The 49576-nt window shown below is 39.4% G+C and carries 47 protein-coding genes and 1 tRNA gene; 27 read left to right on the plus strand and 21 right to left on the minus strand.

Features of this window, described 5'->3' with window-relative positions; genetic code table 11:
* The first annotated feature begins 184 nt into the window (after positions 1 to 184).
* The 5 genes from PL11201_RS08395 to argJ all read left to right on the plus strand — a co-directional run bounded on the left by PL11201_RS08395 (position 185) and on the right by argJ (position 3218).
* Positions 185 to 376 (plus strand): glutamine synthetase inactivation factor IF7A, encoded by a 192-nt coding sequence (locus tag PL11201_RS08395; protein ID WP_079678141.1) that lies wholly within the window; start codon positions 185 to 187, stop codon positions 374 to 376.
* A gap of 90 nt (positions 377 to 466) precedes the next feature.
* Complete coding sequence (locus PL11201_RS08400; RefSeq protein WP_079678142.1) at positions 467 to 655, plus strand: glutamine synthetase inactivation factor IF7A; 189 nt, start codon at positions 467 to 469, stop codon at positions 653 to 655.
* 63 nt (positions 656 to 718) lie between these two features.
* Positions 719 to 910, plus strand: coding sequence for a glutamine synthetase inactivation factor IF7A (locus PL11201_RS08405; RefSeq protein ID WP_079678143.1), 192 nt, complete (start codon positions 719 to 721; stop codon positions 908 to 910).
* A gap of 264 nt (positions 911 to 1174) precedes the next feature.
* A complete protein-coding gene (locus tag PL11201_RS08410) occupies positions 1175 to 1762 on the plus strand; it encodes a Uma2 family endonuclease (protein WP_079678144.1) in 588 nt (195 codons plus the stop codon).
* A gap of 214 nt (positions 1763 to 1976) precedes the next feature.
* The gene (gene argJ / locus PL11201_RS08415; protein WP_079678145.1) at positions 1977 to 3218 is read left to right on the plus strand and encodes a bifunctional ornithine acetyltransferase/N-acetylglutamate synthase; all 1242 of its coding nucleotides are present in this window, start codon (positions 1977 to 1979) and stop codon (positions 3216 to 3218) included.
* A 21-nt stretch (positions 3219 to 3239) separates the two neighbouring features.
* Here argJ and PL11201_RS08420 read toward each other — a convergent pair whose 3' ends face one another.
* From PL11201_RS08420 to rsmI, 3 genes are all read right to left on the minus strand, one after another.
* Entirely contained in the window at positions 3240 to 3410 is a 171-nt protein-coding gene (locus PL11201_RS08420) for a molecular chaperone DnaJ (RefSeq protein WP_079678146.1), read from the minus strand.
* Between the two features lie 64 nt (positions 3411 to 3474).
* Complete coding sequence (locus tag PL11201_RS08425) at positions 3475 to 4731, minus strand: serine hydrolase (RefSeq protein WP_079678147.1); 1257 nt, start codon at positions 4729 to 4731, stop codon at positions 3475 to 3477.
* 273 nt (positions 4732 to 5004) lie between these two features.
* Positions 5005 to 5856 (minus strand): 16S rRNA (cytidine(1402)-2'-O)-methyltransferase, encoded by an 852-nt coding sequence (gene rsmI, locus PL11201_RS08430; protein WP_079678148.1) that lies wholly within the window; start codon positions 5854 to 5856, stop codon positions 5005 to 5007.
* Between the two features lie 163 nt (positions 5857 to 6019).
* Here rsmI and PL11201_RS08435 point away from each other — a divergent pair, with 163 nt between their 5' ends.
* The 5 genes from PL11201_RS08435 to PL11201_RS08455 all read left to right on the plus strand — a co-directional run bounded on the left by PL11201_RS08435 (position 6020) and on the right by PL11201_RS08455 (position 15188).
* Positions 6020 to 9934, plus strand: coding sequence for an AAA family ATPase (locus PL11201_RS08435; protein ID WP_079678149.1), 3915 nt, complete (start codon positions 6020 to 6022; stop codon positions 9932 to 9934).
* The gene (locus tag PL11201_RS08440; protein ID WP_079678150.1) at positions 9919 to 11100 is read left to right on the plus strand and encodes a hybrid sensor histidine kinase/response regulator; all 1182 of its coding nucleotides are present in this window, start codon (positions 9919 to 9921) and stop codon (positions 11098 to 11100) included. The genes PL11201_RS08435 and PL11201_RS08440 overlap by 16 nt, the downstream gene beginning before the upstream one ends.
* A gap of 126 nt (positions 11101 to 11226) precedes the next feature.
* The gene (locus PL11201_RS08445; RefSeq protein ID WP_234996646.1) at positions 11227 to 13032 is read left to right on the plus strand and encodes a putative bifunctional diguanylate cyclase/phosphodiesterase; all 1806 of its coding nucleotides are present in this window, start codon (positions 11227 to 11229) and stop codon (positions 13030 to 13032) included.
* A gap of 44 nt (positions 13033 to 13076) precedes the next feature.
* Positions 13077 to 13946 (plus strand): sugar kinase, encoded by an 870-nt coding sequence (locus tag PL11201_RS08450; protein ID WP_200816728.1) that lies wholly within the window; start codon positions 13077 to 13079, stop codon positions 13944 to 13946.
* Positions 13947 to 14021: 75 nt separating this feature from the next.
* On the plus strand, positions 14022 to 15188 hold the full coding sequence (locus tag PL11201_RS08455) for a cupin-like domain-containing protein (protein ID WP_339394354.1): 1167 nt from the start codon (positions 14022 to 14024) through the stop codon (positions 15186 to 15188).
* 126 nt (positions 15189 to 15314) lie between these two features.
* Here the strand turns inward: PL11201_RS08455 and PL11201_RS08460 are convergent, their stop codons facing one another.
* The gene (locus tag PL11201_RS08460; protein WP_079678152.1) at positions 15315 to 16802 is read right to left on the minus strand and encodes a glycosyl hydrolase family 57; all 1488 of its coding nucleotides are present in this window, start codon (positions 16800 to 16802) and stop codon (positions 15315 to 15317) included.
* Positions 16803 to 17177: 375 nt separating this feature from the next.
* Between PL11201_RS08460 and PL11201_RS08465 the strand changes: the two genes are divergently transcribed.
* The 7 genes from PL11201_RS08465 (at position 17178) to PL11201_RS08495 (ending at position 25010) form a co-directional block, all read left to right on the plus strand.
* Complete coding sequence (locus PL11201_RS08465; RefSeq protein WP_079678153.1) at positions 17178 to 19160, plus strand: amylo-alpha-1,6-glucosidase; 1983 nt, start codon at positions 17178 to 17180, stop codon at positions 19158 to 19160.
* Positions 19161 to 19180: 20 nt separating this feature from the next.
* Positions 19181 to 19876 (plus strand): HAD family hydrolase, encoded by a 696-nt coding sequence (locus PL11201_RS08470; protein ID WP_079678154.1) that lies wholly within the window; start codon positions 19181 to 19183, stop codon positions 19874 to 19876.
* A gap of 88 nt (positions 19877 to 19964) precedes the next feature.
* A tRNA-Ala gene (locus PL11201_RS08475) sits at positions 19965 to 20037 on the plus strand.
* Positions 20038 to 20292: 255 nt separating this feature from the next.
* A complete protein-coding gene (locus tag PL11201_RS08480; RefSeq protein ID WP_079678155.1) occupies positions 20293 to 22767 on the plus strand; it encodes a sensor domain-containing diguanylate cyclase in 2475 nt (824 codons plus the stop codon).
* Positions 22768 to 22981: 214 nt separating this feature from the next.
* The gene (locus tag PL11201_RS08485) at positions 22982 to 24052 is read left to right on the plus strand and encodes a hypothetical protein (protein ID WP_079678156.1); all 1071 of its coding nucleotides are present in this window, start codon (positions 22982 to 22984) and stop codon (positions 24050 to 24052) included.
* A gap of 35 nt (positions 24053 to 24087) precedes the next feature.
* A complete protein-coding gene (locus tag PL11201_RS08490; protein WP_079678157.1) occupies positions 24088 to 24456 on the plus strand; it encodes a hypothetical protein in 369 nt (122 codons plus the stop codon).
* A gap of 257 nt (positions 24457 to 24713) precedes the next feature.
* Positions 24714 to 25010: a hypothetical protein gene (locus PL11201_RS08495; protein ID WP_079678158.1), complete on the plus strand. Its 297-nt coding sequence runs from the start codon at positions 24714 to 24716 to the stop codon at positions 25008 to 25010.
* Here PL11201_RS08495 and PL11201_RS08500 read toward each other — a convergent pair.
* From PL11201_RS08500 to trpS, 6 genes are all read right to left on the minus strand, one after another.
* Positions 24978 to 25790 (minus strand): hypothetical protein, encoded by an 813-nt coding sequence (locus PL11201_RS08500; RefSeq protein WP_079678159.1) that lies wholly within the window; start codon positions 25788 to 25790, stop codon positions 24978 to 24980. The two genes, PL11201_RS08495 and PL11201_RS08500, sit on opposite strands and share 33 nt — an antisense overlap.
* A 425-nt stretch (positions 25791 to 26215) precedes the next feature.
* Positions 26216 to 26428: a hypothetical protein gene (locus PL11201_RS08505; RefSeq protein ID WP_079678160.1), complete on the minus strand. Its 213-nt coding sequence runs from the start codon at positions 26426 to 26428 to the stop codon at positions 26216 to 26218.
* Positions 26429 to 26473: 45 nt separating this feature from the next.
* Positions 26474 to 26743, minus strand: coding sequence for a type II toxin-antitoxin system RelE family toxin (locus tag PL11201_RS08510; protein ID WP_079678161.1), 270 nt, complete (start codon positions 26741 to 26743; stop codon positions 26474 to 26476).
* Positions 26733 to 26921, minus strand: a complete 189-nt coding sequence (locus PL11201_RS08515) for a hypothetical protein (RefSeq protein WP_079678162.1) — start codon at positions 26919 to 26921, stop codon at positions 26733 to 26735. The genes PL11201_RS08510 and PL11201_RS08515 overlap by 11 nt, the downstream gene beginning before the upstream one ends.
* Positions 26922 to 27036: 115 nt before the next feature.
* Entirely contained in the window at positions 27037 to 27927 is an 891-nt protein-coding gene (locus tag PL11201_RS08520) for a methylenetetrahydrofolate reductase (RefSeq protein ID WP_079678163.1), read from the minus strand.
* A gap of 117 nt (positions 27928 to 28044) precedes the next feature.
* Positions 28045 to 29052 carry a tryptophan--tRNA ligase gene (gene trpS, locus PL11201_RS08525; protein ID WP_079678164.1) on the minus strand — a complete coding sequence of 336 codons (1008 nt, stop codon included), beginning with the start codon at positions 29050 to 29052 and terminating at the stop codon, positions 28045 to 28047.
* Between the two features lie 51 nt (positions 29053 to 29103).
* Between trpS and PL11201_RS08530 the strand changes: the two genes are divergently transcribed.
* From PL11201_RS08530 to PL11201_RS08550, 5 genes are all read left to right on the plus strand, one after another.
* On the plus strand, positions 29104 to 29949 hold the full coding sequence (locus tag PL11201_RS08530; RefSeq protein WP_079678165.1) for an ion transporter: 846 nt from the start codon (positions 29104 to 29106) through the stop codon (positions 29947 to 29949).
* A 65-nt stretch (positions 29950 to 30014) separates the two neighbouring features.
* Positions 30015 to 30245 (plus strand): hypothetical protein, encoded by a 231-nt coding sequence (locus PL11201_RS08535; protein ID WP_079678166.1) that lies wholly within the window; start codon positions 30015 to 30017, stop codon positions 30243 to 30245.
* Positions 30235 to 31446 carry an 8-amino-7-oxononanoate synthase gene (bioF, locus tag PL11201_RS08540; RefSeq protein WP_079678167.1) on the plus strand — a complete coding sequence of 404 codons (1212 nt, stop codon included), beginning with the start codon at positions 30235 to 30237 and terminating at the stop codon, positions 31444 to 31446. Before PL11201_RS08535 ends, bioF begins: the two co-directional genes overlap by 11 nt.
* Before the next feature lie 163 nt (positions 31447 to 31609).
* Positions 31610 to 32884 (plus strand): S-layer homology domain-containing protein, encoded by a 1275-nt coding sequence (locus tag PL11201_RS08545; RefSeq protein ID WP_079678168.1) that lies wholly within the window; start codon positions 31610 to 31612, stop codon positions 32882 to 32884.
* Positions 32885 to 32899: 15 nt separating this feature from the next.
* The gene (locus PL11201_RS08550; protein ID WP_079678169.1) at positions 32900 to 33415 is read left to right on the plus strand and encodes a DUF29 family protein; all 516 of its coding nucleotides are present in this window, start codon (positions 32900 to 32902) and stop codon (positions 33413 to 33415) included.
* Positions 33416 to 33813: 398 nt separating this feature from the next.
* On the opposite strand, the gene uvrB is transcribed toward PL11201_RS08550, so the two are convergent.
* Complete coding sequence (gene uvrB / locus PL11201_RS08555) at positions 33814 to 35811, minus strand: excinuclease ABC subunit UvrB (RefSeq protein WP_079678170.1); 1998 nt, start codon at positions 35809 to 35811, stop codon at positions 33814 to 33816.
* Between the two features lie 219 nt (positions 35812 to 36030).
* On the opposite strand from uvrB, the gene PL11201_RS08560 reads away from it, so the two are divergent.
* Positions 36031 to 36501 carry a DUF4079 domain-containing protein gene (locus PL11201_RS08560; RefSeq protein WP_079678171.1) on the plus strand — a complete coding sequence of 157 codons (471 nt, stop codon included), beginning with the start codon at positions 36031 to 36033 and terminating at the stop codon, positions 36499 to 36501.
* A gap of 189 nt (positions 36502 to 36690) precedes the next feature.
* Here PL11201_RS08560 and PL11201_RS08565 read toward each other — a convergent pair whose 3' ends face one another.
* The 6 genes from PL11201_RS08565 to PL11201_RS08590 form a co-directional block, all read right to left on the minus strand.
* A complete protein-coding gene (locus PL11201_RS08565; RefSeq protein WP_079678172.1) occupies positions 36691 to 36912 on the minus strand; it encodes a hypothetical protein in 222 nt (73 codons plus the stop codon).
* Between the two features lie 55 nt (positions 36913 to 36967).
* Positions 36968 to 38410 carry a cysteine--tRNA ligase gene (cysS, locus tag PL11201_RS08570; protein ID WP_079678173.1) on the minus strand — a complete coding sequence of 481 codons (1443 nt, stop codon included), beginning with the start codon at positions 38408 to 38410 and terminating at the stop codon, positions 36968 to 36970.
* Positions 38411 to 38569: 159 nt separating this feature from the next.
* The gene (gene hisI / locus PL11201_RS08575; protein WP_079678174.1) at positions 38570 to 38914 is read right to left on the minus strand and encodes a phosphoribosyl-AMP cyclohydrolase; all 345 of its coding nucleotides are present in this window, start codon (positions 38912 to 38914) and stop codon (positions 38570 to 38572) included.
* Positions 38915 to 38945: 31 nt separating this feature from the next.
* Positions 38946 to 39395 (minus strand): SufE family protein, encoded by a 450-nt coding sequence (locus PL11201_RS08580; protein ID WP_079678175.1) that lies wholly within the window; start codon positions 39393 to 39395, stop codon positions 38946 to 38948.
* 250 nt (positions 39396 to 39645) lie between these two features.
* Positions 39646 to 41163, minus strand: a complete 1518-nt coding sequence (gene trpE / locus PL11201_RS08585) for an anthranilate synthase component I (RefSeq protein WP_079678192.1) — start codon at positions 41161 to 41163, stop codon at positions 39646 to 39648.
* Between the two features lie 106 nt (positions 41164 to 41269).
* A complete protein-coding gene (locus PL11201_RS08590) occupies positions 41270 to 41698 on the minus strand; it encodes a photosystem I reaction center subunit II PsaD (RefSeq protein WP_079678176.1) in 429 nt (142 codons plus the stop codon).
* Between the two features lie 198 nt (positions 41699 to 41896).
* Between PL11201_RS08590 and PL11201_RS08595 the strand changes: the two genes are divergently transcribed.
* Positions 41897 to 42772 carry an ABC transporter permease gene (locus PL11201_RS08595; RefSeq protein WP_079678177.1) on the plus strand — a complete coding sequence of 292 codons (876 nt, stop codon included), beginning with the start codon at positions 41897 to 41899 and terminating at the stop codon, positions 42770 to 42772.
* 160 nt (positions 42773 to 42932) lie between these two features.
* Here PL11201_RS08595 and PL11201_RS08600 read toward each other — a convergent pair whose 3' ends face one another.
* The 4 genes from PL11201_RS08600 to PL11201_RS08615 form a co-directional block, all read right to left on the minus strand.
* Positions 42933 to 43124 (minus strand): hypothetical protein, encoded by a 192-nt coding sequence (locus tag PL11201_RS08600; RefSeq protein WP_079678178.1) that lies wholly within the window; start codon positions 43122 to 43124, stop codon positions 42933 to 42935.
* A 288-nt stretch (positions 43125 to 43412) separates the two neighbouring features.
* Entirely contained in the window at positions 43413 to 43832 is a 420-nt protein-coding gene (locus PL11201_RS08605; RefSeq protein ID WP_079678179.1) for a tetratricopeptide repeat protein, read from the minus strand.
* Positions 43833 to 44099: 267 nt separating this feature from the next.
* Positions 44100 to 44456 (minus strand): HesB/IscA family protein, encoded by a 357-nt coding sequence (locus tag PL11201_RS08610; protein ID WP_026788329.1) that lies wholly within the window; start codon positions 44454 to 44456, stop codon positions 44100 to 44102.
* Between the two features lie 138 nt (positions 44457 to 44594).
* Positions 44595 to 44792 (minus strand): hypothetical protein, encoded by a 198-nt coding sequence (locus tag PL11201_RS08615; protein WP_079678193.1) that lies wholly within the window; start codon positions 44790 to 44792, stop codon positions 44595 to 44597.
* A 303-nt stretch (positions 44793 to 45095) separates the two neighbouring features.
* On the opposite strand from PL11201_RS08615, the gene PL11201_RS08620 reads away from it, so the two are divergent.
* The 3 genes from PL11201_RS08620 (at position 45096) to PL11201_RS08630 (ending at position 49406) form a co-directional block, all read left to right on the plus strand.
* Positions 45096 to 46427: a class I SAM-dependent methyltransferase gene (locus tag PL11201_RS08620; protein WP_079678180.1), complete on the plus strand. Its 1332-nt coding sequence runs from the start codon at positions 45096 to 45098 to the stop codon at positions 46425 to 46427.
* A gap of 98 nt (positions 46428 to 46525) precedes the next feature.
* Positions 46526 to 47044, plus strand: coding sequence for a type IV pilin-like G/H family protein (locus PL11201_RS08625; protein WP_079678181.1), 519 nt, complete (start codon positions 46526 to 46528; stop codon positions 47042 to 47044).
* Between the two features lie 124 nt (positions 47045 to 47168).
* On the plus strand, positions 47169 to 49406 hold the full coding sequence (locus tag PL11201_RS08630; protein WP_079678182.1) for an O-linked N-acetylglucosamine transferase, SPINDLY family protein: 2238 nt from the start codon (positions 47169 to 47171) through the stop codon (positions 49404 to 49406).
* Positions 49407 to 49576: the final 170 nt, after the last annotated feature.

Consider the following 49576-nt stretch of genomic DNA (forward strand, 5'->3'; position numbering starts at 1 on the left):
GCTCCCCCTGCTCCCCCTACCTCCCCCGGTAGGTTTTTTTTGTTATTGAATTCTAAGAAAAATGTAAAGATTTGTTAAATTAGGGCATTTTGTAATGTAGACTACAGAATGTTCTGGTATATTAGAAATTGAAGACCAAAACAGCCTTTTATTTTTTAGGCTATTCATTCAGGAGAACAAGCTCATGGGTACTCAAGAACAAGCTCGCGCTTTAATGATGCGTCATCACCACACCATCAAAAATCGTCAACAGTCCTTACTCAACCGGGTTTCCGATCAAGTTGGTGCAGAACCCGGTGATCCAACCACGATTCAGGGCAAACCCAGCGCCCATTCTGCCAGCAGCTACGGTCGCAGCAATGCCACAATGAGCTAGAAAGATTAATAATTGTAATCTTTCTTAATATTTTTGTTAAGAAAACTTTAACAAAAAACCATTCAATTTAAAACACAGGAGAAACAAATTATGAATACTCAAAATCAAGCTCGGGCTTTAATGATGCGTCATCACCAAGTGATTAAAAACCGTCAACAATCGATGTTAAATCGGGTTTCCGATGAAGTCGGTACAGAACCCGGCGATGTCTCAACCATTCAAGGCAAACCCAGTGCCAATTCTGTGAGTAACTATGACCGTGGTAACGGGATGATTTAGCTGAGTTGAATATAATATTAAACTCAAAAAAACATTCAATTTTAAACACAGGAGGAACAAATTATGGATACTCAAAATCAAGCTCGGGCTTTGATGATGCGTCATCATCAAGTAATTAAAAACCGTCAACAATCCTTACTAAACCGAGTCGCGGATGAAGTCGGCATTGAGCCAGGAGATTATCGGACAACGATTCAAGGCAAACCCACTGACAGCGCGAGCAGCTATGACCGCAGTGGCTCGTCCATGAGTTAATTGAGTTGTTACTGAGATAACTGTAAATTCACCATGAATCAATCAATGCCCCCGCTTTGCCTAAGCAAGTGGGGATATTTTTATGGTTGACGGTTGAGGTGAAAATTAGTTAAGTATGGCGATCGCTCAATGATATAATAAGCCAATATTCCCTGTAAATAAGCAAACTACTCCGTTAATAATCCCCTATAGAAACCGGGTTTCTAATAATTTTAACCGACAAAATCACTTAATTAATCAGTCAATTCCCCTGGAGGAAAAGTGATGGAATTTGCCACAATTAATTTATCGACTCCTCTGCAATTAACGATTAATTTAACGGATGAGCAGTTTTTTGAGTTATGTCAAAAAAATCGAGATTTAAAATTTGAACGGACTGCATCAGGAGTTTTAATGATTATGCCACCAACGGGAGGAAATACAGGGAGACGCAGTATTAAAATAGCGACTCAACTCGAAATTTGGAGTAGTAAAACCAATCTCGGTGAAGCTTTTGATTCTTCGACCGGATTTAAACTTCCCAATGGTGCGGATCGTTCTCCTGATGCGTCTTGGGTTAAGCGCGATCGCTGGGATACTTTAACCCCCAAACAACGGGAAAAATTTGTGCCTTTATGTCCTGATTTTGTGATAGAATTACGGTCAGCAAGTGATACGTTAAAACCCTTACAAAATAAAATGGGAGAGTATCAGGAAAATGGGGCAAAATTAGGCTGGTTAATTGATCCGAAAAATAAACGAGTTGAAATTTATCGCCCAGATCAAGAAGTAGAAATTCAGGAAAACCCTACAACATTATCAGGGGAAAATATTCTCCCCGGATTTATATTAGACTTAACCTTAATTTGGTAAAACGTAGTAAGTCCTGAAGGGCTCCCATATTTTTTAAAAGGGGTTGATAGAATGCGGGTTCGGCTTCAGAGGTTTGAGACCGAATGGGGGTAAAGATTTGAGAAGATTATGCAGCATTTTCCCCCAAATAGTTGAGGATAATCAATTTAAGTTTTATCACCCTGGTTCTTGATATAATCCGTTCTCGGTAATATTGGAAACGAAAGGGGAAATCATGTCGGATTGGACAGTGATTGAGGGTGGGGTGACTGCCCCTAGAGGGTATCGGGCATCGGGAATTACGGCCGGACTGAAAGCATCGGGATTACCGGATTTGGCTTTAATTGTCTCTGATGTAGATGCGATCGCAGCCGGGGTATTTACTACCAGCCAAGTTAGAGCCGCCTGTGTTGATTATTGTCGTCAACAACTCCAAGCCAAACCCAGCGCCAGAGCGGTTTTATGTAATTCGGGACAGGCTAATGCCGCCACGGGGGCAGCAGGTTGGACAGATGCGGTAGACTCCGCCCAAACTTTGGCCCAAGTCTTAAATATTGCACCGGAATCGATTTTACTGGCTTCTACCGGAGTCATCGGTCAACGGATTAAAATGGATATCCTCAAAGCCGGGATTCCCAAGTTAGTCGAGGAATTGTCAGAGAATGGTAACGCGGCCGTAGCTAAGGCGATCATGACCACAGATTTAGTCCCGAAAACCATTGCCTTAGAAACGATGTTTGGCGACCGTCCCGTGAGAGTGGGGGGAATTTGTAAAGGGTCTGGGATGATTCACCCCAATATGGCGACGATGTTGGCTTTTGTCACCTGCGATGCGGTGGTTTCTCCTCCCCTGTGGCAAGAAATGTTAAGCCGTGCAGCCAACCGGAGTTTTAATCAAGTTACCGTTGATGGCGATACGAGTACCAACGATTGTTTAATCGCCTTGGCTAATGGGGCGTCTCGGACTCCAGCGATTACGGGTATGGGGCCAGAAGCGGAAAAATTAGAAGGGATGTTAACAGCCGTCTGTGAATATTTGGCCAAAGCGATCGCCCGGGATGGGGAAGGAGCCACCTGTTTAATTGAAGTTCAAGTTTCCGGTGCCCAGGATGAAGCATCTGCGAATAAAGTTGCTAAAACCATTGTAGGTTCATCTTTGGTGAAGTCCGCCATTTTTGGTCATGATCCTAACTGGGGAAGAATTGCGGCGGCGGCGGGCCGGGCGGGAGTCCATTTTGACCAAAATGATTTGGAAATCAAATTAGGGGATTTTGTCTTAATGCAGCAGGGTCAACCCCTAGCTTTTGATCGGAATGCAGCTAATGAGTATTTAAAACAAGCCAAAACAGGAGAATATCTCAAGGAAGATACGGTATTAATTTCAGTTAAAATCGGCAATGGCTCCGGTGTGGGCAAAGCCTGGGGATGCGATTTAAGTTATGACTATGTAAAAATTAACGCTGAATACACCACTTAATCAGTTAACAGTTATCAGTTATCAGTTATCGGTTATCAATTTATTGTCTGTTCCCTGTTCTCTGTTCCCTGTTCCTACACAAAAAACACAGGTTTCTTCCCGTTGAATTTCCCCGGAACAATCTCGAATTTCTGTATAGCCTTTTCCCTGACAATGGGGACAGATTTGATCAATGATTTTGTTTTTTTTCATAAGATTAAGCCCTGAAGGGCTTACTACAATGATTGTGATTAAGCCCTGAAGGGCTTACTACGGTTTAATTATTCATTCCTACCATGGGAAAGGATAATTGATTGAATTGAGTTATTTTTTCGGAAGTGGCTTTTAAGGGGGTTTGATTTAAACGATTAAAAATATAACGAGAAATGTCAGGGAAAACCTGTTCATTTTTTGCATAGGCGGGATTATCTCCAAAGACGGCTAAGACATAAATTGCTTTATCGTTTAAGGTTCTAACAAAGGCGACTTCTTGACGAGAACGACTGGTATAACCGACTTTAGAAGCATAGTAAATATCGGGAGGTAAGGATTCTCCTAAAAATCCAGCAACGGAGTTAGAATCAATATTTTTCCAAGCTTTTGGGTTTAAATCACGGGTTAATAAATATGCCATTTTGGTACTCGCTAAGGGAGAAATGGCTTGTTTTGTGTAGATTTCATACATTAATCGGGCTGTTTGGTCAGTGGTGACGCGATTTCCTTGGGAATAGGAAGGAATTTCTCGCAGTTGTACATCTCGACCCGTAGGTTCTTCTCCTACCCCGGTAATTGGATAATTTTTAGTGGTTAAATTAATTCCAGTATAACCGGATTTCTCAAAGAATTTATTAACTTGACTGCGTTTTTCTACCCATTTATCTAATTCGGATTTGTCTAAGTTTTCCCCTGATTCAGTTTGGGTAATCGCATCAACAATCCGACTGGCTGAATCATTATCGGAAATTCGCATCATCTGGGATAGGTCGGTATAAAAGGGCGATTCCTTGGGAATATATCCTTTTTCTGCATAGCCAAAAAATTGAACCATCCAAAATAATTTGGCAACACTGGCGGGAAATCTGAGTTTGGTATTGTTATATCCGGCGATGGTATGGGTAGCAGGTTTACTAACATCAATTAATGTAATAGATAGGGATTCGGTGGGTAATCCTTGGTTTTTAGCAATATAAACTGCACCATCAATAATAGTTTGTAAGTCTTGACTGGGGACTAAATTAGGAGGGGTTTTGATGTTATAAGCTACGGTTTTATCTGTTTCGGTCGCCGGGGCAGAAATGGTAATATTCTGAGTTTGGGGTTGGGGCTTTGCGGGTGGGAATAATAGTTTTAACACCGCTCCCAATGTCCAATTAACAGTTAATAATAGGGCAATTAAAAATATAATTCGAGAGTATTTTAATTTCGCTAATCTATGAGGTATTCTAGTCCCTACTCTAACAGGAGATTGCCTGTTAGAACGATGAGGAACAGAATAATTTCTAACGGAGCGACGACGTTGGGTAATATAAGCCATATTGGAGAAAGATATAAGGGGAGCAGGGGAGGCAGGGGGAGCAGGGGGAGCAGGGGAGGCAGGGGGAGCGGATACTTGATTATATTAATTAAAGGTTAAGTATCAACTATCGCAATCCGTGTAGGATTTGTGATAAAAACCCGTAGGGGTTGGGTCTCCCAACCCAGGCGCAAAGAGGGTTGGGAGACCCAACCCCTACGATAAAATGTTACAACCCCTACACGGATTGCTATATTAACAACCTAATCATTTATACCATTTATCCTCAATATTTTATTCTGTGCCATCGGGTAAAGTTAAAGCAATTTGATAGATTTGACGACGGGGTAAGGAGGTGGCTTCGGCAAGTTGGCGACTGGCTTGGGAACGGGTAATCCCTTGCTGGAGTAGACATTGGAGTTCGGCTTTAAGTTGATCTTCGGTGACCACGGTTGGGGTTTCGGCGACACCAGAAATGACTAATGTTAGTTCACCTTTGGGGTTATGATCTTGATAGTATTGTACGGCATTTTCTAAGGTTCCTCGCCAAAATTGTTCATGGAGTTTTGTTAATTCCCGGGCAATTACAATAGACCGTTTTGCTCCTAAAATTAGGGCTAAATCTTCCAATGTTTCCACCAGACGATGGGGCGCTTCATATAAAATTAGGGTGCGAGATTCCGTTTGTAAACTGCTTAAACGCTGTTGACGTTCTTTATTTTTGGTGGGTAAAAACCCTTCAAAAATAAATCGATCTGTGGGGAGTCCCGCCGCACTTAAAGCTGTTATACTAGCACTAACTCCAGGAATCGGAATTACAGCAATATTTGCTTCAATACAAGCCTTAATTAGTTCATATCCTGGGTCAGAAATTCCTGGCATTCCCGCATCCGTAACCAAGGCAATTGTATGTCCCTGACTCAGAGATTCCACCAAACTCGGAATCCGGCGTTGTTGATTATGTTCATGGTAACTGAGTTGGGGGGTTTTAATGTCAAAATGGTGTAATAGCTTGCCCGTATGACGGGTATCTTCGGCCGCAATCCAATCAACAGTTTGTAAAATTTTTATCGCCCGCAACGTAATGTCTTCTAGGTTCCCAATGGGAGTTCCTACAATATAAAGGGTTCCAGCTTGATTGGTCATCTTAAATTTAAGGCCCTACGGAAATATAAATGTGACATAAAACACACTCCCTCAAGGATAATATCAGATATCCTGGAGGGTAGGATGGGATATCCAGTTCATTGTTGACCACGAGATCAAGATTGATTGATCCTAACCCACACCCATCATGAACTAAACTAAAATGCTGACCATATCAGGGTTTGACACAACTACTTTACTGTATAGTAGCCCCACCAGTTTAGTCTATCGGGCCCATTGGATTCCCTATCAACGGCCTGTGGTGCTGAAAGTCCTGCGGGGAAAAGGGTACAGCCCTAAACAGATGGCTCAGTTTCAACGAGAATATGAACTGATTCAGTCTTTAAATTTGCCCGGAGTGGTTAAGGTTTATGGGTTAGAGTCCCATCAGGATCACTCCATAATGATTTTAGAAGACTTTGGGGGATCATCCCTGAGCCAGTTAAAATTGGCGGGTCAGTTAAGCTTAATTGAATTTCTGGAATTAGCCATTGACATTACCAAAATTTTAGGTCAAATCCACGGATTTAATATTATTCATAAAAACATTAATCCGAGTAATATTGTCTGGAATCACAATACGGAAGTTATTAAACTGATTGACTTTGAAATTTCCAGTATTTTATCCCAAGAAAATCTCAGTTTTATTTCTGCTAATATCCTAGAAGGAACCCTGGGCTATCTATCCCCAGAACAGACGGGAAGAATGAATCGAACCATTGATTATCGAAGTGATTTCTATTCTTTAGGGGTAACTTTTTATGAATTAATCACGGGTCGATTACCCTTTACCAGTGAAGATCCTTTAGAATTAGTCCATAGTCATATTGCTAAAACTCCTATTTATCCCGATCATTATACTAACTTTAGTCTACCGGAAACCCTATGCCAAATTATTCTCAAATTAATGGCAAAAAATGCCGAAGATCGTTATCAGTCAGCCTATGGGATTAAAAGTGATTTAGAACGTTGTTTAGAACAAATCAAAACCCAAGGTTATATTGAATCCTTTGAACTCGGAAGTCAAGATTTATCAGATAAACTGCACATCCCCGAAAAATTATATGGTCGAGAACAACCCCTGGAAACCCTATTAACCGCTTTTGAACGAGTGAGTCAAGGAGATCGAGAATTAATTTGGATTTCTGGTTATTCTGGAGTCGGAAAATCCTCCTTAGTACAGGAAATTTATAAACCGATTACGGCTAAACGGGGAATTTTTATTTCGGGAAAATTTGATCAATATAAACGGAATATTCCCTATTTTGCCATAGCTCAAGCCTTAAATGAATTTTGCCATCAAATTTTAACAGAAAGGAAAGAAATATTAGAGCAATGGAAGCATAAAATTTTAGCTTTTGTCGGAAACAAAGGACAATTATTAATTGATATTATTCCTGATTTAGAACGAATTATTGGTAAGTTTTCTGTAACTGAATCCTTAGATTTACAACAAACTCCTAACTGTTTTTTAAAGGTTTTTCAAAAACTTATCCAAGCCCTAACTCAACCCCAACATCCCTTAGTAATTTTTTTAGACGATTTACAATGGGCAGATTGGGCTTCCTTAAACTTAATTAAAACCTTAAGTCAAGATGAAAGTATTCAATATTTAATGATTATTGGAGCCTATCGTCATCATGAATTAAATCTCAATCCCCCCTTAAAATCAACCTTAGAAGCGATTAAAATTACCCAAGACCCGGGAGTTGAAATTAGTCTCGATAATTTAAGTTTATCAGATATCAATGATTTAATCGCGGAAGGATTAAACTGTTCTACGGAAGTAAGTCAACCCTTAGCCCATTTAGTCTATCTAAAAACCCAAGGAAATCCTTTTTCTACTCGAGAATTTTTGAAATCCCTTTATACAGAAGGACTATTACAATTTGAATATCCGACTCAATTATCCTGGACACAAGGTCACAATAAAGGCAAATGGATATGGGATTTTGAACAAATTCAGGCTAAAAATATTACAGATTATCGAGAAAATTTTAGTGATTCTATCCCGGAATTTCACCCGATTAATTCATCTAATTCCTTAGACATTGCCAGCATTTTCAAAGCCTCTCAAGCCCTTTCCCGGGAAATTTCGATTGAGCATTTACTCACAAAGATCATGAAAATTGTTGTAGAAAATGCCGGAGCAGAAAGAGGACATTTAATTTTAGAATCCGATAAACAGTGGTTAATTCAGGCTGACGTTACAACGGTTCACGATGGAGTTAAAGTTTTACAAGCAATTCCGATTGAAAAAATTAATTCCGAAACTAATACCCCAGAAGTTTGCAACTCCATTGTTAATTATGTAATTCATACTCAAGAAAGTTTAGTTATTCATCAGGCGACAAAAGAGAATAAATTTGTTAGCGATGATTATATTATTTTTAATCAGCCTAAGTCGATTTTATGTGTTCCCCTTTTGAATCAAGGAAAACTGATTGGAATTCTTTATTTAGAAAATAATTTGATTACTGGAGCTTTTACATCTCAACGGTTAGAAGTTTTAAATTTATTGTCTTCTCAAGCAGCAATTTCTATTGAAAATGCTTTACTTTATAAGACTTTAGAAGAAAAAGTTACTGAACGCACTCAAGCCTTACAACAAGAGATTTTAGAACGGAAAAAAGTTGAAGAAGTATTGAAACAGGCGAAAGAAGATGCCGAAGCCGCTAACCGTGCTAAAAGTGAATTTTTAGCAAATATGAGCCATGAATTAAGAACTCCTTTAAATGGAATTTTAGGATATACCCAAATTTTAAAACGCTCGATAACTCCATCGGAAAAAGATCAAGCGGGCATCCAAATTATTCATCAATGTGGAACCCATCTGCTCACCTTAATTAATGATCTTTTAGATTTGTCTAAAATCGAAGCTGGAAAATTAGAAATTTCTGCAAAAGTTGTTAATTTAGATACGTTTTTAAAGGAGGTTGTAGAAATCTGTTCTATCAAAGCTAAACAAAAAGGTTTATCTTTTATTTATCAACCCCTATCCCAACTGCCGATAGCTGTAGAAATAGATGAAAAACGCTTACGACAAATTTTAATTAATCTCTTGGGAAATGCGATTAAATTTACCGATTATGGCACAGTGACTTTGAGAATTAAAGTCATAGAAAAACCCCCAGATAATTCCAGTTTTTATCAAACAATTCAGTTTCAAATTGAAGATACGGGAATTGGCATAAATCCCGAACAATTAGAAAATATTTTTCTCCCTTTTGAACAAGTTGCAGAAATATCCTATCGTTCAGAGGGAACTGGGTTAGGGTTAGCAATTACCCAACGATTAATTAAACACCTAGGAGGAGATTTGTATGTAGAAAGTAACACGGGAAAGGGGAGCCATTTTTGGTTTGAATTGAATTTACCAATTTCGACAGAAGTGCAACCTATTTCTGAAGCTAATTCTTTATATTCAATTGTGGGATTTAAAGGGGATAAAAACAAGATTTTAGTTGTAGATGATAAACAGGAAAATCGCCTGATATTGTTGGATTTATTACAACCTTTGGGGTTTGAAATTGTAGAAGCCAGTAATGGTCAAGAAGGATTATATCAACTGAAAAAAAGTCAATTTGATTTAATAATTGTAGATTTAGTTATGCCAATTATGGATGGTTTTGAAATGACTAGACACATTCGTTCTTTACCGGAATTTCATGATATTCCTGTGATTGCAACTTCCGCTTCTGTTTATCAATGGGATAGAGAACAAAGCCAAAATGCTGGATGTAATGATTTTCTTTCTAAACCCTTGGAAGTAGAGGAATTATTGATTAAACTAAAGACTTGGTTAAAATTAGAATGGGAATATGATTATCCCGAAAAAAATTTGCCCCAGACTCCGGCAGAAAATAGTCCTGATTTAGTTATTCCCAGTTCTGAAATTTTATCAAGTTTAATGAAATTAGCCAAACGAGGAAGGGTTTTAGAACTGGAAGCAGAAGTGATTAAACTTAAACAAATTAATCCTGATTTAAGTTTGTTTTCTGATAGAATTAAATATCTAACTCAAGATTTTAAAATCACACAAATTAAGGAGTTTCTCAATCAATGGACAATCAACTAATTTTAATTATTGATGATAATGGAACTAATTTAAAAGTCCTGTCACAAACCCTAACCAGTGCCGGATTTCAATTAGCTGTAGCCACCAATGGAGAAGAAGCCCTAGAACAAGTCCTAGAAGAATTACCCGAACTGATTTTACTAGATGTTAAAATGCCTAAAATTGATGGATTTGAAACTTGTATTCGTCTGAAAGCTAATCCTAAAACCAAGGATATTCCGATTATTTTTATGACGGCATTATCAGAAACTATTGATAAAGTTAAAGGTCTTTCTTTGGGGGCAGTTGATTATATTACCAAACCCTTTGATGAACAGGATGTTTTAGCCAGAGTTCGGGTACATTTACGTTTAAGAGCGGCACAAAAACAAATTATTTCTCAGGAAAAATTAGCCTCATTAGGAACCATTACCGCCGGGGTTGCTCACGAACTAAGAAATCCTTTAAATTTTGTCATTAATTATGCCCAATCTTCCCTTGATAGCCTAAATCAATTGTTAGCAAATATTCAGCAAAATCCTACCGAAGATTCCCAGGAAATTCTAACTCAATTGCAGGATATAATCACCGATGCTGAGGCTATTGATGAGCATGGACAGCGGGCTAGTCGAATTATTGAAAGTATGATGCAGTTGGCTCGTTCTGAACCAGGGGAATATCAATGTATTAATCTTAATGATATTTTAGATCAAGCGATTAAACTAGCATATCATAGTTTTCGAGTCAAACATCCACAGTTTGTCATTACCATTAAAACGCAATTTGATCCCCATCTTGAGGTCATAGAAGTTATTATATCTGATTTACATCGAGCTTTAATTAATATTATTGATAATAGTTGTTATGCCCTTTATTTGAAAATGCAAGAAAATATGAATCGAGAGGAAAAATTTGATCCTACTTTGTGCTTAATTACAAAAAATCAAGATTCTGAAATTGAAATTAAAATTCATGATAATGGCATAGGAATTCAACCCGAATTCATTGATAATATTTTTACTCCATTTTTCACCACGAAACCCCCAGGACAAGGCATTGGACTCGGCTTATCTTTAACCCATGATATTATTGTTTTACAGCATGGAGGCACCCTGCAACTTGACACGCAATGGAAACAATATACGGAGTTAATCCTAAAATTGCCTAAAAACCAAAAAGGGAATTAATCAAATTATATTTGTTCTTGAAAAATAGGAGAAAATTAAATTATACTCAATATCAAGATCTCAAAATATCACACTTAATATCCTTTTTCTTAAATGGTTTTAATCGATTATTCAAACGAAAATCCTATGTTACATTCCTCCGCAAAATCTCTATCTTCCCTCGCAGAAATTACACTCTATTCAGATTCTGTTACTATGCCTTCAACCCCTGCTTTTATTTTAGTTATTGATGATGAACCAGAGTTAAAACGATTAATCGAAAGACGATTAAAACCTCAGATTAAAGCGGGAGAATTTCAGTTTTTATTTGCTACTAATGGTATAGATGCTTTAGATATTTTACGTTCAAACCCTCATATTTCCGTCATTTTAACCGACTTAAATATGCCCGGAATGGATGGCTGGGCATTGCTGGAACAAATGCCTAAAATTGATCCGCTACTGAAAGCTATTGTTGTTTCTGCCTATGGCGATATTCAAAATATTAGAACCGCCATGAACCGAGGGGCATTTGATTTTTTAACTAAACCGATTAATTTTCAAGATTTAATTGTTACCATCCGAAAAACCATCGATATTGTTACTAATAGTCGGCTGCAAAAACAACAACTTAAAACTGCTGTTGAGAATTTGCAATATCTTGCTCTTTATGATAAATTAACGGGACTTCCAAATCAAAATCATGTTTTAGAATGTATTCGCTCTGCGGTTAATCATCAGTTAGATTTTGCTCTATTTTATTTAGCATTAGATCGGTTTAAAATCATTCGGTATGGCTATGGAAAAACCTTAGCTGAAAAGTTTTTAATTCAAGAAGTTGAACGGATCAAAAGCTGTTTGCAACCCGGCGATATTTTAGCTAGAATCTGGAAGGATGAATTTGTCCTATTTCTACCCAATATAAAATCAGAAAATATTGCTTTAGAAAGAGCCAATAAACTCCATCAAGCCTTTAAATTATTCCTACCAGAACGTCGAATTACCGCCTCGGGAAATACTAATATTGGTGTTGCATTATCTAGTTTATTCTACGAACAAGCGGAAGATTTTTTAAGAGCAGCAGATACCGCTATGCACTATGCTAGAATGCAGAGCAATAAAAATTGCACGGTATTTTTTAATCCAGAAATGCAAGTTGCTGTTTTGAATAGATTACAGTTAGAATCTGATTTAGAATTAGGACTAGAAAATCAAGAATTTCAAGTTTATTATCAACCAATTTACAATTTAAAAAATCAAAGTTTAGTCGGTTTTGAAGCCTTAGTTCGTTGGCAACATCCCAGTCGAGGATTAATTCCACCCTCTGATTTTATTCCTCTGACAGAGGAAACCGGACTGATTATTCCTTTGGGAGAATGGGTACTCCGAGAATCCTGTCGTCAATTTAGTTATTGGAAAAAAGAGTTTCCTGAGCAATTTCCTTTAAGTTTGAGCGTTAATTTATCAGGGTTGCAAATCTTAAAATCTGATTTCAGTGGTTTAATTGATGATATTATTGAATCTAAAGTTTTAGAAGGATTTAGTTTAAAACTAGAAATCACTGAAAGTATTTTAATGGAAAACCCCGAAGCTGTTACTGAGTACATGAATCAATTTAAAAGTCGCAATATCCAATTATCTATTGATGATTTTGGGACGGGTTACTCTTGTTTATCTTATTTACAATCTTTACCTTTAGATACTTTGAAAATCGATCGTTCATTTATTGTGAATATTAATTGCAATCCCAAAAGTTTAGATATTATTAAAACCTTGATTACTTTAGCCCATAGTTTGAATTTAGATGTGGTTGCGGAGGGTGTAGAAACTGAAAAACAGATTAATACTTTGAATGATTTAGGTTGTGAATATGGACAAGGATATTATTTTTCACCCCCGATTACTGTTGATGCTGTAACTCAGTTATTACAAAAAAATCAATTAATTTCCTAGAGTTTTGATCTTCTTTGATTTCTTAATTTAGTTTAAATAATCCCATGATCAAAGGTTTATTTGTTGGACTAATTACACTCGATTTGATTTATTCTGTTACTCAATATCCCCAGGAAAATCAAAAAATTGTCGCCTCTGATTATATCGTTGCAGCCGGAGGGCCAGCGACCAATGCTGCCGTTACTTTTAATAGTTTAGGCAACCAATCTATGCTATTAGGTGGATTAGGAACCCATGACCTAACTCAACTGATTAGAAAAGATTTACAACAATATTCTGTAAATATTATAGACTTAGATCCTAATCGTTTAGATGCTCCTCCTGTTTCATCTATTATTGTAAATAATGTCACCGGAGATCGCACTGTTATCTCAATTAATGCTACAAAATCTCAAATTTCAAGCCCCTCAAATTTATTCCAATATTTAGACAATATCGATATTATTTTAATTGACGGTCATCAAATTCCGGTCAGCCAAAGTTTAATTCAACAAGCAAAAATCAAACAAATTCCTGTTATTTTAGATGGCGGAAGTTGGAAACCAGGTTTAGAAACCCTTTTACCAGATATTCACTATGCCATTTGTTCCAATAATTTTTATCCGCCCTATTGTCAAACCTCTGAAGATGTTTTTGCTTATCTTCAAGGGATGAATATTCCTAACATTGCCATTACTAAAGGAGAAAAACCGATTCAATATATTAGTCTTAAAGCAGGAAACGGTAGTATCCCCATTCCCAGGATTCAAGCAGTTGATACTTTGGGCGCGGGAGATATTTTCCATGGAGCATTTTGCCATTTTATTCTATCTGAAAACTTCCCCACCGCCCTAGCTAACTCCGCCCAAATTGCATCTCAATCTTGCCTACATTTTGGTACTAGAAAATGGATTAAATTTTTAAATAATCACTAATCTTTATAGACAACTGGGGACAAGTAGGATATAATTAGAATATCTTCTTCTTTCCGGTTTTCACGAGTATAATTTTTGTTAAAATCTCTGATTATTAATATGACCGATATTCAACCTTTAAAAATCACCCTTCCCCCCTTACAAATTACCTTAAATGATGGGCAACAAGTCAGCTTGCAATGGCTTCCTCAATCCCCTTTAACTGAGTCTTCTCAACATCCTGAACCTCCCCAACCTCCGCTTCCTGATGGTTGGAAAAAATGGGTTGCGGCTAATAAGTTTCTGCATCAATCCGATGATGCCTTAATTGAATGTATGGTGAAAAATGGGATTGATGTTAAGTTAGCCATTGAGGAAGTCACAAACCTCGCTAACCAACCCTATTTTCAAGCCGCCGAGGAGGTTTTACAAAAGCTAGAAAAATTAGAATCTATTCTACAAATTAAAAATCAATTAGCAGCTTTAGGGTCTAATTATCATAGTATTCCTCGAATTCCATTTTTATCCAAAGATGAATTTTTAGACCAATATTATTCCCAGAATAAACCCGTTATTTTGACAGGTATTATGAAAAATTGGGAAGCAATGGAACTATGGACACCAGACTATTTAAAAGAAAACTATGGCAATGTTAGTATTCAAGTCCAGGGAAATCGCAACTCCGACCCGAATTATGAAATTAATTTAGAACAACATCGAAAAACGATGTTATTTGCAGATTATATTGATTGGGTAGTGCGGGCGGGAGAAACCAATGATTACTATATGGTTGCCAACAATAACACCCTGAATCGTGAAGAAATGCAGGGACTTTTTCAGGATATGGAGGTATTTCCCGAATACTTAGACCCAGCACAGAAAGTGGGGAAAACGTTTTTCTGGTTTGGTTCAGCCGGAACTGTTACCCCTTTACATCATGATACCATTAATATCTTTTTAGCTCAAGTTTCAGGACGAAAACTAATTAAAATGATTTCCCCGGAACAGACCCCATTTATTTATAATAATATTGGGGTATTTAGTCCGATTGATCCGGCAAATCCTGACTATAATCGCTATCCATTATATCGCAATATTCGCTCTATTGATGTGATCTTACACCCTGGGGAAGTAATTTTTCTTCCGGTGGGATGGTGGCATTATGTCAAAGCTTTAGAAATGAGTATTTCCGTTTCATTTATTAATTTTAAATTTCCTAATGATTATGATTGGAAAAACCCATCTTCAGTCAACAGTTATTAGTAGGGAATGGGGAATGGGGAATAGGGAATAGGGAATGGGGAATGGGGAATAGGGAATGGGGAATGGGGAATGGGGAATAGGGAATGGGGAACACTCTTACACTGATAACTGATAACTGTTTACTGATCACTGATTACTGATGATCCCTCGACGATAGATTTCTTTTGCATAATCTGTCCAGGTTCCCTGTCCCCAATAGCGAAAACAACTGGTTTGTAATAACAAATTGTACAATAATGCTTGTTGATAGTGAAATTCTTTAGTAATATTTGGGTTTTCTTTAACTAGAGAATCATACTTTTGGTGAAACGCAATGCTTAATTGATTCATCGGTTCCAAAACATTTTCATACCCTTGAACCCAACTTAAATTATTCGTCCAGGATGCCCCCTCCATTTGAAATTGATGATCGGTTTGTTTTAAACTAGCGATCGCCGCTTCTACCGTCTCCAGTGTCATTTGATTGGGATCAACTTTTTGCCAAATTTTATGCTGCTGAACCGCTTGACAAGCGGGGTAATCTTCTGGGTTCACCCCCGCTGCTTCTAAAAGTTCTAAATATTCCGTTCCATTCATTGCCACAACCCCATGATTTTGATCTCGCAATTCATAGAAAATCCGCAAGAAATCCCGGGGATATTCATTCATCATTACCCCGCCATTTTCCCCATCAGCAATTTGTGAGACTAAAGGCGGAATATTAACCCCAGAAATAGATTGTTTTTCCTTAGTTTTCGCTTCAAAATATGGCTGCATTTGGGCGACTAATTTAGTATCCGATCCCTGGGTTTTAATTAAAGCAATTATACTCAAGGTTTCCCCTTTAGAATTGCGGGCAATTAAACGATTTGGAATATATTTTTGGTCGTGGGGTAATCCTAAACCTTCTAAGGTTTCAACGGAATGTTCCTGAACTAATAACCAACGATAACCGCAGGATTTCAAAGCTTTAATATACTCATACAAAGTATCAGGATGATTAGGTAAGTGCATTTCTGGAGGCGAAAAACCCTTAACACGCTTTAACGCATCCTCTCCAAAAATAGAGGCAAAATGATGTTGCCAAGCCTGAATTTGGAGTAAAATATCAGGAATAGGAGTCGAAGGAATTACCCCATGACTCCACATTGTTCCTAACCATTCCACATAGGGTTGATAGTTTGGATCACAGGTGATTTTTTTCAGATCATTGAGAATATCATCCCGCCCCATTTGGCGTAATCCCCATAATAAATTCCCCGAATAATCCAACATAATTCTAGGATTACAACCTTGGGAGATTAATTGAGGAATAAACTCTCCCATCCGACGATAACACCAGGCAAAAACTTCCGCATTATGATTGTCTCCCTCATGGGGATGTTCAAACATATATTGTAGATTGCTGATTAATTCCCCATTATCACCAGCTGGAATAGTCGGTTGATGAAAATGTAACCCACAGGCAAAACCCGCTTTAATTTGATCTAACTTTAAATTAGTTTGAGGTAAAAATATAGGACAATTATGATTAACCAGAGATTGAATTTCAGCTTCCCAGCCGCAAAAATTAGGAAGACCAGAACGCAAGTCTTCTAAAACAGGTAAAGGAGCCAAAAGGCTAGATTTTGTCATACAACTAAATTTTGAGCAATTAAAATGCAATAAAAATACAAATCTGATTATACTCTTAAACCCAGACTCAGCAAAAAAGACTTTGAATCCAGGGTAAGATTCCATCGGAATTGAGCAGTGGGTTTAATATGTGTTCAATTTCACAAAACTGGGGGTTTTGATTTGGACAATAAAACGTTATAGTTAATGACGCTACTACTTACGCCAACGAGGACAACCTTTTTACTGATGGACAATTATCACCGATATTCTATCCCCAGATTTGACCGATGACCATTTATCTGTTTGATGGGGTTAATTGTTGAATTGAGACGGTGAAAAACCTCTAAATATTAATTTTATTGTTGATGCAAAATTTTGAGTGTTGAAGGTGATATGAGTATCAATTTTGGACGAGAAATCTGCGGTGATTTACCCAGTGCAGAAACACGGGAATGGTTAGTAACCAATGGCATCGGTGGCTATGCTTCAGGAACAATAGCAGGCTTGCTGACGCGCCGTTATCATGGTTTATTAGTAGCGGCTTTAAATCCCCCCTTAGGACGTACCTTATTAGTCCCCAAAATAGACGAAATTGTAGAATATCACCAACAAGTTTATCCCCTTTATACAAATCGTTGGAGTGGTGGCGCAATTAATGGCTACGGACATCATCATATTGAAAAGTTTCACTTAGACCGTACCGTACCGACCTGGAAATTTGCCTGCGCCGATGCTCTCCTGGAAAAACGGATTTGGATGCAGCCCGAGGCTAATATTACTTATGTTCGCTATAACTTAACTCGCGCCTCGGGGCCAATTATCCTGAAGCTCAAAGCCTTCGTCAATCATCGAGATTATCATAGCGATACCCATGCTGGGAATTGGAAAATGCAAGTGGAAGCGGTGGAAAATGGGGTTTGTGTCACCGCCTTTGGCCAAGCCACTCCCTTCTATTTATTGACGGATCGGGCGACGGTACAACCTACCCATCAATGGTGTTATAACTTTGATTTAGCTAGAGAACGGGAGCGTGGCCTCATGGATCATGAGGATCACCTCCATATTGCCACCTTCACCGCCACCTTGCATCCAGGGGAATCCTTATGTTTTGTCGCGAGTACCGAAGCTCGCCCCAGTTTAAACGGAGAAGCCGCCCTAGAAGTCCGTCGCAGCTACGAACGCAAATTATTAGGATATTGGCAAGATAGCTGTCCTAGCAATATTAGGGAAGTGCCGGAATGGGTACAACAGTTGGTATTTGCAGCCGATCAATTTGTGGTGAATCGGGGTATTCCTGAAAATCCCATCGGTAAAACCATTATTGCTGGATATCCCTGGTTTGGGGATTGGGGACGGGACACCATGATCAGTTTACCCGGTATTACCATCACCACCGGACGCCTCCAAATTACCCGTGCCATCCTCTATACCTACTCCAAATATGTCAAGGAAGGAATGTTACCCAACCGTTTCCCCGACGAGGGAGAAACCCCCGACTACAATACCGTTGATGCAACCCTGTGGTATTTCGAGGCGATTCGTCAATATTATGACCTGACTGAAGATATTGATATTGTCGAAAATTTGTTTCCCGTTCTAGCCGATATTATCCAATATCACTGTCGCGGGACTCGCTACAATATCCACCTTGATCCCGCCGATGGTTTACTATACGCCGGAGAACCGGGATCGCAGTTAACCTGGATGGATGCCAAAATCGGCGACTGGGTTATCACCCCCCGCATCGGGAAACCCGTGGAAATTAACGCCCTTTGGTATAACGCCCTGCGAATTATGGGGAAATTTGCCCGTCAAATCGGTAGACCCTATCAAGAATATGATGCCCTAGCCGATCGCGCCTTAGCTCGGTTTGAACGATTCTGGAATCCTGAACTGGGCTATTGTTATGATGTGATTGACGGGATTTATGGCGATGATGCTTCCCTGCGTCCCAATCAAATTTTTGCCGTTTCCCTCCCCCATAGTGCCCTATCCCACGAACAACAAAAAGCCATTGTTGAAACCTGCGGACGGTTTTTGTTAACATCATCGGGATTGCGATCACTGGCCCCGAATCATTTTCACTATCGGGGATATTATGAGGGAAATCCAGTACAACGAGATAGTGCCTATCATCAAGGCACGGTTTGGGCTTGGCTGTTGGGGCCCTTTGTCATCGCCCATTTACGGGTGTTTCAAAATCCCAATGTAGCGCGTAGTTTCCTCGAACCGATGATCAACCACCTGACCACGGGAGGACTGGGAACAATCAGCGAAATTTTTGATGGCAACGCTCCGATGCACCCCCGGGGTTGTATTGCCCAAGCCTGGTCGGTGGGAGAAATTCTGCGGGCTTGGTTAGCCACCGAACGTTAGATCAAGGGTCGTGGAAAACCATGGGTTTAAAGGCAGTTCTATTTGATTTTAATGGAATTATTATTAACGATGAGTCCATCCATGAGCAACTCATTGCCGAACTTTTGTTAACTGAAAACCTGCGTTCTCAACCCGAGGAAATTCGCAAATTTTCTTTAGGACGGAGCGATCGCGCCTGTTTAACTGACCTATTAACCTACCGGGGTCGCGTTGTCAGTAATGCTTATTTAGATCAGTTAATTGAACGGAAATCTATTAGCTATCGAAATTATTTAGAACAATTAGAACAACTGCCCCTCTATCCAGGTCTGCGGGATTTGCTCCAACAGTTGCAAGCAGCGGATCTGAAGTTAGGAATTGTCACCGGGGCGTTACGGGCGGAAGTGGAACTGGTGTTAACGCGCAGTGGCCTGAAAGAGTATTTTCCAATTATTGTGGCTGGGGATGAGATTATCCTAAGTAAACCTGAACCCCTAGGCTATTTATTAGGCCTGCAACGATTAAATCAGGCTTACCCTGAGCTAAATTTACAGCCATCGGAGTGTCTGGCTTTAGAGGATACCTATGTGGGGATTATGGCGGCAAGGCGGGCCGGAATACAAGTCGTCGGTGTCGCCCATACCTATCCCCTACATATGCTGCAACGCTGGGCAAATTGGGCTGTTGATCGCTTCGGTGATCTGGAACTTGAACGGATGCAAAAATTTTTTTTATAGGAACCTTTGCAATCTCAGGTTTAGTTGTGTTAGGATAGTGAATCGGAGTCGGGGATCATTCCTCACACTTTGATCCTTTGACTCGCACGGGGAATTAGCTCAGTTGGTAGAGTGCTGCGATCGCACCGCAGAGGTCAGGGGTTCGAATCCCCTATTCTCCATTGTCCTCGTTAATATGCTAAGATCGAGGCCAATCAAGTCTAGCTTGAAGTTTTATATACTGCCTGCCACATCTATTATTTTTGTATAGCAACCTATTTTTACCCCTGGTTTGACCACGGGGGCATATTCCTGATCTGAAAATTTATTTTTTCAAAAAAATAAGCCTATTTTCCTAGCCCTAGATAGAGGAAAAACCAGGAAAATTAAAGCTAATATTGATCACGCTCTAAAATACTGACATTTTTAAAATCTAAATGAAAGTAATCACTTTGGGTCAATCAATATTAGTTGAGAAAAGTCTGAGTTTGATCAAAACCTGCGTGGGGTGGATTATCCGTAAAATTAATTTTATGCAATATCCAGATTCTCAAAATGAAACATCAGACCTAATTGAATCAAAGTCAAACAATAATAAGCTCCTAAATCATTCTTTTCAAACCCAAGAAAGGGTTAGACAACTACTTGACAGTAGCCAAGTAGTGATTTTTAGTTGTCAGCCTCAACCTAAATATCAAATAACATTTATCAGTAACAATGTCAAAATTATATTGGGATATGATGCTGCTATATTGTTAAGAGAAAAGGATATTTGGCACACCTATGTTCCACCTTCAGACCAAGATCAATGGCAGAATGCTTTTGTGCAATTATTAGTCAAGGAGAACTATATTCATGAAGCCCAATTCTTACACGCTAATGGGAATTTTTGCTGGTTACGAGTGGAAATGCGCCTAATTAAAGATGAAGGAGGAAATATTTCCGAAATCCTTGGTTACTTCGTTGATATTACGGATCGCAAAGCAGCAGAAATGCAACTATTAACCGCAGAAAATCGTTTAAAAACAGTGATTGAAACCGTTGGTAGTGGAATTACCCTCAGTGATAAACAAGGTAATTTTTATATTTTTAATTCTAAAATGACGGAAATCACTGGATACTCTTTGGAAGATGCTCAATCTCATCCAGATTTTTTAGCCCTATTATATCCGAGTTCCACATCCTATAGCCAAGCTCAAAACCGATTAAACAATGTAGCTTTAATGGGTTCAGTCTTTAATGCAGAAACCACAATTCCCACCAAAAATGGAGAGTTAAAAACCTTGCTTTTATCTACGGTAATGATAGAAGATCAGGAGAATCCGTTATTTTTATCGACTTTTCAAAATATTACTCCCCTTAAACGAGCCGAAAAAGCATTATGTCAAATGGTTGTTCAAGAACATTTGATTTGGGAAATTACCCATAAAATTCGTCAGTCTTTGAATTTAGAAGATATTCTCAATACAACAGTTACGGAAGTTCAACAGTTACTTGAATGTGATCGGGTTTTTATTTATCAAATTTTTCCTAATCGTCAAGGAAAAGTTATTGCGGAAACCAACCCAAATAAATTGTTAAAAACCCAACCCTCGAAAACTCCTTTAATTCCTTTAAACTGCTATGAAAAATTTAATCAAGGTCGAATTAGAGTTCTGAATAAGATTAATCATGATCCGAATGATTCAGAAATGTTGAAGATGATAAAATATTGGGAAATTGATTCTGCAATTATAGTTCCTTTATTGGAAATGAATCAACTGTGGGGACTTTTAATTGTTGATCAAAATCAGGGTTTGCGCCATTGGTTAAAATGGGAAGCCAACTTATTGCGACAAATCTCAGAACAGGTGGGAATTGCTATTCAACAAAGTCACCTCTATCAAGAAACTCAAGATCAAGCTCATCGCGCCCAAATTTTAAATCAGGTGATTCAAGTAATTCGTCAATCTTTAGACTTAGATACAATTTTTTCAATGGCTATTACTGAAATTGTTAGTTTATTACGTTTGGATAGGGCTTGTATTTTGCAATATCTTCCCCAGCAAAAACAATGGCAAGAGGTGGCTTGCTTTAGTGAGCATCACTATATTATTCCTCCAGTTTTTCCTCAGATGCAACAAACATATTGTTTAGACAGTGATGCCTTTGATGTTCTTACTTCTGAAGAAATTCAATATTTAACTGGAATTTCAGGAAGTTGGTTGCCGATTCCTTTGCGGGTGGGTTCTAAAATTTGGGGCTGTTTGGGATTACTTAAACATCAAAACCTGAAGGGCTGGAAAGAGTCAGAAATTGAGTTAACCTGTGCGATCGCAGATCAATTAGCGATCGCAATTCAACAGTCTGAACTCTATCAAGAATTACAAGTTGCTAACCAACAATTACTGCGCCTCGCCACCATTGACGGTTTAACTCAAGTCGCCAATCGTCGCCGTTTTGATCAATATTTGGAACAACAATGGCAAGATTTACAAGCGGACAAAAGTTCTTTAGCTTTGATTTTATGTGATATTGACTACTTTAAACAATATAATGATTACTATGGACATCTTGCCGGAGATAGCTGTTTGAAAAAAGTCGCTCAAGCCCTGGAGAATATTCTACGAGATCCTGTGGATTTAGTCGCTCGATATGGGGGTGAGGAATTTGCAATTATTTTGCCGAATACTTCTTGGAGTGAGGCGATTCAGCAGGCACAACACATCCAAAATATGATTCTACAACTGCAATTACCCCATGCCGATTCCCGGGTCAGTCAATGGCTGACTTTGAGTTTGGGAATAGCTTGTACCATCCCTTCTGATGACATCTCCCCCTCTGTGTTAATTGGGGCTGCGGATCAAGCCTTGTATCAAGCGAAACAGCAGGGACGCGCCTGCTATTGTGTTCACGGAGTGGAGGCTATTTGAACCACCGCATACGAATTGAACTCAATTTGCCAAGTTAGATGATCACACCGGAAAATAAACTCAAGGCGTTGAAGGTCTCTTGGCATTGTTTTAGTCAGATTGGGATCAATTAGTTTCGGTTAGGGCTGTGTTGAGCGGTTGTTTCCCGAAACTAATTTTCAGCAATCTGGGTCATCTTTGCCATCAATTATTCTGTATTTGTGGATGCTTCCCAATGAAATCCAGTCACCCCAACCGTCGCCCCCAAGCGATCCCCCCTGTGAACAAGAAGCAGCCCCGCCCATTTATATTGGCGTTGATGTTGACTGGGGTTTTAGCTTTAAAAGCTGACTCAAATTTATTAAAATCTGCCTTAGTTCACAGTCGAGCAGTCATCTCTGATTCCCTTACCATTACCCAAAAGCCTGTTTCTCCCAGACCGACAGAAACACAACGGTTATGGGAAATTCCTGAAAATCCTATTGCTATTTCTCCCATCACCCCGACCTATCGGGTTTTGCCGAATCCTTTATTTAAACATCAGGGACATTTACCCAAAACCATTCCGGTTATCTATGCAAAAACCCCTTTAAATCCTGAATGGGCAGTTAATGTCGGGGATCGGGCTAAGGTTTTACCCCCGGCCGTGGACAAAAAAATTCGGGAAACTATCGCCCAGGAATCGGGAGTTATTGTCCAAGATCTTAAAATTGTAGAAGCGCGTCAACAAACTTGGCCAGATACCTGCTTAGGACTAGCTAAAACCGATGAAATCTGTGGCCAAATGTTAGTTTCAGGGTGGCGGGTAGTAGTCTCCGATGGTCGCCAAACCTGGGTCTATCGCACGGATGCTCAGGGAAGAATCATCCGTTTAGAATCCCAAGGTCATTCGTTAAATCTTCCATCCTCGGTCTTAGAGTCGGTGTTTAAGGATATTCTGCAACGGTCAGGTTTATCTCCGTCTCAACTGACTCTGGAGGCGGTGGAAGAACAAATCTGGCCCGATGGTTGTTTGGGGTTAGTGCAACCGGGGATGTTTTGTACCCAAAGTCTGGTGGCGGGTTGGCGGGTGATTGTCGGTCACGAAAACCAGCGTTGGGTTTATCGCACCAGCCAAACGGGTTCTAGTATACAATTTGATCGAGCGACTAGTTCAGTCATGCCCAATCTTCGCCTACAATTTCTGAAGATTTCGGGGGATGATTTTTTATCTCCTTGGACAAAAACCTTAATTGCCCATCTGTCAACCTCCTGTCAAGTTTCAAATTTTGTTAATTTATCCATAGGGGATACTTGCTCAAATTAATAAGCTGTCCTTTGAACTAATTTTTAATATAAACTATGACTGATATTAGTGGAAACTGGTTAGGAACCTATTGGCAACAGGGAGTTCCCACTCGTTTTGAAGTAACATTTATTCAGAGCGGTAATTCCTTAGCTGGGAATATTTTAGATGAGGGTTATTTGGGAGAAGCTCAAATTAGCGGGGCTGTGCTGGGTCGAGGGGTGAGTTTTACCAAACAATATCTAACGACTTCTCCCGATACGGTTAGTTATACGGGGACGGTCTCCGAAGATGAAAATTATATTCAGGGACAATGGCAAATTAGTCGGTTGTCCTCGGGAACTTGGGAAGCCCATCGCCAAGGAGATAATTTATCCTTGGAATTTAATAACATCATAGTTGAAAAGGTTCCGGTTTTTTCTTAAGCGATCGCTTGTGTTCCCCATCTTCTTTATAGCAGTGCGAGCACCCTCGCTCCCTAGTTTTATCAAGAGCCCGTATTTATAAAATGTCTTCCCTGTTTTGCTGTGTCTAGGTTTTGGCTATGTCCAGAATCAGAGATAGTCTTGATCCTGTGAGTACAGGTTTAGTGATCAATATTTTATATTTTTTTAAGATTCTAAGCCCTGATGGATGTGGTTTCACTGGGATTCTTTGTATATAACAAGAAGGTGAACTGGCTATGAATACTCAAGATGGAACCGAAAATAATCAAAATCTAGAGCTGCCGCTACTGGAAACAGTGTTGAATATTTTAGATATGTCTTTATCTATTTTGGAAAAGCACCCTAATGCTGAAGACGATAGGATCAAGCAAGTGGCAGACGAGATAACACAGGTTCAGGAGCAAATTAGGCAGTATGAAATTGATATGGCTGAGAGCATGATCTTTACAACCTTAGAGGGGGAGAGAATAAATAATCCAGAAAGACAGGAAATACTGAATTTACTTACTTTTTTGATCAAGTATTTTAGCTAATTTATTAAAATAAATTGCCAATAAGTCCCGTCCTGGTTGGTCGAGGAATTTTTCTTCCAGCAAAGCTTTGGTATTAATCCAGTTTAAAGCTGCAATTGTTCTTTTTTTATCAGATATTGGAGGAAGCTTACGGGTTAAATAAATACCCTTATTAAAACTTTCTCTAATCCATTCCAAACAATTCCAAATGCCGTTATCGAGGTCAGATTTAGCTGTAGTTTTGTTTATTATTTCTAATCCCCCAAAAGGATAGTCTTCTAACACAGAGTCACCTGATTTTACAGCTAGAGATTTTAGGTTTTCTTCATCTTCCAACCAGTGTTTTACTGTTTGATAAGATGGTTGTCTTTTTTGCAAAGCATCTAGTTGATTAATGAGAGCAAGCATATCACCCTTGTCTGATTCTGACACATTTTGATTATTTTTATAATTAATCAAGGCTTCTTTTGCTCTTTCTACTAAATCAGAAGGTGCATTGTTAAAATTTTGTTCTTGCTTAAAAGATTGTCTTAATTTGTCCCTTATGTCATTTTCACTCGCCTTGATTTTTAGGTCTATAAAAAAATTATTTCCTCCCAAAACTGCTACAACAATAACTACATAAAGCCCTAACCCACTTCCGACCGATTTAGTCAATTCTTCTGGTTTACCCTGAAAGTAATTCTTACACATCGTCCCTGAAATAAAAAAGAGAGTAACAATTACTGGTAAAGTGAGGATTATTGAGCCAACTATTAAACCAGAGTTAAATTTGTGATTTTTCAATTTTGGATAATCCATAATAAAAACACGGGGGTGTGAAAACTCAGCGTCTTTAGACCTGAGAGGAAACACGACACTTCCTTAACCCGATACAGATGTTTAATTATGGTTGCCAGAGCCACAAACTAGCCACGCAGTGAGTATCGTGACTCAAAAAACGTAGTTAGTCAAGACTTAGGCTGTGGTCAGCTATCTTAAAGTTGAGGCGTGTTAGCGTAGCCTGGGCTGCGCGCATAGCCCCTTTACTTCAGTTCGGGGTGCTGACATCCTTTAAGCTAATCATGCCTCCGGTCTATCACAGTTAATTCACAAAATAACATATTTGTTACATTTTTTTACAAAAATCCTAAATAGTTTCAGATATATTCAGGCTATTTCCCAATAAACTCCCCTGGTGCTAACGCATATTCTGGGGGTGACTGCTACTGATGAAGTAATTAAATTCATTCATCTAAATCCGCCATTAACTCATCTACCGTGACTTTTTGCGTTTTTCCCTGCTTATATTCTGCATGAGCTTCGGCAATACTGGCGGCAATTTCCTTTCTCCTTTTTTCTCCTAATCGTTTTTGGAGAATTTCAATTAAAAAATCTTGCTCTGACTCAGACAGAGATTCTGCCATTTCTAAAACTTGATTAAAATTGGCTTTTTGCATACATAATAGGTTAATTGATTGTATTTTGACTTAGAGTTCCTCTAACTAACTACGATAAGCATCCCGCCGATGCCTCACCCGCATAATACGCACTATCCTATCCTGATCATCAATAATATAAACAACCCGATAATCACCGATCCGAATTCGATAGGAATTATCGCCCCCCTTTAACTTTACCACTCCTTCTGGTCGAGGTTCTAAACTTAAACAATCAATAGCTTCACTAATGCGTAATTGAAGATCGATATCTAGCCCTCGCAACTCCTTAGCCGCCGACTTCTTAAAGCGGACAGTATAATCCTCATTTGCCATGAGCTTCAGCCTCAATTTGTTGCTTTAACTCCTCCCAAGACACCTCCTCCTCATCTTGACGCGCATGAGCTACCAACACATCATAGAAGTCTTCCCACAACTCCCCCCACTCTGCTAAATCAATTAATACCGCCTGCTTTTCCCCCGCCTCATTCACAACAAATTGAATCCCTTTCATCGTTTTTTTCCTTAGTAATGGGGATAACTGCTATTTTAACTAAACAAAGCTGACTCGATGTTTATGAAACCCAAAACAATCAAGTTGTTAGATGTGTTCGCTCTCACCTTAGATATTAAAACAAAGGTTTAATTCCCGCTAAATCCAAAATTTTAGGAATTAAATCCTCCCGTTTAACTGCCATAATATGGACTCCATGACAGAGTTCACGGGCAATTTTAACCTGTTCTGATGCAATTAAAATTCCTTCTTCTAGGGGGTGTTTAGCCCGTTCTAAACGATCAATAATTGTATCAGGAATACAAACACCGGGGACGTATTTATTAATAAATCGAGCATTTTTAGCAGATTTCAATAGAAAGATTCCGGCTAAAATCGGCTTTTTACTACTATCAGCAATTTCAGTCATAAATTGATCTAACCGATCAAAATCCGTAATTAATTGACTTTGAAAAAATTGCGCCCCCGCTTCTATTTTCCGTTCAAATCGGCTTTTTAACCCTGACCAACTGGAAGATTGGGGATCAACAGCCGCCCCCGGAAATAAATCCGTCGCCCCATCGGGTAAGATTTTATTATTCCAATCTTTACCTTGATTGAGTTTATCAATCGCTTGTAATAAGCGGACAGATTCTAAGTCAAAAACCGCCTTAGCATCGGGATGATCTCCAGCTTTGACCGGATCACCGGTTAAGGCTAAAATATTTCTAATCCCGAGGGCTTGGGCGCCTAATAAATCCGCTTGTAAACCAATCCGATTGCGATCGCGACAAGCCAATTGATAAATCGGTTCTACCCCATGATGCAATAAAATAATTGAAGCAGCCAGGGAACTCATACCTAAAACAGCCCGACTCCCATCGGTAATATTAACCGCATGGACTCGACCTTTGAGGAGTCTGACCATTTCAATCATGTGGCTGGGGTCTGCGCCTTTGGGGGGGGCGACTTCCGCCGTTACAATAAATTCATCTAAAGTTTGACAAGCAGTACGAAAACGATTCATTCTTAGGGTCTGAGGTTATTTTTTAAAGGTTAATGTTGAGAGTTTGTAGCCTGGTTGAAAGTTCCTGAATCAGATCATCAAATAGGGATGATCAATTTTAATTCATCGGAATTGAACTTATAAAGGTCGGGAATATCCCATGGCTTCCTTAACGCGAGTTAGGGTTTGATTAGCCACCGCTTCGGCTTTTTCTCGACCAGTTTTTAACACCGATTCTAAATAGCCCCGATCATCCATTACCGCTTTATATTTTGCCTGGATGGGTTTAAGATTTTCAATCAGAGTTTCTGTGAATAAAGGTTTAAATTGACCCCATCCCATATCCTGAGCTTCTGCTGTAACTTCGGCTTTAGTTTTACCCGCTAAAATTCCATACAGCATTAATAAATTATGACATTCGGGACGGTCTGGATCATCAAAGGTTAAACCACGAACTGCATCGGTTTTACAGCGTTTAATTTTTTTAGTAATCGTATCGGGATCATCTAATAAATTAATTCGACTTAATTCGGAGGGATCGGATTTTGACATTTTGCGAGTCCCATCGGTAAGACTCATCACCCGAGCACCTTCAGGACGAATTAAAGGATCGGGTAATTTTAATAGAGTTTTACCTTTGCCAAATAAATGATTAAACCTTACGGCTAAATCTCGGGTTAATTCCAGATGTTGTTTTTGATCTTCTCCCACGGGAACTTTATCCGCATCATAGAGCAGAATATCTGCCGCCATTAATACGGGATAATCAAGTAATCCCACACTGACATTTTCCCCCTGTTTAATTGCTTTTTCCTTAAACTGAATCATATCTTCTAACCAATTCATCGGGGTGATACAATTCAGCAGCCAGGTGAGTTCAGTATGGGCAGAAATATGGGACTGAACAAAAATTGTAGAATAGTCTAAATCGATGCCACAGGCTAAATAAAGGGCGGCAATGGTGTAGGTATCGGTGGCTAAGGTGGCGGGATTATGGGGGACGGTAATGGCGTGTAAATCGACGACACAGAAGAAGTTATCGTATTGTGCTTGATGGTCTACCCAGTTGCGAATCGCCCCTAGATAGTTGCCTAAATGTAGGTTTCCGGTCGGTTGTACTCCAGATAGAACTCGCTGTTTACCCATAAGATGATATTAACTGAACTTAATACTCTATCTTGGCACGAATGGGATAATATGGTTGAAAAATTGAAGCATCGTGTGTTTCTGCTTTTAGAGACGAAGGAACACCAACACCCGTTAGGTCGATTTTTTAAATATTTTTTAATCTTTTTAATTACTTTAAATACCCTGGTGGTTTGCATTGAATCGATAGATGAAATGTTTAAAATTTATCAAACGATTTTAAACGCATTTAATCAGTTTTCCTTGGGGGTTTTTACCTTGGAATATATATTAAGGGTCTGGTCATGTACGATCCTTAAAAAATATCGTCATCCTGTTTGGGGAAGGCTAAAATATATGTTAACTCCCCTAGCAATTATTGATTTAATTGCTTTTGTACCCTTTTATTTTCCTTTTGATCCCGGCAATTTTCAAGAGATGAAATTCTTGCAATTGACTCGCTTTTTACAAATTTTGAAATTAGGTCGTTATTCCCAGGCAACTCGAATTTTAACTCAAGTGATTGACCTGAGAAAAAAGGAATTAATCTTAACATTAAATGTGGTATTTTTTTTGTTGATATTTTCAGGAAATTTAATTTATTTTGCCGAACATGAAGCACAACCGGATAGATTTCCCCATATTCCGGCGTCCATGTGGTGGGCGGTAATTACCTTAACAACGGTGGGTTATGGAGATGTTTATCCTATTACTCCCCTGGGAAGATTATTAGGGGGTATTTTAGCGTTATTAGGAATTGGACTTATTGCCTTACCTGCGGGGATTATTGCCTCTGGTTTTACGGAAGTGATTGCCCTGAATCAACGGACAAATAAAACCCTTTATCCTAAAATTTGTCCCCATTGTGGAAAAAACATTGATCACCCTCTGGAACATTCCAGGGATCTTGATCATTAATTGATTTTGCGGTTATGATTGAAAAAGTTTAATCTAATTTTGCTAAAATTAAGGAAGATTTAATCATGGGTCTGGAACGAAAACTATTTAGAGGAATGTTTGAACAAACAGAAACGGTCGAATTGAGACAAATATGTTTTACTCCCAGTCGCATTTTTGAACCAGGACATTATATTGCTGGAGAGTTACCCGATATTGCTTTTGATCTGGGTTTAGTGGATAAATTACCCCCAGTTCGTGGCAAAAGTGCCGAAATTAGTCAACCCTATCCTGATGATATTGAACATGATCAATGATGCTTATGCTTGGATTGAAAAAGCACTCCATACCATTCATAAAGCGGACTGGTATCGTTCGGTTCAAACTGTCGAAAGTCAACCGGGATCTACTCTTATTATAGAGGGTAAATCCTTAATTAATTTTGCCAGTAATGATTATTTGGGATTGACTGGAGATCAACGGTTAATTGATGCCGCGATCGCAGCTACCCAACAATTTGGTACGGGGGTAACGGGTTCTCGATTATTAACTGGACATCGCCAACTCCATCGAGATTTAGAATTAGCGATCGCCGCTTTTAAACAAACCGAAGATGCTTTGGTTTTTAGTTCTGGTTATTTAGCCAATATTGGTACAATTGCGGCTTTAGTTGGGCAACGGGATTTGATTTTATCCGATGAATATAACCATTCTAGTCTAAAAAATGGGGCGAAAATGAGTGGGGCAACGGTGTTAGAATATCAACACAATCACCCAGAACATTTGAGAAAACTATTAGAAGAAAATCGTCTTCCCTATCGCAAAGCCTTAATTATTACCGATAGTGTATTTAGCATGGATGGAGATTTATGTCCCCTACCTGATTTACTCGATTTAGGCGAAGAATTTTCCTGTATGGTATTAGTAGATGAAGCCCATGGAACCGGGGTTTTTGGTAAAAATGGAGCCGGATGTGTAGACCATTTTAACTGTACGGGAGAGCCTTTAATTCAGATGGGCACTCTTAGTAAAGCCCTGGGAAGTTTAGGGGGTTATGTCGCAGGATCGGCGGAATTAATTGACTTTTTGAGAAATCGTGCCCCTAGTTGGATTTATACCACCGGATTAAGTCCTGCGGACACCGCCGCCGCCTTAGCCGCCATTCAAATTGTGCAAACCGAACCCCAACGCCGGAAACAATTATGGCAAAATGTAAAAACCGTAGAAACCCTATTTCGAGATCATAAAAAACCATCTAATTTACCAATTTCCCAGACCCTTTCCCCAATTTTTTGTGTTCCGATTAAAGATGCAGCCACGGTATTAACCCTCAGAAATCAACTCAAAGAACAGGGTATTTTTGCCGCGGCTATTCGTCCCCCAACTGTCAATACCAGTCGTATTCGGATTTCCTTAATGGCAACTCACACCCCCATGCAGTTGCAAACATTGGTTCAAGTTTTAACCGATATCATTTTTGCAGAAAACACCAAGGAACAAAGACACCAAGAGGTATAATACAGGAATATTAAACCTTAATCGTGTTTATCAGGTCGAATTACTTTTTATTACCCCCCCATTCCCGATCAAGGATTTAATAGGATGACGCAGATTAACACAGATTAAAATCCGCGAAATCCTTGAAATCCTCTTAAATCCGTGATCCCTATTCCCCATATTAATGAAACACCTTCTTTTATTGACGGGTTTAACCGTTACTTTAATCACTTTCCTATCCTCCTGTGCCAATAGTCCCACGGGGAAAGCGATAGAAAATTCTCTAAAAGCTGATCCGCAGTTAGAAACTAATTATCCCTCGCCTGAACCGATTATCACACCCACTAAAACCCCTGAACCTGCAATTCCTGTGGTGGAACTTCCGGCTGATTTTCCCGCAGAAATTCTGCCCTATCCTAATGCCACTTTACGAGAGGTTATGCCTTCCACAACGGATAAAACGGCTGTAATTACCCTCTGGGAAACCCCTGATCCGAGTAATGCTGTTCAGAGTTTCTATAAAAAAGAATTAGTGGCAAAAAAATGGGAAATTATAGATAATTTAGATAATGAAAATAGCGATAATCTGAATGCGGAGAAAGATAATTTAAAAGTTACTATTGCTCAACAATCTAATCCTAAAGCAGACGGAAAAACCTATTTTCAAATTCGTTATCAACCCATTCCTGTTACGGCGATCGCTTCTCCCACACCTACACCCACGATCACTCCTAATCCCGAAACATCAGAAAATAATTCTGTTTCTAAAGAGTTAACTTCCTTTGTTTCTGATATCGCAAAATTGGGTATTTTTAAAGCCCCCAATTCCCAAGAAGCCGGAATTTTACCCAACCCGAATGGTACGATTACTCGCAGTCAATATGCCCGTTGGCTAGTTGAAGTCAATAATAAATTATATGCCGAGAACCCAGCCAAACAAATTCGTTTGGCTGCGGGGAATAGTCAACCCATTTTTACAGATGTTCCAAAAACCCATCCGAATTTTGCTGAAATTCAAGGATTAGCAGAAGCTGGTTTAATTTCAAGTCCGTTATCAGGAGATAATACGGTGACAAAATTTCGTCCCGATTCCCCTTTAACTCGGGAGGATTTAATTGCCTGGAAAGTTCCCTTAGATACTCGACATTCCCTACCGAAAGCCAATATTGATGCAGTTAAAGAAAGATGGAGTTTTAAAGATACCTCTAAAATTGATCCGGGAGCTTTACCTGCTATTTTAGAAGACTATAATAATGCGGATAATTCTAATATTCGTCGAGTTTTTGGGTATACCACTTTATTCCAACCTAAAAAACCTGTTACTCGCGCACAAGCCGCCGCTACCCTTTGGTATTTTGGATTTCAAGGTGAAGGAATTTCGGCTAATGAAGTATTAAATAATCCTAATCCCAATCCCAATCCTAATCCAACACCAACACCAACACCAACACCAAATTAAGGGGAGGAAAAGCTGATGATTCAGGAATTAGCAGATTTAAAAGCAAGTCTTTTAGAAGGACGATATCAGGATGCGTTAACCCTCATTGAACAATTGGATGGCATGAGTAGACAGGCTAAAATTGATGCCATTGAATCACAGTTAGTCAGAATGTTGATTCATTTAGTTAAAAATCAATTAGAACAGCGCTTAACAAATTCTTGGGCGGCATCTATTCGCGGAGCTTTAGTAGAAATTAAAAGATTGAATTTGCAAGACAATAGAACATCTACTTATATCAAGCAAAATGAATGGCAATCTTTGATGGAAGATGCTTTAGAATCAGCAATTAGTGATGCTTCTGTAGAGGTTTTCCAGGGAGATTATACCCCCTTCCAATTATCGGAAATGGTCGATAGGGAGGCTGTAATTTTAGTGGGTGATAGTTTAATTGATTTAACCTATCGTTTTTCTAAAAAGGAATTACCAAATATTGTTAATCAAGCATTAATGCAATTACCTGGGGGAATAGCTTGGGGGAAGGGGAATTAGAAAAGATTGCGCTTAAGCGCAACAACGGGGTTTATGATAAGTTTTACTAATGTTTTTCTCAAAAATGTTTTGTTTTTTAAAGGATTGTCAGGAAATCTTGAAATTTTATTGAAAATAACTCTCAAATAGTTGACGGAATCATGGGGGTTCTGGTATAGTTAGGGAAATACCTCTCAAGGGTTTACTGTGTCTAATCTCCAAAACAGAGGCTAAAACCATGATTCCATCGTCAAATATCTTGATTTCCTGACAGAATTAGGGAGAGATGATGCACCAATTTTAGGCTAAAAACCGCAAGCTGAAAATGGGCATCTTGACAAAAAACCCATTTTATGTAGTAGACTCAAAAACGGAGTTTATCCTTCTCTTTCTTCGTGTCTTTGTGGTTTTTTAAAACCCTAATGTCCAAGCAACTTATCGCGTAACTGTTTAATTCGATCTCGCAACTTAGCTGCTTCTTCAAATTCTAACTTTTTAGCTGCCGTCTTCATTTGAGTTTCTAATTGGATAATTAAATCGGGAATACTTTCTAAGGGAAATTCCTCAAAGGTTTCTATCTGTTTCGCAGTAGTTTGAGCATTTAACCGTCGAGATACATCCAAAAATTCCAAAATAGAATTACTATATTTTTTAATAATTTGTTGGGGAATAATTCCATGTTTTTGATTATATTTATGTTGAATCTCCCGTCGTCGGTTAGTTTCCTCAATTGCCTTAATCATACTTTGGGTTAAATTATCCCCATATAAAATCGCCTGTCCCCTGATATTGCGCGCCGCCCGTCCGATAGTTTGAATGAGTGAGCGATGCGATCGCAAAAACCCCTCCTTATCCGCATCTAAAATCGCCACTAAAGACACCTGGGGTAAATCCAACCCTTCCCGCAATAAATTCACCCCAATTAACACATCAAACTCCCGATTTTGTAATCCTTGAATAATTTCTATCCGTTGAATTGACTGGATTTCCGAATGCAAATATCTAACATTAACTCCCCTTTCTTGCAAATATTCCGTCAAATCTTCCGCCATCCGTTTAGTTAAGGTCGTAATTAAAACCCGCTCATCCCTAGCAACTCTTTCTTGAATTTCCCCATATAAATCATCCACCTGTCCTGAAGTGGGACGGACAAAAACTTCTGGGTCAATTACTCCCGTCGGACGGATAATTTGTTCCACCACTTGACCTTGAGATTGTTCAATTTCCCAATCTCCCGGTGTTGCTGAAACAAAAATACATTGATTCACTGTTTGCCAAAATTCCTCCGATTTCAACGGACGATTATCCGCCGCACTAGGTAAACGAAATCCATGATCAATTAAGACTTTTTTTCTGGCTTGATCGCCATTATACATTCCCCGAATTTGAGGTACACTGACATGGGATTCATCCACAATTAATAACCAATCATTGGGAAAATAATTAATTAAACATTCTGGAGGTTCTCCCGCCTGTCTTCGGGCTAACTGACGGGAATAATTTTCTACCCCATTACAATATCCCACCTCCCGCAACATTTCCAAATCATAACGGGTGCGTTGGGATAACCGTTGTGCTTCTAAGAGTTTACCTTGACTTTCTAGGGCTGTTACCTGTTGTTTTAATTCCTGTTCTATATCATCACAAGCTATTTCTAGGCGGTCTTCTGGGGTCACAAAATGTCGGGCGGGATAGATATTTAAACAGTCTAAACTTTGCAATACTTCTCCAGTTACCGGATCTGTATAACGAATCGCTTCAATTTCATCCCCAAAAAATTCTACTCTAATGATTCGATCTTCATAGGCGGGGCCAATTTCTAAAACATCTCCTTTCACCCGAAACCTTCCCCTAGTTAAATCGGCATCATTGCGGGTATATTGTACCGAGACTAATTCGCGTAACAATTCCCGTTGATCAACTTCTTCTCCCACCTGTAAAGAAATAGCAGCTTTTAAATATTCGGCGGGCATTCCCAACCCGTAAATACAACTAATAGAAGCGACCACAATCACATCTCGCCGTTCAAATAAAGAGCGAGTGGCGGAATGGCGGAGCATATCAATTTCATCATTAATTGATGAGGTTTTTTCAATATAAGTATCTGTCACCGGAAGATAGGCTTCCGGCTGATAATAGTCGTAATAACTAATAAAATATTCCACCGCATTCTCGGGAAAAAATGACCGAAATTCGTTACATAATTGGGCGGCGAGGGTTTTGTTATGGGCTAACACCAGAGTCGGACGTCCGATTTTTTCAATTACCGAGGCGATGGTAAAGGTTTTTCCAGTTCCCGTTGCCCCCAATAGGGTGCTGAAGGGTTGCCCATTTTGAATATTATCGGTAAGTTGGGCGATCGCCTGGGGCTGGTCTCCCAAGGGTTGAAAGGGGGCATGAAGTTTAAAGGGTTTCATGACTAAACTTGATTAAGGGTTCAACTAGGATAACAGCTAAGTGCCAAGAGGGTTGGGAGACCCAACCCCTACCCTGAAATATTACAACCTCGACGCGGATTGTCCATTTTTACACCGCAAATCACGAAAAATCAAGTAATAGGGCGAATAGATGACGGGCGATTGTCAACTGGTGTATGCTAAGTTTTATTAAGTTTTTTGGCTTGCTGAGAGAACATTATGGATTCGCCGATTCTAGTCTCGATTAAACCTTGGCTGAATTTCTTTCATCCGGTGTTGATGTGGATTTTGTTAGGATTATCTGTTTATGCGATGTATTTGGGGGTACAAATTCGTCGTACCCGGGAAGCGGACGGAGACACCAAAAAAGAGTTAATTAAGGGAAAATTCAATATTAAACATCACCAAATAGGTTCAGTTTTGCTGGCTTTGATGGTGTTGGGAAGTATTGGCGGCATGGGTGTGACTTATATTAACAACGGGAAACTGTTTGTTGGCCCCCACTTATTAGCGGGACTGGGAATGACCGGAATGATTGCGATTTCTGCCTCCCTAACTCCCTATATGCAAAAAGGAGTTAATTGGGCTAGATATAGTCATATTACCCTGAATACGATCATCCTGGGACTGTTTGCTTGGCAAGCTGTCACTGGGGTTGAAATCGTCCAACGAATTATTAGCAAAATGTGATCCCGGAGGGAATAGAAAATAGGCTGTTACTCTCAAAAATTGGGTTAAGTCAGGTGTGAGAAATTAAGAATTATCCAATTTATTGAGAGTACAGTTTAATTTGACTTCAAGTGGTTTTCAATCTTTTTTACCTTTGTTTTTAGTTTCCAGAAATAAAGATATTGCTCAAGATGTGAGTATCGAGAACAACTATTTCAGACATTCCCAATCCTGTTCATGGATAATAGGGCTAATAATATCTCCTAAAGTTTTGGCTTTACCAGCTATCAAAGCCGAAGGAATCCGACGCTTTGGGGGTATTTTCGTTTCTTCTAAGACGGTCACAACAATACGCGCTGAACTCACTTGAGGTTGTTCTGATAGCCATTTCACCTGACCGTTTTCATAAATTGCTTCATAACTTTTTAACACAATAATCTCCTTTGGCTATATTTTAACACAAACGAGTTAGATAAAGTAACTCAAATTAACGATGCCAAATCGTTTGATTTCCAGGTTGATCAATTAGGGTAATTCCTAACCCTTTTAACTGATCTCGAATGCGATCGCTTTCTGCAAAATTTTTAGCTTTTTTTGCCTCTAAACGTTGCTGCACTAATATTTCAATTTCACTATCACTTAACCCTAACTCCTGACTTTCCTCCGGTTTTGCTTCTAATCCAAAAACCGTGGCTAATTCTATTAAAGTTTGCCAGGTTTTCTGTAAGTGTTCGGTCGAGGTATTAATATCGCCTCCATGAATTAGGATATTGCGATCGCGTCTTAATTCCTTAGCCAACTCAAACAAAATCACCAGCCCTTCCGGGGTATTAAAATCATCATCCATTGCCTCTTTAAACCGACCAATAGCATCAACATCAATTAGGGCTTTTTCATTGGGTTTAAAGCCTAATTCCTCGCCGTATTCGCTACCAAATAATAACCCCTCTTTTAAGGTATTCCATCCATTTTCAGCCGAAGCGATCGCTTCATCGGTAAAATCTAAGGGTTTGCGATAATGGGCTTGTAAAATGAATAAACGAATCACCATCGCATCCAAAGGACTATCCAACAAACCGCGAATTGTGGTAAAATTTCCCAAGGATTTAGACATCTTTTCCCCACTCACCCTAACCATGCCATTGTGCATCCAATAATGGGCTAAAGGTTGATGGGTTGCGGCTTCAGATTGAGCAATTTCATTCTCATGGTGGGGGAAAACCAAATCCCCGCCCCCGCCGTGAATATCAATCGTATTTCCTAATAGCGATCGCACCATCGCTGAACACTCAATATGCCATCCAGGGCGACCTTTTCCCCAAGGTGAATCCCATGCTGGCTCCCCTAGTTTTGCAGCTTTCCAGAGGGCAAAATCCGAGGGATCTTTCTTCTTAATTGTATCAGTGTCGGAGGAGGAAATTCGACCACTCGCACCCGCTTGTAATTGTTCCTGTTGACGGCCGGATAATTTGCCATAATCGGCAAAATCTTTTACACTATAGTAAACATCCCCATCCACGGCATAGGCAATCCCTTGATCTTCTAATTCTTGAATTAATTGAATAATTTGGGGAAGATGTTCCGTCACCCGGGGATAGGCATTTGCATCCCTAATATTCAAGCGCCGGATGTCTTCAAAATAGGCTTGAATATATTTATTAGAAACCACATCCATTGTGGTGCTTTCTAATTTCGCCCGGTTAAGAATCTTATCGTCAATATCGGTAAAATTCTGAATATAATTAACCCTATAGCCACTATATTCTAAATAGCGCCTCACAATATCCCAAGCCAGATAGGATCTCGCATGACCTAAATGGCAATAATCATAAACCGTCACCCCGCAGCAATACATTTTAACCTGTCCTGCTTCTAGGGGTTGAAAATCTTCTTTTTGACGAGTTTGAGTATTATAAATTTTGATAGCCATGTTTTTTATAGGGAACAAGGAATAGGGAATGGGGAATGGGGAATGGGGAATAGAAAGAAGATTGGGTCTACACTTAACTCCTATAAACGTGCCTATATCGGTTAAAAAGTTATTCGTGTATCTCTAATCTCTAAACTGATAACATTCAACAGTCAACAGTCAACAATTAATTTTAACTTCCTGAAAAAAACAACTTCTCGCCCCGGTATGACAAGCGATATCGCCAATTTGTTCTATTTTTAATAATAGAGTATCGGCATCACAATCATAATATAATGATTTAAGTTTTTGAATATGTCCTGATGTGGCTCCCTTGTGCCATAATTCAGAACGAGAACGACTCCAATAGTGAACTTCTTGGGTTTCTAAGGTTTTTTGAATAGATTCTTTATTCATCCAAGCCATCATTAAAACCGTACCATCTTCTGCGTCTTGAGCGATCGCTGGAATTAATCCTTGAGCATTAAATTTTAATGCTTCTATCCACAAATAGTCTTGATTCATAGTCAGTTTATATTTTTAATCCATTAATTCCTTAAACTTCAGCATCAAGGTTAGGGTCACAGTTTTGAGCTTTTTTCTTGAAGGTTTGGAAAATATTATAAAAACCGTTAGCGCGAGAAGGGGTTAAACTCGCTTGTAACCCAGTTTCTTGAATAAAGCTCGGGTCAAGTTGAACAACTTCTGTGGGAGTCATTCCATTCATTCCCATAATCAAAAAAGCCACTAATCCTTTAGTTAATTGAGAATCAGATTCTCCCTGAAACTGAACTTTTCCCTGTTCATCTAAGTTAGCAATCACATAAACCTGTGACACACAACCCGGAACTTTATTATCAGGAATTTTCTGATCTTCTGGAAAGGTAGGAAGTTTTTGGGCAATGGTAATTAACTGTTCATAACGTAATTTATTAGAAGAAGCCCGTTTAAAACGCTGTACAATCCGTTCTAAAGTTGGGGGTAGGGGAGTTGTGGTGGAAGACATAATCCAAAACCATAAAATTTCTACCTCAGTTTAGCAGGTGTTGGCAGGTAGGGAGGCTATTCACACTGTAGAGACGTGCCATGGCACGTCTCTACGACATCTAAAGATGACCTTTATTCACCCATTAAAAGGGGTTTGTAGGGGCGAGGTCTTCTCGCCCACTTTAAAGTCCAGACAACCCAGGCGCCAAGAGGGTTGGAAGACCCAACCCCTACGATAAAATGTTGCAACCTTAATGAGTAGCGCTATATCACCCTTTCAAACAGCGAATGGCTTCTAATAACCCCCGGGCTTTATTCAGGGTTTCCTCATATTCTTTTTCGGGTTGGGAGTCAGCTACCACCCCCGCCCCCGCTTGCACACTAACTCGATGTTCCCCTTGACCCTGGTTTTGAACAATCATCGTGCGGATGGTAATAGCAGTATTGAGTTGTCCTTCAAAATCATAGTAACCATAAACCCCGGAATAGGGGCCGCGACGACAACCTTCTAATTCATGGATAATTTCCATCGCCCGAATTTTCGGCGCGCCGCTCACAGTCCCGGCGGGAAAACAGGCTTTTAAAAGATCCCAAGCGGTTTTATTTTCTGCTAATTCTCCAATCACATTACTCACAATGTGCATCACATGGGAATAGCGTTCAATTACCATTAATTCATCAACTTTAACTGTTCCCATCCGACAAACCCGACCCAAATCATTCCGTCCCAAATCGACTAACATAATGTGTTCCGCGACTTCTTTAGGGTCTTTTAATAAATCTTCCCCTAACGCCTGATCTTCTTGATGGCTTTGACCACGGCGGCGAGTACCCGCAATGGGACGGACGGTGGTGATCAATTTTCCTTCTGGGTTTTTGTCCGCTTTCACCATAACTTCGGGACTAGAACCGATTAATTGCCAGTTTCCAAAGTTAAAATAAGCCATATAAGGAGATGGATTAATTAACCTTAAAGAACGATAAAGGGAAAAGGGATCGCCGGAATATTCAGCCGTTAATCTTTGGGATAAAACCACTTGAAAGATATCCCCGGCTTTAATATATTGTTTGCCTTTTTCTACATTGGCACAAAATTGCTCCTGGGAAACATTACTAATATAATTTAAAGGCGGTTGTTGATCGGGGGGAGTCCATTCTAAAAGGGTATTTTGGGGGGATAATGGGGATTGTAATTTAGCTACTAATTGTTTAACCCGATCGCTCGCCTGTTGATAGGCCGTTTCTAAATCGGTATTCCGAGTATCGGCATAGGCGATCGCCCAAATTTTACGTTTAACCTGATCAAAGATTAATAAATTATCAACCTGCATCCATAACCCATCGGGTAAATCATCGGAATTGGGGGAATATACCGGGACGCGGGACTCGATCCACTGAATTAATTCATAACCCCAAAACCCAAATAATCCCCCAATTCCGGCGGGTAACTGGGGCAATTTTACCGGATGATAGGGTTGTAAACAGTCTTGTAGGGCTTGGAAGGGATCGCCTGTAAATTCTTGAATTGTTCCATCTCGCCATTTTTGTACCGTGTGGTCGCCATGAGCTTCTAAAATCCAAACCGGATCACACCCCAAAAAACTATAACGCCCGATGGTTTCTCCGCCTTCAACCGATTCCAAGAGAAAATTATAGGGTTGATTGGCACAAACCCGATACCAAGCCGAAACCGGAGTATCTAAATCAGCCACCCATTCTTGATAGACCGGAATAAAATTTCCTGTGGAAGCCAGTTGAGCAAATTGGGAGAAATCTGGAAAAATCATAGCGACTAATGGCGAACAATAAAAAATAAAGGATGAAGGTAAGAATAAACTATCCTCCATCCTAATATGTTTAGGGCATTGCCCTGGTTAATTGCACCTGATCGGTCTAAACGTCAGAGGTGCTTTTACCTGTGAATTTGACTTTAACTGGATCAACATTGCTACCAATATTGTGACTAACGGTGTTGACAGCTTCGCGTCCTTCGTTGACTTTTTCAGGGAAAACGCCATCTTTGGGATGCAGGTATTCAGTTTCGCCGTTGGGGAAAACCCGATAGATTTTATAGTTGTCGATTTTGGGTTTGAATTTTGACCGCAGTTGAGCGCCTAAAGCTAGACACTGTTCCTTGCGGGCTAAATACAGCAGGTTTTCCCCTTGGTTCATAATTGCTGCGCCACCTGTGGGCATTTCAAACACCTGTTCTTTGCTGCTAGTCCAGGTGATCGCGTATTTTTCTTCAACCAGGGCTTTTGTTAATAAGCCACCAGTGCTGCCACCAAACTTTGGTGGTGTTCCAGTCAGTGCTTCTGCCATAGGAATATCACTCAAATTATGTTTTTAGGGCATCGTAACACTGATGTTGCCCTTGTCTATAGCAGTCGTAAAGAACCGTTACAGAAATTAGGGGGTAGGGGGAGGTGGGTAGGTTGGGGGAGCTACTCTTAACTACAAAAACTTTTTTGACAAACGGGCCAGATTGCTCTAATCTCAAATACAATATTCAAAAATTCAATGCGTGTTCAATCTTTTCGTCTTTTCAGGGGATTTCAGGTTCCTTCGGTATCAACGGCTATGACCTTTTGTGGATTAGTCATTACAATTTTATTTCTATTAATAGCAGTATTATCACCTTTATTTTTGACTTGGGGATGGATACAAAGTCCGACGGAATTTCTTTCTAACCCCATCCATCAACCGCCATCTTTTCAACATTGGTTGGGAACAAGTCGTTTAGGATATGATGTCTTTTCTCGGACATTATTTGGGACTCAAGTAGCTTGGCAAGTCGTCTTATTGGCAACGCTTTTGAGTGTCGGAATCGGCGTCCCATTGGGAATGGTGAGTGGATATTTAGGGGGGAAAATAGATCGGGTTTTATTATTTTTAATGGATACGATTTATACGTTACCCGGATTATTACTTTCGATTACTTTAGCGTTTGTGGTGGGAAAAGGGGTTTTGAATGCGGCTCTCGCCCTGAGTGTAGCCTATATTCCTCAATATTATCGCGTGGTTCGCAATCATACTACTTCGGTTAAAACGGAATTATTTATTGAAGCCGCCCAAGCTTTAGGGGCAAGTACGTGGAGAATTTTAACCCGTTATTTGTTTTTAAATGTGATCCAAAGTGTTCCGGTATTATTTACATTGAATGCGGCGGATGCCATTTTAACCCTAGGGGGATTAGGATTTTTAGGCCTAGGTTTACCCGATGAAATTCCCGAATGGGGACATGATTTAAGAATTGCCTTAGAAGCATTACCCACCGGAATTTGGTGGACAACTTTATTCCCTGGTTTAGCATTAACCATCATGGTCGTTGGTTTATCTCTCTTAGGAGAAGGATTAAACGATTTTCTCAATCCCCGTTTGCGGAATCAGCGTTAATAGTGGGGAATTGGGAATTACGAATTGGGAACAGAAATAATTAAAAAGTGATGTCAATAAAAAAATAGCTGTCCCAATAATTGGGGACAGCCATTTTCATTAGGTATTTTTACTTTTTTGTATAAAGTTTTTATCCTAAGATTGTTCAAGACAAATTGCATCACGCTTCGACTGTTTCCTCCGAATCTTCTGTATCTAAATTATCGGGATCAACGTAATAACAAACGGTGTCATCAACACAGATCAATGCCCAACCCGATTCATCAATATTTCTTAACTTATAGGCTCCTTGTTTCACAAAAAAGCCTTTGTGGTTACGGGTTTCGGCTTTGACATAAACTTGGCTATCCATAGTGATCCCATCTCCTTATTTATTATCAAAAAGTTTTTTGACTGGCTGATTTTGATTGTTAATGACTGAAGTTTCCAAATAGTATCACTATTTTTTGTCTTTGTTAGTTAACTTATGTAATTTTTTGTTGCGCTTTCTTAATACTTTTTAGGAGTTTATAGATTTTCAGTCATTTTCAGCCGTTTTTAGTGGATTTACAGCAGTTTAAAGAATTAAATTATCCATTCAGTTGTTGTGAACTTTTACCTAATTATGCTCATTAGAGCAGCAAAATTAGGTAAAAGTTCCCTAACTTTCAAATAACCATTGTTTGACTCGGGCTAAGGATTTCCAGTCGGGTTTGCGAGTTAATCCATCTTCAAAATTCTTTGCTAATTCCTGTTGCCAGTCTGTATCCACTAATACTAATTGACTAGCGAGTTCAACGTGGGAACGTACCCCCGTTTTCCCTAATTCCAACATCGCCGTGGCTAAATTCACTCGCGCTTGGGGATCATGGGGATTGAGTTTAACGGCTGATTTTGCCGCGTTATAGGCTAATTTCGGTTTATCTACTAATAGATATAACCAAGCTAAACTTGTCCAAGCATTACTATTTTTTGGGGCGTGATCACAAATATCCTTAAACACTGGAATCAAGGTTTCCGGGTCTTCCCCCGCTTGATACCGTTCAAAACCTTCCTTAAATAATTCTTCTGGAGTCGTCATGAGTTGTTATAGATTTAAAACACGGCAATAGGCTATAGACTGAGCTATTTAGCGCAAAATCTATACCCATGGCAAATTGCCAATCTTCAATTATACAGCAGGGAACACCGGAACAGGCAACACTGGGGGAAAAGATTTTGCTGCCCCGGGTTTGCTGCATCAAACTGCATAAAAAACATCCAAAACCAGATGGCACAAGGCACAAGGTTTTAAGGGGAGATTTCCCTGTTCCCTTTCTTCTATGCTAAAAACCCTGTTTCTCAAGTCCTAGGTGGCAAAGGACTTACCACAACCGCAGGTTTGAGTGGCTTGGGGATTGGTAAACTGAAACCCGCCACCAATTAGGGCATCCGTATAATCGAGGACTAAGCCGTAAATGTAGAGTAGGCTTTTGCGATCGCAAACGACCTTAAACCCCTCATAATCAAACACGTCATCATCCTCTCGAATGGTACTAGGGTCAGCAAAATCCATTAAATAGGACATTCCAGAACAACCGCCCTGGCGGACTCCGACGCGCAGACACAGATCTTTTCCTTGCTTTTCCCGCAGAAATTGGACTTGTTTGATGGCTGATTCGGTCATCTGAACCCCTTGGGTTGGGGCTTGAGTCGTTTGTGTCATGGGTTGGCTTGACTCCTGTGGTAATGTTTTACACTGATCAAAAAATAATAGCCCTTTGATCAATCTTCTCTATTGTTAATAGTTTATCGCAATTAAACCTGGCTGGGCGACACTCCCAATCGGCTATTTTTTGCCCAACTATTCCGGCTGTTGAGGATATTGTCTAAGCCGCCAACTGAATAATAAGGCTAGAATCACCGAAGGTAAGCAAACGGCGACTAGGGCAATGGTTGAGGATGTGGGAATTGCCAGCAACGGGCCGAGGAACTTAATCAAAACCGATAGTCCCAGGGACAAGAGTAGAACTTTGAGTAGAAATGTGATTTTGTTATCCATAGATGGCATTGTATAAATAGAGAGGGTGCGATCGCAAGCGATTTGTAGGGGCGGGTTCGGCAACAATTTTTGAGGCTCACAGATCACCGTTAAAAACCCGCCCCACCCCAGCATTAATTTCCATTAATCGTGAATTTAGGGATGAGATCAGGGCGGGTTTTGGTAGATTGTTTGTGGGTATTTGAGATGGACTCGAACCCGCTCCTACGAAAGCGCCGTTTCCTTTTCCCAAATTGGGAAGTCAATAAGTTCCCTCGAATTAGAGCTTAAATGATTATTTAATAGTTTACTTGAGAAATACCAATGCAAAATCAAGACCCCGAATTATTAGAAAAAATCCGTCAACAGTTTGACTCAGCACCCTATCCTAGAATTCCCTTAGAACAATCCCCAAAAAATGATTATGAATTGCTATTTATCCATAATTTAGTAACTTGTTATTATCTAAAATATCAGAAGGTTATCAATACAGAAGGTAAAATGATTTTAGATGCAGGATGTGGCACGGGATATAAATCTTTAGTATTAGCAGAAGCCAATCCGGGAGCTAAAATTGTAGGAATTGATATTTCTGAACAATCGATTGAACTGGCTCGTCAGCGTTTAAAATTTCATGGATTTGACAATGCCGAATTTTATGTTTTACCGATAGAAGACTTGCCACAACTTGGGTATGAGTTTGATTATATTAATAATGATGACTCCTTGTATCTGTTCCCTGATATTACAGTACCCCTGAAGGCGATGAAGTCAGTTTTGAAACCAGAAGGAATAATTAGAAGCAATCTTCATAGTAGATTTCAGCGTGTTAATTATTTTAGAGCGCAATCTCTATTCAAAATGATGGGATTAATGGACGATAACCCAACGGATTTAGAAATTGAGTTAACTGGGGAAATCATGGAGGCATTGAAAGATCAAGTTTTATTGAAATTACAGACCTATAAGCCTGAAAAAATAAAAGATAAAGAATGGGTATTAATGAATTATCTGTTTCAAGGAGACAAAGGTTACACCATTCCTGAACTTTTTGCAGCTTTAAGAACCTCGGACTTAGAGTTAATAAGTATGGTTAACTGGCGAAACTGGGAAGTTACCGATTTATTTAAGGATGCTGAGAATTTACCTGTATTTTTAGGGATGAGTTTACCAGAACTATCGGTAGAAGATCGCTTACATTTATATGAACTATTGCATCCCGTGCATCGCCTGATCGATTTTTGGTGTGGTCATCCGATGATGAATGAATCTATGATTCCCGTTAGTAACTGGACAGATACAGACTGGCAAACAGTCCAAGTCTATCTCCATCCCCAACTGAAAACAGCCAAAGCTAAAGAGGACTTAATTGAATGTGTCAAGACTCAAAAGCCTTTTGAAATCAGTCAATATGTTAAGTTACCAACTACTGTACCCATTACCCTTGAAAGTCTTCGTGCTGCCTGTTTGCTGCCCCTGTGGGAGACGGAACAGCCGATGATATCCCTGGTAGAACGTTGGCAAAAGATCCAGCCTGTAGATCCGGTTACCCTAGAACCAATCACTCCTCCAATTGTCTTTGAGCAAGTCAAGGAATTACTGATAACCCTGGATGCCTTTCTATATGTGCTTTTGCAACGTTCAGGATCAAATTGAAAAAAATTTTGGTTGGGGTGATATGAAACTTTAGAGCGGTGGGTAAGTTAGAACTACCAGATAAAAAGTTAAACATCCCCCCAAACGGAGAAAAGACTATGAAGACTGAATTTAAAGCGAAATTCCTGCAATACGTTTCTAATAGAAAAAAAGAAGAAGGTTTCACCTTAATTGAACTGTTAGTCGTTATTATCATTATTGGTATTCTGGCTGCGATCGCCCTACCTTCTTTCCTCAGCCAAGCTAACAAAGCCAAACAGTCTGAAGCCAAACAATACCTAGCTTCTATCAATAAAGGTCAACAAGCCTATTACGTAGAAAATACTAAATTTGGTGCCACTATTAGTGAGTTAGGAATTGGGATCAAAACCGAAACGAATAACTACACTTATGGAGCAGGACTTGTTGCATTAGTTGGTGCTACTGCTACAGCTGCTCCAGCAACCGGTCTCAAGCCTTATGCTTCAGGAGTTGGATTAGTAGGTGCTGCGGCTACTGACAAAACAACCCAGACTCTCCTGTGTGAAGGAGCCGTTGCTACCGCTCCCGTTGTTCCAACCATCGATGGTACAGCTGAGCCTACTTGTGGTGCTGGTATGAGTGCAGTCACTAAATAATTCTAACTAGACCATTCGTTGACTCTCTGAATAGAAGAAACGGTTTAACCCTGCCTAGTCAAATCTGATGATTAGGTGGGGCTATTCACTTAGTAATGATTAAGTAACTGTGATTTTTTAAATCATGATATTAGAACAATCTTTAACTCTATCTTTTGATGGGCAACAGCAAGCTGATGAGGCTTGGCAAAAAGGAAATTATGCAGTAGTTACTCAACTCTATGAACAAGCCATTGAAGCCCAACCGGAGTGTAAAGCCTACTATTGGTACTTGGGTTTAGCACTCTTGCTACAAAGTCAAGAAACAGAAGCACAAACGACTTGGTTATGTGCAATGGCCGAAGGAGAGCCAGAAGAAATTGAGCAATGGACAGTGGAACTGCTCCAAGTTTTGCAAACTGAAGCTGACCATCAGTTAGAATTAGAAAATCATACCAATGCTTGGGTTATTCGTCAGCATATTCGAGAAATCAACACGGAAGATATCAATAATTTATTACATTTAATCGGATTATCAACAATTATTAAAACCTATACAGGAGAAGAACTAAAAGAGTGGGGTGTTATAGATTCCCTCAATTCAGAAAAAGACATTGGATTAGATTCCAACCTTTTACTAGAAGTTTTAAAAAATGTTTTAGATTATGCTCCCTTTTATCCATCTACTTTAGAGTTCACAGAAGCGTGTTTACCCTATGTAAAGGATACATTATCATTTATAGTCACTTTCATTGAGTTTATTTATAAAACTGCCTACATATTTTCTCGCCATTATTTAGCAATAAAATATACAGATTTATGTTTACGTCTTGAACCCCAAAATTATGAGCTATTAATCAATTTATCAGCACTGTATCAAGATGTCTCAGAATTTAATAAGGGCATAGAAATCGCTAGAAATTCTTTATCTGTTGCCAATAATTTAATCGACAAAATCTATGCTAACTATATACTAATGCGAAGTTTGATGAGTGCTGGAGGATATTGGCATGAGTTTACTGTTGCCCTTAATGAACATTACTCAATGCTGCAAACTTTATTTGAGGAACAACCGCGATATCTCGATTCTGGAAGTACCGTGCGCTTGTTTGCATCCAGCTTTTTCTTCGTGTATTTTCAAGATAATCCTCATAAAAATTTAGCAATTCGTCGTCAACTCGCTCAGATAGCCCAGTTCAATATTGAATCCTACGCTCATGAAGAAGTAGAAAAATTTAGGAAGTGGAAATCACCCCTAATTAAAGTTGAAGACCGTACTAATAAACGTTTAAAGATAGGATATGTTTCTCATTGTTTACGAACTCATTCTGTCGGCTGGTTAGCGCGATGGATATTCCAGCATCATGACCATAATCGCTTTGAAATTTATGGTTACTTCATGAGTACAGTAAAAACCAATGATCCTTTGAAAAATTGGTACTTTGATCATGTCGATAAAGGTCATTTATTAGGATTAAGTGGAACAGAAGCGGCTGAAAAAATTTATGAAGATGAGATTGATATTTTAGTAGATTTGGATAGCATTACACTCACAAATACTGCTGACATTATGGCGATTAAACCCGCGCCTGTTCAAGTGACCTGGCTGGGTTGGGATGCGAGTAATATCCCGATGATTGATTATTATATCGCTGATCCTTATGTGCTTCCAGAGGATGCTCAAGCTTATTACTCCGAGAAAATTTGGCGTTTACCTCAAACTTATATTGCAGTAGATGGTTTTGAAGTAGGTATACCAACTCTGCGTCGAGATGAGTTAGGGATTCCCAATGAAGCTGTTATTTATTTGACAGCCCAAAGAGCCTACAAATGTCATCCAGATATCGTAAGGTTACAATTAAAAATTCTCAAAGCTGTACCCAATAGCTATCTTTTAGTGAAGGGCTTATCTGATCAAAAATCTCTGGAAAACTTCTTTTTTGAGATTGCACAATCTGAAGGAATAGAATGTGAACGATTAAAGTTTTTACCTTTAACTGCTTCGGAGGAAATTCACAGAGCTAACCTTGGTATTGCTGATGTCGTATTAGATACCTATCCTTATAATGGCGCAACAACTACGATGGAAACACTGTGGATGGGGATTCCAATTGTAACACGGGTGGGTGAACAATTTGCGGCTCGAAATAGTTACACCATGATGATCAATGCCGGAATTACAGAGGGAATTGCTTGGACAGATGAGGAATATGTGGAATGGGGAATTAAGTTAGGAACAGATGAAAATTTACGCCAACAAATTGCTTGGAAATTAAGAACAAATAGACAAACGGCTCCGTTGTGGAATGGGAAACAATTTACTCGTGAAATGGAAAATGCTTATAAACAAATGTGGGAGAAGTATATTGAGGGAAAGAATTGATTCAACGATAGAGTTGAGTAGGGGTATTAAGTTATATAGGTTAGACTTTCGTAGGATGGGTAACAACCAATAAATTTATCAGGACTTACGCATCACCGCTATCAATAGTAGGGGTAATTCATGAATTACCCCTACATCTAGGGTTACATCCCCAAATTTGCGTAAGTCCT

The sequence above is a fragment of the Planktothrix sp. PCC 11201 genome, from assembly GCF_900009135.1.
Lineage (GTDB): Bacteria > Cyanobacteriota > Cyanobacteriia > Cyanobacteriales > Microcoleaceae > Planktothrix.

Bases quoted from the DNA above. Each gene is read 5' to 3' on its own strand.
- PL11201_RS08605 (WP_079678179.1), bottom strand. From the start codon at position 43,832: ATGACGACTCCAGAAGAATTATTTAAGGAAGGTTTTGAACGGTATCAA.
- PL11201_RS08580 (WP_079678175.1), bottom strand. From the start codon at position 39,395: ATGTCTTCCACCACAACTCCCCTACCCCCAACTTTAGAACGGATTGTA.
- PL11201_RS08615 (WP_079678193.1), bottom strand. From the start codon at position 44,792: ATGGATAACAAAATCACATTTCTACTCAAAGTTCTACTCTTGTCCCTG.
- PL11201_RS08590 (WP_079678176.1), bottom strand. From the start codon at position 41,698: ATGGCAGAAGCACTGACTGGAACACCACCAAAGTTTGGTGGCAGCACT.
- cysS (WP_079678173.1), bottom strand. From the start codon at position 38,410: ATGGCTATCAAAATTTATAATACTCAAACTCGTCAAAAAGAAGATTTT.
- PL11201_RS08510 (WP_079678161.1), bottom strand. From the start codon at position 26,743: ATGGCAAATGAGGATTATACTGTCCGCTTTAAGAAGTCGGCGGCTAAG.
- PL11201_RS08500 (WP_079678159.1), bottom strand. From the start codon at position 25,790: ATGGATTATCCAAAATTGAAAAATCACAAATTTAACTCTGGTTTAATA.
- PL11201_RS08530 (WP_079678165.1), top strand. From the start codon at position 29,104: ATGGTTGAAAAATTGAAGCATCGTGTGTTTCTGCTTTTAGAGACGAAG.
- PL11201_RS08490 (WP_079678157.1), top strand. From the start codon at position 24,088: ATGACTGATATTAGTGGAAACTGGTTAGGAACCTATTGGCAACAGGGA.
- PL11201_RS08600 (WP_079678178.1), bottom strand. From the start codon at position 43,124: ATGGATAGCCAAGTTTATGTCAAAGCCGAAACCCGTAACCACAAAGGC.
- PL11201_RS08465 (WP_079678153.1), top strand. From the start codon at position 17,178: ATGAGTATCAATTTTGGACGAGAAATCTGCGGTGATTTACCCAGTGCA.
- PL11201_RS08545 (WP_079678168.1), top strand. From the start codon at position 31,610: ATGAAACACCTTCTTTTATTGACGGGTTTAACCGTTACTTTAATCACT.
- PL11201_RS08560 (WP_079678171.1), top strand. From the start codon at position 36,031: ATGGATTCGCCGATTCTAGTCTCGATTAAACCTTGGCTGAATTTCTTT.
- PL11201_RS08470 (WP_079678154.1), top strand. From the start codon at position 19,181: ATGGGTTTAAAGGCAGTTCTATTTGATTTTAATGGAATTATTATTAAC.
- PL11201_RS08410 (WP_079678144.1), top strand. From the start codon at position 1,175: ATGGAATTTGCCACAATTAATTTATCGACTCCTCTGCAATTAACGATT.
- bioF (WP_079678167.1), top strand. From the start codon at position 30,235: ATGATCAATGATGCTTATGCTTGGATTGAAAAAGCACTCCATACCATT.
- PL11201_RS08445 (WP_234996646.1), top strand. From the start codon at position 11,227: ATGTTACATTCCTCCGCAAAATCTCTATCTTCCCTCGCAGAAATTACA.
- PL11201_RS08505 (WP_079678160.1), bottom strand. From the start codon at position 26,428: ATGCAAAAAGCCAATTTTAATCAAGTTTTAGAAATGGCAGAATCTCTG.
- PL11201_RS08520 (WP_079678163.1), bottom strand. From the start codon at position 27,927: ATGAATCGTTTTCGTACTGCTTGTCAAACTTTAGATGAATTTATTGTA.
- PL11201_RS08450 (WP_200816728.1), top strand. From the start codon at position 13,077: ATGATCAAAGGTTTATTTGTTGGACTAATTACACTCGATTTGATTTAT.
- PL11201_RS08435 (WP_079678149.1), top strand. From the start codon at position 6,020: ATGCTGACCATATCAGGGTTTGACACAACTACTTTACTGTATAGTAGC.
- PL11201_RS08595 (WP_079678177.1), top strand. From the start codon at position 41,897: ATGCGTGTTCAATCTTTTCGTCTTTTCAGGGGATTTCAGGTTCCTTCG.
- PL11201_RS08395 (WP_079678141.1), top strand. From the start codon at position 185: ATGGGTACTCAAGAACAAGCTCGCGCTTTAATGATGCGTCATCACCAC.
- PL11201_RS08620 (WP_079678180.1), top strand. From the start codon at position 45,096: ATGCAAAATCAAGACCCCGAATTATTAGAAAAAATCCGTCAACAGTTT.
- PL11201_RS08630 (WP_079678182.1), top strand. From the start codon at position 47,169: ATGATATTAGAACAATCTTTAACTCTATCTTTTGATGGGCAACAGCAA.
- uvrB (WP_079678170.1), bottom strand. From the start codon at position 35,811: ATGAAACCCTTTAAACTTCATGCCCCCTTTCAACCCTTGGGAGACCAG.
- rsmI (WP_079678148.1), bottom strand. From the start codon at position 5,856: ATGACCAATCAAGCTGGAACCCTTTATATTGTAGGAACTCCCATTGGG.
- hisI (WP_079678174.1), bottom strand. From the start codon at position 38,914: ATGAATCAAGACTATTTGTGGATAGAAGCATTAAAATTTAATGCTCAA.
- PL11201_RS08420 (WP_079678146.1), bottom strand. From the start codon at position 3,410: ATGAAAAAAAACAAAATCATTGATCAAATCTGTCCCCATTGTCAGGGA.
- PL11201_RS08440 (WP_079678150.1), top strand. From the start codon at position 9,919: ATGGACAATCAACTAATTTTAATTATTGATGATAATGGAACTAATTTA.
- PL11201_RS08515 (WP_079678162.1), bottom strand. From the start codon at position 26,921: ATGAAAGGGATTCAATTTGTTGTGAATGAGGCGGGGGAAAAGCAGGCG.
- PL11201_RS08625 (WP_079678181.1), top strand. From the start codon at position 46,526: ATGAAGACTGAATTTAAAGCGAAATTCCTGCAATACGTTTCTAATAGA.
- PL11201_RS08535 (WP_079678166.1), top strand. From the start codon at position 30,015: ATGGGTCTGGAACGAAAACTATTTAGAGGAATGTTTGAACAAACAGAA.
- PL11201_RS08480 (WP_079678155.1), top strand. From the start codon at position 20,293: ATGAAAGTAATCACTTTGGGTCAATCAATATTAGTTGAGAAAAGTCTG.
- PL11201_RS08610 (WP_026788329.1), bottom strand. From the start codon at position 44,456: ATGACACAAACGACTCAAGCCCCAACCCAAGGGGTTCAGATGACCGAA.
- PL11201_RS08495 (WP_079678158.1), top strand. From the start codon at position 24,714: ATGAATACTCAAGATGGAACCGAAAATAATCAAAATCTAGAGCTGCCG.
- trpE (WP_079678192.1), bottom strand. From the start codon at position 41,163: ATGATTTTTCCAGATTTCTCCCAATTTGCTCAACTGGCTTCCACAGGA.
- PL11201_RS08485 (WP_079678156.1), top strand. From the start codon at position 22,982: ATGAAATCCAGTCACCCCAACCGTCGCCCCCAAGCGATCCCCCCTGTG.
- PL11201_RS08400 (WP_079678142.1), top strand. From the start codon at position 467: ATGAATACTCAAAATCAAGCTCGGGCTTTAATGATGCGTCATCACCAA.
- PL11201_RS08460 (WP_079678152.1), bottom strand. From the start codon at position 16,802: ATGACAAAATCTAGCCTTTTGGCTCCTTTACCTGTTTTAGAAGACTTG.
- argJ (WP_079678145.1), top strand. From the start codon at position 1,977: ATGTCGGATTGGACAGTGATTGAGGGTGGGGTGACTGCCCCTAGAGGG.
- trpS (WP_079678164.1), bottom strand. From the start codon at position 29,052: ATGGGTAAACAGCGAGTTCTATCTGGAGTACAACCGACCGGAAACCTA.
- PL11201_RS08425 (WP_079678147.1), bottom strand. From the start codon at position 4,731: ATGGCTTATATTACCCAACGTCGTCGCTCCGTTAGAAATTATTCTGTT.
- PL11201_RS08550 (WP_079678169.1), top strand. From the start codon at position 32,900: ATGATTCAGGAATTAGCAGATTTAAAAGCAAGTCTTTTAGAAGGACGA.
- PL11201_RS08405 (WP_079678143.1), top strand. From the start codon at position 719: ATGGATACTCAAAATCAAGCTCGGGCTTTGATGATGCGTCATCATCAA.